General features: G+C 39.0%; 49 protein-coding genes and 1 tRNA gene (2 of these 50 running past the window's edge). 42 read left to right on the top strand and 8 right to left on the bottom strand.

What is annotated here, in order from left to right:
- Positions 1–40 carry the beginning of an inositol-1-monophosphatase gene (gene suhB, locus KQP93_RS15640; protein ID WP_135923326.1) on the bottom strand. Its footprint begins 764 nt before the window's first position, so 40 of the gene's 804 nt are visible here — the first part of the coding sequence; the start codon lies at positions 38–40; its stop codon lies beyond the left edge, outside the window.
- Positions 41–301: 261 nt separating this feature from the next.
- Between suhB and KQP93_RS15635 the strand changes: the two genes are divergently transcribed.
- The 12 genes from KQP93_RS15635 (at position 302) to nagP (ending at position 14,013) form a co-directional block, all read left to right on the top strand.
- On the top strand, positions 302–649 hold the full coding sequence (locus tag KQP93_RS15635) for a four helix bundle protein (RefSeq protein ID WP_217875147.1): 348 nt from the start codon (positions 302–304) through the stop codon (positions 647–649).
- Positions 650–763: 114 nt separating this feature from the next.
- Positions 764–1,486 carry a tRNA (cytosine(32)/uridine(32)-2'-O)-methyltransferase TrmJ gene (gene trmJ / locus KQP93_RS15630; RefSeq protein WP_217875146.1) on the top strand — a complete coding sequence of 241 codons (723 nt, stop codon included), beginning with the start codon at positions 764–766 and terminating at the stop codon, positions 1,484–1,486.
- A gap of 192 nt (positions 1,487–1,678) precedes the next feature.
- Positions 1,679–2,170 (top strand): Fe-S cluster assembly transcriptional regulator IscR, encoded by a 492-nt coding sequence (gene iscR / locus KQP93_RS15625; RefSeq protein ID WP_054552499.1) that lies wholly within the window; start codon positions 1,679–1,681, stop codon positions 2,168–2,170.
- A 22-nt stretch (positions 2,171–2,192) separates the two neighbouring features.
- Complete coding sequence (locus tag KQP93_RS15620; protein WP_036973293.1) at positions 2,193–3,410, top strand: IscS subfamily cysteine desulfurase; 1,218 nt, start codon at positions 2,193–2,195, stop codon at positions 3,408–3,410.
- Between the two features lie 40 nt (positions 3,411–3,450).
- On the top strand, positions 3,451–3,834 hold the full coding sequence (gene iscU, locus KQP93_RS15615; RefSeq protein ID WP_054552501.1) for a Fe-S cluster assembly scaffold IscU: 384 nt from the start codon (positions 3,451–3,453) through the stop codon (positions 3,832–3,834).
- 11 nt (positions 3,835–3,845) lie between these two features.
- Positions 3,846–4,169 (top strand): iron-sulfur cluster assembly protein IscA, encoded by a 324-nt coding sequence (gene iscA, locus KQP93_RS15610; RefSeq protein ID WP_054552502.1) that lies wholly within the window; start codon positions 3,846–3,848, stop codon positions 4,167–4,169.
- Positions 4,170–4,247: 78 nt separating this feature from the next.
- A complete protein-coding gene (gene hscB, locus KQP93_RS15605; protein ID WP_054552503.1) occupies positions 4,248–4,775 on the top strand; it encodes a co-chaperone HscB in 528 nt (175 codons plus the stop codon).
- 47 nt (positions 4,776–4,822) lie between these two features.
- A complete protein-coding gene (hscA, locus tag KQP93_RS15600; protein ID WP_217875145.1) occupies positions 4,823–6,685 on the top strand; it encodes a Fe-S protein assembly chaperone HscA in 1,863 nt (620 codons plus the stop codon).
- An 11-nt stretch (positions 6,686–6,696) separates the two neighbouring features.
- Positions 6,697–7,035, top strand: coding sequence for an ISC system 2Fe-2S type ferredoxin (gene fdx / locus KQP93_RS15595; protein WP_217875144.1), 339 nt, complete (start codon positions 6,697–6,699; stop codon positions 7,033–7,035).
- A gap of 602 nt (positions 7,036–7,637) precedes the next feature.
- Complete coding sequence (locus KQP93_RS15590; RefSeq protein WP_217875143.1) at positions 7,638–9,065, top strand: NAD-dependent succinate-semialdehyde dehydrogenase; 1,428 nt, start codon at positions 7,638–7,640, stop codon at positions 9,063–9,065.
- A 251-nt stretch (positions 9,066–9,316) separates the two neighbouring features.
- On the top strand, positions 9,317–11,965 hold the full coding sequence (locus KQP93_RS15585; protein ID WP_217875142.1) for a family 20 glycosylhydrolase: 2,649 nt from the start codon (positions 9,317–9,319) through the stop codon (positions 11,963–11,965).
- A 764-nt stretch (positions 11,966–12,729) separates the two neighbouring features.
- Positions 12,730–14,013 (top strand): N-acetylglucosamine MFS transporter NagP, encoded by a 1,284-nt coding sequence (gene nagP, locus KQP93_RS15580; RefSeq protein WP_254907685.1) that lies wholly within the window; start codon positions 12,730–12,732, stop codon positions 14,011–14,013.
- Between the two features lie 1,697 nt (positions 14,014–15,710).
- Here the strand turns inward: nagP and KQP93_RS15575 are convergent.
- Positions 15,711–15,786 (bottom strand) — tRNA-His (locus KQP93_RS15575).
- A gap of 279 nt (positions 15,787–16,065) precedes the next feature.
- Here KQP93_RS15575 and KQP93_RS15570 point away from each other — a divergent pair.
- The 19 genes from KQP93_RS15570 (at position 16,066) to KQP93_RS15480 (ending at position 37,049) form a co-directional block, all read left to right on the top strand.
- Positions 16,066–16,884 (top strand): mechanosensitive ion channel family protein, encoded by an 819-nt coding sequence (locus KQP93_RS15570; RefSeq protein WP_217875141.1) that lies wholly within the window; start codon positions 16,066–16,068, stop codon positions 16,882–16,884.
- 36 nt (positions 16,885–16,920) lie between these two features.
- Positions 16,921–17,700, top strand: a complete 780-nt coding sequence (locus tag KQP93_RS15565; protein ID WP_217875140.1) for a DUF481 domain-containing protein — start codon at positions 16,921–16,923, stop codon at positions 17,698–17,700.
- Between the two features lie 106 nt (positions 17,701–17,806).
- Positions 17,807–20,500 (top strand): SLBB domain-containing protein, encoded by a 2,694-nt coding sequence (locus tag KQP93_RS15560; protein WP_254907684.1) that lies wholly within the window; start codon positions 17,807–17,809, stop codon positions 20,498–20,500.
- Positions 20,501–21,028: 528 nt separating this feature from the next.
- Complete coding sequence (locus KQP93_RS15555) at positions 21,029–22,819, top strand: hypothetical protein (RefSeq protein ID WP_217875139.1); 1,791 nt, start codon at positions 21,029–21,031, stop codon at positions 22,817–22,819.
- A gap of 78 nt (positions 22,820–22,897) precedes the next feature.
- Positions 22,898–23,620: a DsbA family protein gene (locus KQP93_RS15550; RefSeq protein WP_217875138.1), complete on the top strand. Its 723-nt coding sequence runs from the start codon at positions 22,898–22,900 to the stop codon at positions 23,618–23,620.
- A gap of 86 nt (positions 23,621–23,706) precedes the next feature.
- Positions 23,707–24,114, top strand: coding sequence for a type II secretion system major pseudopilin GspG (gspG, locus tag KQP93_RS15545; protein ID WP_217875137.1), 408 nt, complete (start codon positions 23,707–23,709; stop codon positions 24,112–24,114).
- The gene (locus KQP93_RS15540; protein ID WP_217875136.1) at positions 24,101–25,762 is read left to right on the top strand and encodes a GspE/PulE family protein; all 1,662 of its coding nucleotides are present in this window, start codon (positions 24,101–24,103) and stop codon (positions 25,760–25,762) included. The genes gspG and KQP93_RS15540 overlap by 14 nt, the downstream gene beginning before the upstream one ends.
- The gene (locus KQP93_RS15535; RefSeq protein WP_217875135.1) at positions 25,759–26,949 is read left to right on the top strand and encodes a type II secretion system F family protein; all 1,191 of its coding nucleotides are present in this window, start codon (positions 25,759–25,761) and stop codon (positions 26,947–26,949) included. Before KQP93_RS15540 ends, KQP93_RS15535 begins: the two co-directional genes overlap by 4 nt.
- Positions 26,933–27,400 (top strand): prepilin-type N-terminal cleavage/methylation domain-containing protein, encoded by a 468-nt coding sequence (locus KQP93_RS15530; RefSeq protein WP_217875134.1) that lies wholly within the window; start codon positions 26,933–26,935, stop codon positions 27,398–27,400. Before KQP93_RS15535 ends, KQP93_RS15530 begins: the two co-directional genes overlap by 17 nt.
- Positions 27,381–27,797, top strand: coding sequence for a prepilin-type N-terminal cleavage/methylation domain-containing protein (locus KQP93_RS15525; protein ID WP_217875133.1), 417 nt, complete (start codon positions 27,381–27,383; stop codon positions 27,795–27,797). The genes KQP93_RS15530 and KQP93_RS15525 overlap by 20 nt, the downstream gene beginning before the upstream one ends.
- Complete coding sequence (locus KQP93_RS15520) at positions 27,778–28,458, top strand: PulJ/GspJ family protein (protein WP_217875132.1); 681 nt, start codon at positions 27,778–27,780, stop codon at positions 28,456–28,458. Before KQP93_RS15525 ends, KQP93_RS15520 begins: the two co-directional genes overlap by 20 nt.
- On the top strand, positions 28,442–29,278 hold the full coding sequence (locus KQP93_RS15515) for a general secretion pathway protein GspK (protein WP_217875131.1): 837 nt from the start codon (positions 28,442–28,444) through the stop codon (positions 29,276–29,278). The genes KQP93_RS15520 and KQP93_RS15515 overlap by 17 nt, the downstream gene beginning before the upstream one ends.
- Positions 29,278–30,234 carry a hypothetical protein gene (locus tag KQP93_RS15510; RefSeq protein WP_217875130.1) on the top strand — a complete coding sequence of 319 codons (957 nt, stop codon included), beginning with the start codon at positions 29,278–29,280 and terminating at the stop codon, positions 30,232–30,234. Before KQP93_RS15515 ends, KQP93_RS15510 begins: the two co-directional genes overlap by 1 nt.
- Positions 30,231–30,773, top strand: coding sequence for a hypothetical protein (locus KQP93_RS15505; protein WP_217875129.1), 543 nt, complete (start codon positions 30,231–30,233; stop codon positions 30,771–30,773). The genes KQP93_RS15510 and KQP93_RS15505 overlap by 4 nt, the downstream gene beginning before the upstream one ends.
- Positions 30,770–31,264 carry a hypothetical protein gene (locus tag KQP93_RS15500; protein WP_217875128.1) on the top strand — a complete coding sequence of 165 codons (495 nt, stop codon included), beginning with the start codon at positions 30,770–30,772 and terminating at the stop codon, positions 31,262–31,264. The genes KQP93_RS15505 and KQP93_RS15500 overlap by 4 nt, the downstream gene beginning before the upstream one ends.
- Positions 31,254–33,275, top strand: coding sequence for a secretin N-terminal domain-containing protein (locus KQP93_RS15495; RefSeq protein ID WP_217875127.1), 2,022 nt, complete (start codon positions 31,254–31,256; stop codon positions 33,273–33,275). The genes KQP93_RS15500 and KQP93_RS15495 overlap by 11 nt, the downstream gene beginning before the upstream one ends.
- A 6-nt stretch (positions 33,276–33,281) precedes the next feature.
- Positions 33,282–34,529, top strand: coding sequence for a colanic acid biosynthesis pyruvyl transferase WcaK (gene wcaK / locus KQP93_RS15490; protein WP_217875126.1), 1,248 nt, complete (start codon positions 33,282–33,284; stop codon positions 34,527–34,529).
- Between the two features lie 122 nt (positions 34,530–34,651).
- Entirely contained in the window at positions 34,652–35,764 is a 1,113-nt protein-coding gene (locus KQP93_RS15485; protein ID WP_217875125.1) for a glycosyltransferase, read from the top strand.
- Positions 35,754–37,049 (top strand): oligosaccharide flippase family protein, encoded by a 1,296-nt coding sequence (locus tag KQP93_RS15480; RefSeq protein ID WP_217875124.1) that lies wholly within the window; start codon positions 35,754–35,756, stop codon positions 37,047–37,049. The genes KQP93_RS15485 and KQP93_RS15480 overlap by 11 nt, the downstream gene beginning before the upstream one ends.
- Positions 37,050–37,087: 38 nt before the next feature.
- Here the strand turns inward: KQP93_RS15480 and KQP93_RS15475 are convergent, their stop codons facing one another.
- From KQP93_RS15475 to KQP93_RS15450, 6 genes are all read right to left on the bottom strand, one after another.
- Entirely contained in the window at positions 37,088–38,482 is a 1,395-nt protein-coding gene (locus KQP93_RS15475) for a BNR-4 repeat-containing protein (protein WP_217875123.1), read from the bottom strand.
- A gap of 166 nt (positions 38,483–38,648) precedes the next feature.
- Positions 38,649–39,962, bottom strand: coding sequence for an O-antigen ligase family protein (locus KQP93_RS15470; protein WP_217875122.1), 1,314 nt, complete (start codon positions 39,960–39,962; stop codon positions 38,649–38,651).
- Positions 39,946–40,659 (bottom strand): WecB/TagA/CpsF family glycosyltransferase, encoded by a 714-nt coding sequence (locus KQP93_RS15465; RefSeq protein WP_217875121.1) that lies wholly within the window; start codon positions 40,657–40,659, stop codon positions 39,946–39,948. Before KQP93_RS15465 ends, KQP93_RS15470 begins: the two co-directional genes overlap by 17 nt.
- An 8-nt stretch (positions 40,660–40,667) precedes the next feature.
- Positions 40,668–41,720 carry a glycosyltransferase gene (locus KQP93_RS15460; RefSeq protein ID WP_217875120.1) on the bottom strand — a complete coding sequence of 351 codons (1,053 nt, stop codon included), beginning with the start codon at positions 41,718–41,720 and terminating at the stop codon, positions 40,668–40,670.
- 6 nt (positions 41,721–41,726) lie between these two features.
- Positions 41,727–42,488, bottom strand: coding sequence for a glycosyltransferase (locus tag KQP93_RS15455; RefSeq protein ID WP_217875119.1), 762 nt, complete (start codon positions 42,486–42,488; stop codon positions 41,727–41,729).
- A gap of 67 nt (positions 42,489–42,555) precedes the next feature.
- Positions 42,556–43,461 (bottom strand): Wzz/FepE/Etk N-terminal domain-containing protein, encoded by a 906-nt coding sequence (locus KQP93_RS15450; protein ID WP_217875118.1) that lies wholly within the window; start codon positions 43,459–43,461, stop codon positions 42,556–42,558.
- Between the two features lie 352 nt (positions 43,462–43,813).
- Between KQP93_RS15450 and wecA (KQP93_RS15445) the strand changes: the two genes are divergently transcribed.
- The 11 genes from wecA (KQP93_RS15445) to KQP93_RS15395 form a co-directional block, all read left to right on the top strand.
- Positions 43,814–44,911 carry a UDP-N-acetylglucosamine--undecaprenyl-phosphate N-acetylglucosaminephosphotransferase gene (wecA, locus tag KQP93_RS15445; protein ID WP_217875117.1) on the top strand — a complete coding sequence of 366 codons (1,098 nt, stop codon included), beginning with the start codon at positions 43,814–43,816 and terminating at the stop codon, positions 44,909–44,911.
- Positions 44,912–45,027: 116 nt separating this feature from the next.
- The gene (gene wecA, locus KQP93_RS15440; RefSeq protein WP_217875116.1) at positions 45,028–46,089 is read left to right on the top strand and encodes a UDP-N-acetylglucosamine--undecaprenyl-phosphate N-acetylglucosaminephosphotransferase; all 1,062 of its coding nucleotides are present in this window, start codon (positions 45,028–45,030) and stop codon (positions 46,087–46,089) included.
- Positions 46,086–47,081 carry an ATP-grasp domain-containing protein gene (locus tag KQP93_RS15435; protein ID WP_217875115.1) on the top strand — a complete coding sequence of 332 codons (996 nt, stop codon included), beginning with the start codon at positions 46,086–46,088 and terminating at the stop codon, positions 47,079–47,081. Before wecA (KQP93_RS15440) ends, KQP93_RS15435 begins: the two co-directional genes overlap by 4 nt.
- Positions 47,081–48,178: a hypothetical protein gene (locus tag KQP93_RS15430; protein ID WP_217875114.1), complete on the top strand. Its 1,098-nt coding sequence runs from the start codon at positions 47,081–47,083 to the stop codon at positions 48,176–48,178. The genes KQP93_RS15435 and KQP93_RS15430 overlap by 1 nt, the downstream gene beginning before the upstream one ends.
- Entirely contained in the window at positions 48,175–49,413 is a 1,239-nt protein-coding gene (locus KQP93_RS15425; RefSeq protein ID WP_217875113.1) for a lipopolysaccharide biosynthesis protein, read from the top strand. The genes KQP93_RS15430 and KQP93_RS15425 overlap by 4 nt, the downstream gene beginning before the upstream one ends.
- Before the next feature lie 130 nt (positions 49,414–49,543).
- The gene (locus tag KQP93_RS15420; RefSeq protein ID WP_217875112.1) at positions 49,544–50,725 is read left to right on the top strand and encodes a glycosyltransferase; all 1,182 of its coding nucleotides are present in this window, start codon (positions 49,544–49,546) and stop codon (positions 50,723–50,725) included.
- A gap of 1,554 nt (positions 50,726–52,279) precedes the next feature.
- Complete coding sequence (locus KQP93_RS15415) at positions 52,280–53,395, top strand: polysaccharide export protein (protein WP_217875111.1); 1,116 nt, start codon at positions 52,280–52,282, stop codon at positions 53,393–53,395.
- An 8-nt stretch (positions 53,396–53,403) separates the two neighbouring features.
- Positions 53,404–53,838: a low molecular weight protein-tyrosine-phosphatase gene (locus KQP93_RS15410; protein WP_166339957.1), complete on the top strand. Its 435-nt coding sequence runs from the start codon at positions 53,404–53,406 to the stop codon at positions 53,836–53,838.
- A 14-nt stretch (positions 53,839–53,852) separates the two neighbouring features.
- On the top strand, positions 53,853–56,102 hold the full coding sequence (locus KQP93_RS15405) for a polysaccharide biosynthesis tyrosine autokinase (RefSeq protein ID WP_217875110.1): 2,250 nt from the start codon (positions 53,853–53,855) through the stop codon (positions 56,100–56,102).
- Positions 56,103–56,114: 12 nt separating this feature from the next.
- Complete coding sequence (locus KQP93_RS15400) at positions 56,115–56,495, top strand: HAD-IIIC family phosphatase (RefSeq protein WP_217875109.1); 381 nt, start codon at positions 56,115–56,117, stop codon at positions 56,493–56,495.
- On the top strand, positions 56,486–57,671 hold the 5' portion of the coding sequence (locus tag KQP93_RS15395) for an aminoglycoside phosphotransferase family protein (protein ID WP_217875108.1). Its footprint extends 380 nt past the window's final position; the window shows 1,186 of its 1,566 coding nt (coding positions 1–1,186); its start codon is at positions 56,486–56,488; its stop codon lies beyond the right edge, outside the window. The genes KQP93_RS15400 and KQP93_RS15395 overlap by 10 nt, the downstream gene beginning before the upstream one ends.

Raw genomic sequence — 57,671 nt, 5'->3', positions numbered from 1 at the left:
TACGCGCAGCGCGAACCGCAATGTTTAACATTGGATGCATAGCATTACCTTTGGGTTGTAAAAGAACGAATATATTTAAGCCGGCGTATTCTAGCGATTTCTAGCGTAAAGTAAACAATAAACTCGAATAAATTAGGTTGTTTTTTGTACAGTTCTGATTTTGTTATTGATTTAATCTCAGAAGAAGGGGTTAGTGGTCAGCCGTCAGCCGTCAGCCGTCAGCCGTCAGCCGTCAGTTTGAAATTTGCATTCTGAAAAATTCGTGCCTATATAAAGTTTTTATACTTAAAAGGATGCAAGTATGAATTTTGAAAAATTAGAGGTATGGAAGCGAGCAGCAAGATTAAGTGCCGAAATTTACAAAGAAACGACAGATCTAAATGATTTTGGCTTTCGCAATCAACTCACACGTTCTGGTTTATCAATACCGAGTAACATCGCAGAAGGTATGGCGAGAATCAGCAAAAAAGAACGGGTGCGTTTTTTAGATATATCAAGATCGTCAATAGCAGAAACACGAACGCAAATTTATATCGGAATTGAGATTAAATACATTGATGCTGCCATAGGTAGAACTTGGGTGAGTGAAACGGAAGAGCTATCAAAAATGTTGACATCTCTTATGCATAGGATCGAAGCTGATAGCTGATAGCTGATAGCTGATAGCTGATAGCTGATAGCTGATAGCTGATAGCTGATAGCTGATAGCTGATAGCTATGTTATAATCCCCGCAATTTTTGACTTTCAGTAAGTAACAACGCAATGACACTTGATGATATTCGTATCGTATTAGTTAACACATCACATTCTGGTAATATTGGCTCAGCGGCACGTGCTATGAAAACGATGGGCTTATCAAATTTATATCTTGTTGATCCTGCTTGTGAAATTGATAGTCATGCAAGTGCGCTTGCAGCCGGTGCAACTGATGTTTTAGGTAAAGCAGTGGTGGTTGATACATTGGCAGATGCAATTGCTGATTGTGGTTTAACAATTGGTACCAGTGCACGCTCACGTACTTTATCTTGGCCTATGGTTGAGCCGCGTGAATGTGGTGAAAAATTAGTGGCTGAGGCTGAACATGGCCCTGTTGCACTCGTATTTGGTCGTGAAAATAGTGGTTTAACCAACGAAGAGCTACAACAATGTAACTACCACGTATGTATTCCTGCAAACCCTGAATACAGCTCGTTAAATCTAGCAATGGCCGTGCAAACATTAAGTTATGAAACACGTATGGCTTATTTAAATAAACAGCCAAAAGTACAAGAAGAAGACGAAGCAACCTACCCAAATGCGAAGCAAACAGAGCTTTTCTATGAGCACTTAGAGCAAACGCTAAACGACACGGGTTTTATCATCAAACAGCACCCTGGCATGGTGATGACTAAACTACGTCGCTTATTTAACCGCGCGCGCCCAGAAGAAGCTGAGATGAACATCTTACGCGGTATTCTTACCTCTATTAATAAGTCTATTAAATAATCACAGGTTATAAGTATAATACTTGACTAAATTACTCAGGTAATTACAATGTACCCAGTACTTGACTGTTTTTGTCAAGTATTCGGTTTTATCAATGGCAAGTATCAATTTTTATCAAGTGATAATACTTGACTATTTTGGTCTGGTAATTAAAATTTGCACACCTTAGCGTGCAGTAACATCGGGGGCTCCATGAAGTTAACATCAAAAGGCAGATACGCAGTAACCGCCATGTTGGATGTTGCACTACATACAAATGTGGGTGCAGTGCCTCTTGCCGATATTTCTGAACGCCAAGAGATTTCGTTATCTTACCTTGAACAACTATTCGCCCGTTTACGTAAAAACGGCCTTGTGACCTCTGTGCGTGGCCCAGGTGGCGGATATTTACTAGGTCGAGAAGCGAACGAAATTTCTGTCGGCGATGTGATTAACGCCGTTGATGAGTCTGTTGATGCAACACGTTGCCACAACGCAACGGGTGGCTGCCAAAGCGGCATGCGCTGTTTGACTCATACCTTATGGTCGGACTTAAGCGCACGTATCGAAGAGTTTTTAAATAGTATTACCCTTGCTGAATTGGTGGAAAAGTCAGATGTGAAAGAAGTCGCATCACGCCAAGATAACAGCATCAACAATGCAATTAAGCAACTGGAAAACATTCAAGTAAGCTGTCAACTGTAGCTTGACGAAAGCGGAGAGAGAAATGAAGTTACCGATTTATTTAGATTACGCAGCAACCACGCCTGTTGATGAACGTGTGGCAAAAGAAATGATGCAATGCCTGACTATGGACGGTAATTTTGGTAACCCTGCATCACGCTCACACCGTTTTGGTTGGCAAGCAGAAGAAGCGGTTGATCAAGCGCGTACAGATATTGCTGATCTGATCAACGCTGACCCGCGTGAAATTGTTTTCACTTCAGGTGCTACAGAATCAAATAACCTAGCAATTAAAGGTGCTGCGCAGTTCTATAAGAAGAAAGGCAAGCACGTTATCACTGTTAAAACAGAGCACAAAGCAGTGCTTGATACGTGTCGTGAACTAGAGCGTCAAGGTTTCGAAGTAACCTATATGGACGTTGAAGAAAACGGTTTACTTGACCTTAAAAAGCTTGAAGCTGCAATGCGTGACGACACAGTACTTGTGAGCGTAATGCACGTAAATAACGAGCTAGGTGTTATCCAAGATATCGCGACAATCGGCGAAATGTGCCGTGAACGCAAAATTATGTTCCACGTAGATGCTGCACAAAGCGCAGGTAAAGTACTTATCGACGTGCAACAGTTAAAAGTAGATTTCATGTCGTTCTCTGGCCACAAAGTATATGGCCCGAAAGGTGTAGGCGCACTTTATGTTCGTCGTAAGCCACGTGCACGTTTAGAAGCGCAAATGCACGGTGGTGGTCATGAGCGTGGTATGCGTTCAGGCACACTAGCTACGCACCAATTAGTTGGTATGGGCGCGGCATTTAGAATCGCTAAAGAAGATTTCGAAAAAGACCATGCACACATCAGCGCTCTTCGTAAGCGTTTGGTTGATGGCATCATGGCTGATATGGACGAAGTTTACTTCAATGGTGAACCAAGCCAGTCAGTTCCAGGTATTGTAAACATCAGCTTCAACTTTGTTGAAGGTGAGTCGTTATTAATGGCTGTTAAAGACATTGCTGTTTCATCAGGTTCAGCCTGTACCTCAGCAAGCTTAGAGCCTTCTTATGTACTACGTGCATTAGGCCGTAATGACGAGTTAGCACACAGCTCAATTCGTTTCAGCATTGGCCGCTTTACGACTGAAGAAGAGATTGATTACACCGTTGAACTAATCAAAAACTCGATCGGCCGTTTACGTGAGATGTCTCCTTTATGGGAAATGCATCAAGAAGGTATTGATTTAGATTCAGTTGAGTGGGCGCATCACTAATCAGTGATCGCCGCCGCTAGCAGGTAGTGAGGATAGTATTATGGCTTATAGTGATAAAGTAATCGATCATGTTGAAAATCCACGTAACGTGGGTGCTTTAGACAAAAATGATCCGTCAGTTGCAACAGGTATGGTCGGTGCACCAGCATGTGGTGACGTAATGAAATTGCAAATCAAAGTATCACCAGAAGGTGTAATTGAAGATGCAAAATTCAAAACATATGGTTGTGGTAGCGCAATCGCTTCTTCTTCACTTGTAACTGAGTGGGTAAAAGGCAAGACATTAGATGAAGCTGCAACAATCAAAAACACTGATATCAGTGCTGAGCTTGAATTACCGCCAGTGAAAATTCACTGTTCAATTTTAGCAGAAGACGCGATTCAAGCAGCAATTGCTGACTACAAAAGCAAACAAGCGAAGTAAGAGATAAATTCATGGCAGTGACATTGACAGATGCGGCAGCAAACCGCGTAGAATCATTTTTAGCAAATCGCGGCAAAGGCATTGGCCTACGCGTTGGCATTAAAACGACGGGCTGTTCAGGTCTTGCTTATGTTCTTGAATTTGTTGATGAGTTAGCAGACGGCGACGAAATTTTTGAAAGCCGTGGTGTGAAAGTGATCGTTGACGCCAAAAGCTTAGTCTACATTGATGGTACTGAGCTTGATTACACCAAAGAAGGTTTGAACGAAGGGTTTAAGTTTAACAACCCGAACCAAGCCGATGAGTGTGGTTGCGGCGAAAGCTTCACCGTTTAAGCTTAAAAAACTTTCTTTGCTTGAAGCCCTGCCTATGTAGGGCTTTGTTCTTTCCTGTTTACCGAGTTGGATTATGTAATGCGTTACTTTGAGTTATTTGCAATTCCAGTAGATTACAACATTGATTTAGCGACTATTAATAAACACTACCTTGAGCTGCAACGTGCAGTTCACCCAGATCGCCACGCAAGCTCTAGCAGCCGTGATAAATTACTTGCTGTGCAAAATGCAGCAGAAATCAATGATGCATTACAAACCTTAAAACACCCGGTAAAACGTGCTGAATACATGCTAAGCGAGCTTGGTGTTGATATTCGCGCCGAGCAACAAACATTACAAGACCCGCTATTCTTAATGCAGCAAATGGAGCTGCGTGAAGAGTTAGAAGAACTTGAAAATGCCGCAGATCCTGATGCAGCAATTGCCCAGTTTGAAGCGCAAATTAAACAACTCGACAAGCAATACAGCAGCGAATTAGCCGCTCAGCTGGCAAGTAATGATGAGCAACAATGGCAAGCTGCCGCTGACAATATTCGTAAATTGAAGTTTGTTTATAAGTTACGCGATGAACTAGAGCGTATTGAAGACAGTTTATTTGATGATTAATCGTTAGTTGTTACACAACAGCTATTTAAGAGTTTAAAAAGAGCATTATGGCATTATTGCAAATTGCTGAGCCGGGGCAGAGCGCGGCACCACATGAGCACAAATTAGCAGTCGGTATTGACCTTGGTACAACTAACTCGTTAGTTGCAACAGTGCAAAGCGGCGAAGCGCGCACACTGACTGATTTAGCAGGCAATGCGATGCTACCATCGGTTGTACAATACCAAGCAGATAGCATTGTGGTAGGTGAACGAGCGGCAGCAGCTGCCACTCAAGACCCTGCAAACACATTAATCTCGGTTAAGCGTTTTTTAGGTAAAACTCAGGCTGAAATCGAAAAAAGCTATGGTCAACTGCCGTACGAATTTTGTGAGCATGATGGCTCATTAGCAATCAGCACGGTTGCGGGTGCAATTAGCCCTGTAACTGCATCGAGTGAAATTTTAAAAGCATTAAAACTGCGTGCAGAAGACAGCTTTGCAGGCCAAGACATCTTAGGTGCGGTTATTACTGTGCCAGCTTATTTTGATGATGCACAGCGTCAAAGCACTAAAGATGCAGCAGAGCTTGCAGGTATCAAGGTTTTACGTTTATTAAACGAGCCAACAGCTGCGGCTGTTGCTTATGGCCTTGATTCAGGCCAAGAAGGCATTATCGCCGTATATGATTTAGGTGGCGGTACCTTCGATATTTCTATTTTACGTTTACACCAAGGCGTATTCGAAGTAATGGCAACTGGTGGTGACTCAAGCCTTGGTGGTGACGATTTTGACTCGCTATTAGTCGATTACTTCAAAAAACAAACGGGTGTCAGCGACCTTTCTGCATCGGTATTGCGTTTATTCATCAATAAAGCAAAAGCGTGTAAAGAAGCGCTAAGCCAATACCAAACTGTGAATGTAGGTTTAGAGTTTGATGGTCAAAGTCACAAGGTTGAAGTTACCCGCGAAACGTTTGATGAGCTAGCTCTTAGCCTTGTGAAGAAAACACTACGCTCTTGTCGTCGTGCGGTTAAAGATGCCGGTATTGAGAACGAAGAAGTATTGCAAGTTGTAATGGTTGGCGGCTCGACTCGTATGCCAATTGTACGCTCTCAAGTTGCAGCATTTTTTAATAAAGAGCCACTGACTTCTATCGACCCTGATCGTGTAGTTGCACTCGGTGCGGCACTACAAGCAGATGTACTGATTGGCAATAAGCCAGATTCAGATATGCTACTGCTAGACGTATTACCACTATCGTTAGGTCTTGAAACCATGGGTGGCTTGGTTGAGAAAATCATTCCACGTAACACGACGATCCCTGTTGCACGTGCACAAGAGTTCACCACTTTTAAAGATGGTCAAACGGCTATGTCACTGCATGTACTACAAGGTGAGCGTGAGCTAGTTGATGATTGTCGTTCGCTGGCTAAATTCAGCCTAAAAGGTATTCCGGCCATGGCTGCAGGTGCTGCGCACATTCGCGTAACCTTTAAAGTAGATGCTGATGGCCTATTAAGTGTATCGGCAATGGAAAAATCAACCGGTGTGCAAGCTGAAATCCAGGTTAAACCATCGTTTGGTTTATCGGACGACCAAGTTGCAAATATGCTCAAAGAATCAATGACTAATGCTAAAGACGATATGCAAGCGCGAATGCTTAAAGAGCAACAAGTTGAAGCGTTACGTGTTGTTGAAGCACTTGAAGCATCACTTGCAACCGACAGTGCATTACTTGATGAACAAGAATTAGGTGCGTTAAAAGCAGAAATTGCTAAACTTGTTGCCGTACGCGAAAGTGCAACAACACCTGCAGAAATTAAAGCAGCGATTGAAGCTGTAGACAATGCAAGTAGCGAATTTGCTGCTCGCAGAATGGATGCATCAATCAAAAAAGCGCTGCAAGGGCAGTCAGTAGACGAAGTTTAACGAGGTAAGGTATGCCACAAATTATTTTTCTTCCCCATGCAGAATTATGCCCAGAAGGCGCAGCAATTGAAGCACCTGCAGGTGAAACTGTATTAGATGTTGCACTAAAAAACGGTATTAGCATTCCACATGCTTGTGAAAAATCATGTGCATGTACAACATGCCACTTAGTCATCCGTGAAGGCTTCGACTCTTTAGATGAGAGCGATGAGCTAGAAGACGACATGCTAGATAAAGCATGGGGTCTTGAGCCAGAGTCACGCTTAGGTTGCCAAGCAATCATCAAAGATGAAGATTTAGTGGTTGAAATTCCAAAGTATAATCTCAATATCGTTAATGAAGAGCATTAATTTTTAACGGCTTTGATTTTGTAAAAACCGCTGTAGTTGCTTGGTCTCTACAGCGGTTTTTTGTTTTTAGAGCTGTCAGCTTTCAGCCGTCAGTTTTTAGCAGATCGAGAGGGTGGTTCAGTTATTAGTGTTTTTGAACAGTAGTAACGTTGTATGCTTTTTAGATCTATTAAAGCTGTCAGCTTTCAGCCGTCAGTTTTTAGCAGAACGAGAGGGTGGTTCAGTTATTAGTGTTTTTGAACAGTAGTAACGTTGTATGCTTTTTAGGTCTATTAAAAGCTGTCAGCTTTCAGCCGTCAGTTTTTAGCAAATCGAGAGGGTGGTTCAGTTATTAGTGTTTTTGAGCAGCAATAGCTTTACATTCATTTCTCAGGTTTTATGTTTTTGATAGCTGATAGCTGATAGCTGATAGCTGATAGCTGATAGCTGATAGCTGATAGCTGATAGCTGATAGCTGATAGCTGATAGCTGATAGCTGATAGCTGATAGCTGATAGCTGATAGCTGATAGCTGATAGCTGATAGCTGATAGCTGATAGCTGATAGCTGATAGCTGATAGCTGATAGCTGATAGCTGATAGCTGATAGCTGATTGGAGGTTCTATGTCTGATTTGGTTTTTTCTGATTCGTTTATCGACGGTGACTTTTACTCTACGAGCCAGCGTTTTAGTGTAGATAACCCTGCAACCGCAGAGGCGATTACTCAGGTCTCTAATATTGATGAAGCCGGGGTTGAGCTGGCTTTAAAAAGTGCTGACGAGGCATTTAGCAAATTAAAGCAAACAACTGCAACCGAACGTAGTGAAACGCTGCGCCGTTGGTATGAACTGGTTATTGAGCATAAGCAACAGCTTGCTGAATTGATGACTAAAGAGCAGGGTAAGCCTTTAAAAGAAGCCTTGGGCGAAGTTGAATACGGTGCGGGCTTTATTAAATGGTTTAGTGAAGAGGCAAAGCGTAGTTATGGCGATACTATTCCTGCTACCGACAGCAAGCATCGTTTAACAACGATAAAGCAGCCAATCGGTGTAGTGGCTGGTATTACACCTTGGAATTTCCCGATTGCCATGATCACCCGTAAAGTGGCACCCGCTTATGCCGCGGGTTGTAGTTTTGTGATTAAACCTTCGGAGCATACACCTTTGTGTGCCATAGCCTTAGCCTACCTTGCTGATAAAGCGGGATTTGTTAAAGGGGCGCTGAACGTAGTGGTCTCTGAAAACGCAAAAATGGTGGGTGAGATCATGACCGAGTCGGAGCGTGTACGTAAGTTCACATTCACAGGCTCAACTGGTGTAGGTAAGCAGTTACTATCGCAGTGTGCCTCAACTATTAAACAAACATCGATGGAGCTTGGCGGTAATGCCCCGTTCATTATTTTTGATAATGCTGATTTAGATGAAGCTGTTGCTGGCCTCATGGGGGCTAAGTTTAGAAACGCAGGGCAAACTTGTGTTGCCGCTAACCGAATTTTTGTTCAGCGCTCAGTGCTTGAAACGGTGCTCGAAAAACTCACTGACAAAGTGGCTGAGTTAAAGGTGGGTAATGGTCTTGATGACGGGGTAGATATCGGCCCATTAATTTACCCTAAAGCAAAAGAGAAAGTGCAAACGCTTGTGCAAGATGCGGTTGATAAAGGGGCGTCGTTAATCGGTGATAACAGCGAGCTTGAAGGCAGTTTTCAAGCGCCATTAATTTTAACTGATGTGACTCCAGAGATGGATATCTACCATGACGAAGTGTTTGGCCCTGTAGTTAGCATCATCGCTTTTGATGATGAAGAAGAGGTAATTCAACTTGCGAACGACGTACCTTACGGATTAGCTGCGTACTTTTATAGTGAAAACATCAAGCAGGTGTATCGCGTAAGCGAAGCGTTAGAATACGGCATGATTGGTATTAACGAAGGCCTTATCTCAAACCCCGTAGCGCCATTTGGCGGCGTTAAACAGTCTGGCTTAGGCCGAGAAGGCGGCCACCAAGGGTTAGATGAGTATCTAGAAGAGAAGTATCTTTGTGTTAAGGTTTGAGCCGTCAGCCGTCAGCCGTCAGCCGTCAGCCGTCAGCCGTCAGCCGTCAGCCGTCAGCCGTCAGCCGTCAGCCGTCAGCCGTCAGCCGTCAGACTGATAGCTGATAGCTGATAGCTAACTCCCGCCTTTATTTTTCATAAAATGATAGCGCTGTCATTTTAGTTTTTATATGATAGGAACGAATTATTAACAAAAATGAAAAATAGTACGCAGAAATACCGTACACTCAGGGCTTAAACGAGGAGAAAGTAATGGATTTTAAGAAGTCACTATTCGCGGTAATGCTAGCGACTGCGCCATTAATGGCAAGTGCAGCATTAACTCAATCACAAGTTGATCAGTTTGCGAAAGGTACCGAACTGCTGTTTTCGGTAGAAGATAACTTTCGTAATAAAGATGCGGGCTTTTTAGGAAAAATTACCCTCAATAATGCTTCTGATGTAGCGTTACCTGCAGGCGAGAGCGACTGGCAGCTTTATATTCACTCAGTTCGTAAAATCTCAACCGAGCACGTCGCGGGCCTAAACATTGAGCACGTTAATGGTGACCTTCATCGCATCGTACCAACGAGCTCGTTTAAAGGTTTAGCAGCAGGTGAAAGTTTAGAGTTGCCGTTTGATGCGCAAGTATGGATTGTTGCTTACAGTGACTTTATGCCACGCGCATTTTTTGTTTCAGGTAAGAATAAACCAGCCGTATTTGCCAACACCGACACTGAAGACTTTAAGCAGTTTGTGACGCCATTTACCCGTGAAAATCAGTTACGCCGTTACAACGAGCCAAAAGATTTATCGGTTTTAGCAACTGCAAAAGTACGTTTCGAGCGTAATAGCACTGATAAGGTGTCGGTTAGTAAAGACGATGCTTTAAAGCGTATTATTCCGAAGCCAAGAAAAGTCGATTTTAACCGTGGCAGCGCGACGCTAAACAATAATTGGCAAATCAGTTATCAAGGTCAGCTTAAGCACGAAGTTATGGTGTTTATGCAAGACTTACAAAATGACTACGGTATTAGCCTTAAAGCACAGCCAGACCACATTAATGTCGGCAAAGAGAAAGTTATACGCTTAAAAGTCGACCCTAAACTCAATAATGCAAAAGCAGAAAGCTACACGCTAGAGATTGATGATGACGTGATCACCATCGTAGGTAGTGATAACGCAGGTGTGTTTTATGCGATGCAAAGTTTATTGAACCTCATTCCTGCAAACAGCCAAGGTAGTGCCAGCTTACCGCAGCTAGAACTTGAAGACTCACCTCGCTATGGTTGGCGTGGCATGCATTACGATAATGGTCGTAACTATCATGGTAAAGAAGCAATGTTCAAATTGGTTGAGCAAATGGCTCGCTATAAAATGAATAAGCTTCACTGGCACTTTTCAGAAGATGAAGGCTGGCGACTTGAGATCCCAGGCTTACCAGAGCTCACCGATGTTGGCGGCTATCGCTGCTTTGATTTAGAAGAGCGCGAGTGCTTATTAACTCAGCTTGGCACTGGGCCATTTAAGTCGGGTTCAGGTAATGGTTATTTGAAACGTGATGAGTTTGTTGAGCTATTAAAGTTTGCGAAAGACCGCCACATTCAAATCATCCCCGAAGTTGAAGGCCCTGGCCATGCGCGTGCCTCAATCAAAGCGATGGAAGCACGTTATCACAACATGTTAGAGCAAGCTGAAAAAGCCGCTAAAAACAACATTAAAACGCGCTCAGCAAATAAAGAAATTCAACACATAGATATGGGACCGGCAACGCAATACTTGCTTACCGATCCTAAAGATACCTCTGTGTACATGACGGTACAAAACTACAAAGATAACTCGATGAATGTGTGTATGGACTCAACCTACGCATTTTTAGATAAAGTGACTTATGAACTTCAGCAGATGTACCGCGAAGCAGGTGTTCAGCTAAAGAACCTGCATATTGGTGGTGATGAAGTTGGAGCAGGCTCGTGGATAGGTTCGCCAATCTGTCAGGCGTTATTTGCCGATCCAAATAACGGTGTATCCGGCCCAGCAGATTTAAAACCTTACTTCACACAACGTGTTGCGACCTTACTTGAAAAACGTGGTATTTCTCCGGGGATTTGGGAAGACGGTATCATGTACGACCGTGAAAACTCGTTTAAACGTGATGAGTTCCCTAATAAAACCTTTACCGTAAATACTTGGGATAACATTTGGGAGTGGGGTGTTGCAGATAGAGCATACCGCCTAGCAAATGCTGGTTACCAAGTGGTGTTATCACACGGTACGCATTTGTACTTTGACCACCCATACGAAGCAAGCCCACAAGAGCGCGGTTATTACTGGGCAACTCGTTACACAGATACTAAAAAAGCCTTTAATTACATGCCAGATGACGTGTATGCCAATGCCGATTACACCCGCACCCGTGAGCCAATCGTTAATTTAGAAGCGTTGGTGGGTCGCCCGTTACCTAAACTTGAAAAGCCTGAGAATATTCTAGGTATGCAAGGTCAGGTATGGTCAGAAACAATCCGTACTGAAGAGCAAGTATTAGCAATGATCTTCCCGCGTATTTTGTCTGTTGCAGAGCGCGCATGGCACAAAGCCGATTGGGAAGGTGAAAGTGTCGATAGTAAAAAACAAGTAAAAGATTGGGCTGAGTTCTCAAGTGCTGTAGGATTAAAAGAACTTGATAAGTTAGCCAAAGATGGCATCAATCTGCATTTACCAGTACCGGGCGGTGTGATTGAAAATGGTAAGTTATATGCCAACAGCGCATTTGCTTATTTGAGTATTGAATACAGTCTAGATAACGGCCAAAGCTGGCAAACTTACGTTGAGCCAGTCAAAGTTGATAACAATGCAAAAGTTACGCTACGCACCCGCTTAAACGCAAAACAAACCAGTCGCGTGACCGTTGTTGGTGAGTAATGTTTTTGCGATAAATAAATGTGACGCCTACAGCAAAGCGTAGGCGTCATTTTTTGTTTTAAGCCACTTATATTCACAAAGATAATAAAGAGCGCTTTGCTTTAGTGGAATACAAAAAAGCACTATTATTACTTCCTCATTTTTTTCTCATTCACTTCTCTTTGTACAAAAACTATTTGAACCACAGAGTACACAGAGGCGCTGCGCGCTACACAGAGAAACCAAGTGATCATAAAAGGAATTATTATTATTTCTTCATCCACTTCTCTTTGTGCAAAAAATATTGAACCACAGAGAACACAGAGGCGCTGCGCGCTACATAGAGAAACCAAATGATCACAAAGAGGATAAGAGAGCGCTGCGCTTAGAGGAAAACAAAAAAGCATTATTATCACTTTCTCATTCTCTTCTCATTCACTTCTCTTTGTGCAAATATTTTCGCGCGAAATAAATTTCACGCCTACATCAACCGTAGGCGTCACGCTTGCTTGGCGCGTCTTACATACAACGCCATTCCATCAACCTATGCCTGACCTACAAGCAACACAATTCGGCTTCAAACTGACAGCTGAAAGCTGATGGCTAGTCTTTCTCTTTGTGAATAAATCTTCGTGCGAAATAAATTTCATGCCTATGGTATCTAAAAGAGATGTCAGCGCTGTCATTTTTGTTGCGGTAGTGTTATAAATATTTAATATCTCTTTTATATAATCATCTGAATGAGCAGCACTGAAGAGTCGAACTGTGCTGTTATGGGAAATGTTATGTCTGAAATGAATAAACAAAGCAGTGTTGTGCCCATGGCGATTGTCGCCACGCTGTTTTTTATACTGGGTTTTGCTACATGGTTAAATGGCTCATTGATGCCATTTTTACAGCAAATTTTGCAGCTTTCTCCTTTTCAGGCATCGCTGATTATTTTCTCGTTCTATATTGCGGTGACTTTTACGGCTCTACCTTCAGCGATGATCATCAGAAAGGTAGGTTATAAAAATGGTATGGCGCTGGGTATGGCGACCATGATGGTGGCAGGTTTACTATTTATTCCTGCTGCAAAAACGCAAGTTTTTGCACTGTTTTTATTCGCGCAGCTTGTTATGGGGGCCGGGCAAACATTGCTACAAACAGCGGTTAATCCATACGTAGTAAGAATCGGCCCAGAAGAATCAGCCGCGGCTCGCGTTAGTATTATGGGTATATTGAATAAAGGTGCGGGTGTTGTTGCTCCGATTGTATTTACTGCTCTGATACTCAGTGATTTTAAAGGCTTTGTAGGTAAAGAGCTTAGCCAAACTGATATTGATGCCATGGCCAATGGCTTAATATTACCGTATTTAGGGATGGCAATTTTTATTGGTATACTCGGTTTTGCGGTTACTAAAATGCCATTGCCAGAGTTGATCGATGATTCGGATGAACAAAAACCGGGGCAAGTAAAAGAAGCGCTGAGCCATCCGAGCCTTGCCTTAGGGATTGTGGCACTTTTTGTTTATGTGGCAGTTGAAGTTATCGCAGGTGATACCATTGGTAGCTTTGCGCTGTCGTTAGGTGTTGAAAAATACAGTGTTATGACGTCATACACTATGGGTTGTATGGTGCTGGGTTACTTTTTAGGGATTTTACTTATCCCTCGTGTGCTTTCACAGCAAACAGCGCTAACTATTTCAGCGCTATTGGGTTGTGTATTAACTCTAGCGATAGTTACAGGTAGTAATGAAACTGTATTTATATCAACATTGTTTGGCTTAAAATCGCTACTGCCTGATACCTTATTGCTCATCGCTGTGCTAGGCTTTGCTAATGCCATTGTTTGGCCAGCAGTTTGGCCGTTAGCATTATCTGGTTTAGGCAAGCTAACTAGCGTAGGCTCTGGTTTGCTCGTTATGGGTATAGCCGGTGGCGCATTCGGCCCACTATTTTGGGGCCTGGCAAGTGGTGGCGTAAAAAGCGCAGAAGCACAACAAATGGCTTATATTGTGATGTTGCCTTGTTATTTATTCATACTTTTCTATGCTGTTAAAGGCCACAAGATGAAAAGTTGGAAGTAATTATGAGATTGAGGTTGGGTGTAAAGCGCACCACCTTGAACTTTGAAAAGCATTTCTAGTAAATAGAAATAATCCCGTGTGTAATGCCACCGAAAGGTGGCATTTTTTTGTTTGAAGTTTAAGGTTCGCGTTACATAGAGAAAACCAAATTATCACAAAGAGGATAAGAGGGCGCTTCGCTTAGAGGAAAACAAAAAAGCATTATTACTTCCTCATTTTCTTCTCATTCACTTCTCTTCGTGAAAAAGGTCTTGTGCGCGAAATAAATTTCACGCCTACAATATTTCACACCTCGCACCTATCGTCTCTTAGGAAGGGCTTCAGCCGTGAATTCGAACAGAATGTTCGGTGTTAAAACGTTTCTTACACCGTAGGCGTCACGCTTGCTTGGCGCGTCTTATATTCAACACCTATCTGAAGGGGGAATGTATTGCGATCAAACTACATCGTTCGGCTCAAACTGACTGCTGAAAGCTGACGGCTAGCCTTTCTCTTTGTGCAAAAGAAATATTGAACCACAGAGAACACAGAGGCGCTGCGCGCTACACAGAGAAAACCAAATTATCACAAAGAGGATAAGAGGGCGTTTCGCTTAAGAGAAAGTAATATTGCGGTTTCCTCATTCTTTTCTCATTCACTTCTCTTTGTGAATATATCTTCGCGCGAAATAAATTTCACGCCTACAATATTTCACACCTCGCACCTATCGTCTCGTAGGAAGGGCTTCAGCCGTGAATTCGTGCAGAATGTTCGGTGTTAAAACGTTTCTTACACCGTAGGCGTCACGCTTGCTTGGCGCGTCTTATATTCAACACCTATCTGAAGGGGGAATGTATTGCGATCAAACTACACCGTTCGGCTCAAACTGACTGCTGAAAGCTGACGGCTAGCCTTTTTCTTTGTGCAAAAGAAATATTGAACCACAGAGAACACAGAGGCGCTGCGCGCTACACAGAGAAAACCAAATTATCACAAAGAGGATAAGAGGGCGTTTCGCTTAAGAGAAAGTAATATTGCGGTTTCCTCATTCTTTTCTCATTCACTTCTCTTTGTGAAAAAGGTCTTGTGCGCGAAATAAATTTCACGCCTACAATATTTCACACCTCGCACCTATCGTCTCGTAGGAAGGGCTTCAGCCCTGAATTCGTACAGAATGTTCGGTGTTAAAACGTTTCTTACACCGTAGGCGTCACGCTTGCTTGGCGCGTCTTATATTCAACACCTATCTGAAGGGAGAATGTATTTCGATCAAACTACACCGTTCGGCTCAAACTGACTGCTGAAAGCTGACGGCTAGCCTTTCTCTTTGTGCAAAAGAAATATTGAACCACAGAGAACACAGAGGCGCTGCGCGCTACATAGAGAAACCAAATTATCACAAAGAGATTATGAGGCGCTTCGCTTAAGAGATAGATATTCCTTTGGTTTCCTCATTCTTTTCTCATTCACTTCTCTTTGTGCAAAAGGCCTTGTGCGCGAAATAAATTTCACGCCTACGGTATCACTCTTCATTTCAGTAACGAACATGCACATTCCACTTAAAACTTATGGCTTTAAGCTATTACCAAAAACAATACAGTTCGGCTCAAAACTGACAGCTGACAGCTTTTAGAATTGAAAACAGGTGTTAAAGATAAATCTTGGAATTTAAAATAGAGAAATTTTTAGGAAAATAAAGAATTTACAAAGGAGAGAAGTGGGGCGACTGATGGGGCTTGAACCCACGACAACCGGAATCACAATCCGGGGCTCTACCAACTGAGCTACAGCCGCCACTGAGATACACCTCGTTTGGTGTGGCGCGCATATTACATAATTAAGGTTGGCTTGTGAAGCCCTAAATTGAAAAAAGTAGAAAAAACTTATTCACCTCAGAAAATTCAGAAAACCTTTCGTGGTCAGCTCGCGTTCAGTTTCGCAGATTAGACTTGCGACTTTTGTAATTAGGCACATACTCATTTCGTAGTTTTGCTCGTAATTTAATGATTTTTTAACCAAAGATCATATATAATTTGTACAGCGTTATGCTACAAATGAACTTCAGGAGAGAACATGGATACAATAATGAACTGGATCAACGAGAATTCAGGTTTAATCATACATTACGCCGTTCAGGCGGTTCTAGCGCTAATCATTTTCTTTATCGGTGGTCGCATCGCTAAATTCTGCGAAGGGATGACTGAGAAAGCATTTGATAAAAAGAAAGTCGATAAAGCTGTAGGTTCATTTGTTGCTAGCATTGTCTATGCAATTGTGTTTGCTGCAACAATCTTAATGGCACTATCTCAACTAGGTATTGAGACAACATCATTCATTGCTATTTTAGGTGCGGCTGGTTTAGCAGTAGGTTTAGCACTTCAAGGTTCACTATCTAACTTTGCATCAGGTGTTTTAATCATCTTGCTTCGTCCTTTTAAATCAGGTGATTACGTAGAAGCAGGTGGTAAAGCGGGTACAGTTAAGAAAATCGAAATTTTCTCTACTGAATTACGTACGCCAGATAACAAAGTAATTATCATGCCTAATTCATCAATCATGAGCAGCCCAATTACAAACTTCTCTCGTGAATCAACTCGTCGTATCGATTTAGTTATTGGTGTTGGGTACGATGCAGATCTTAAAGAAGCAAAAGCAGTTCTTAAATCAGTTTTAGATAAAGAAGAGCGCTTATTAAAAGACCCAGCATACACAGTCGCTGTATCTGAGCTTGCCGATTCAAGCGTAAACTTTGTAGTTCGCCCTTGGGTTAACTCTGCTGATTATTGGCCAACGTATTTCGACTTAATGGAAAACATTAAGATCGCATTAGACGATGCCAATATCACAATCCCATTCCCGCAAATGGATGTTCATTTGCACAAAGAAGACTAATAAGTCTAACGTACAAGTAGTAAAGGTTATTTTTTAATGAAATTAAAAGCTTTATCAATTCTAGTTGCAGCAAGTGCTGCAACTAGCGCATTCGCAGCAGATGAAACAAAAACTTGGGATGTAACCAGTGAACTAGGTGCCATTATCACAAGTGGTAATACCGAAACAACCACATTAAAAGGTGGTATTAAAGTTTTACAAAACTTAGAAAGCTGGAATAACGAGTACAAGTTAGACGGCATCTATAAAGAAGATGAGATCGAAAACGATGCAGGTGTTAAAGAAACACAACGTACTAACGAAAAGTACTCAATCTCTGCACAAGGTAACTATAAGTTAAACGAAAAGCACTCACATTTATTCATCTACGGCTCGCACGTATCTGATTACTTTGGTGCATACCGTCATGAATCAGTTATTTCAGCGGGTTACGGTTTACGTTTAATTGACCGTTCTGATATGTGGTTAAACGCAGAAATTGGTCCTGGTTATAAGTACTTCCAGTATCCGAATGATAGCACTGAAGTTGATGACAACGGTGAATCACTTGCTGGTGAGCGCGAAGGCGAAGTCATCGCGCTAGGTAAAGTTGATTACAACTGGCAAATTTCAGACAGCGCACGTTTTACTCAGTTAGTATCAGTTGAATATGGTGATACCAACACTAAAACGCGTTCAGAATCTGCAATTCTAGCTAAGATCAATGGCTCACTACAAATGAAAGTAGCTTACAACATCACTCACAACTCAGATGTTGCCGATGATAAAGAAAACACAGATACAGAAACGTCACTAACGCTTGTGTATAGTTTTTAATTTTTGAGTTAATTATAAATGGGTAAACTTGTTTACCCATTTTTTTTGCTCATAAAATGATGTAGTATGCCGCGGTTATTTTTATTTTCTTATTAAGGGAAACTCTGTGAAGTTTTTTAAGTTATTTATAGCTCTTTTTATTTCGCTGCTATTTATCACGGATGCGCAATCTGTAACGGCACCATCAAAACAACAAATTGAGCAACTAAAAAAACTACCGAAGTCACAGCAAGAAGCGCTTGCAAAGAAATATGGCTTTGATCTTTCAGCTTTAAACTCAGAGGCTAATTCAACAAAGAATACAGATAGCGAAAATGTAGACTCTGTTTTGCCAAGAGAAACCCTAAATGATGAAGTAAAAGAAGAAGTAAATAAGGAAGATAAATTCAAGCCAAAATCAACTGATCTTGAACCATTCGGCTATGAATTATTTTCTGGTCAACCTACAACATTTGCTCCTACAGAAAGCGCACTTGTTCCTGATGATTACATTGTAGGCCCTGGTGATAGTTTCAGTATCAATTTATACGGCAAAGAATATAGTAGCGAGGAAGTTACGGTTAATCGCGAAGGTCGTTTAGTTTTACAAAATCTTTCACCGGTAAATGTAGCTGGCTTAAAGTATAAAGAAGTTGTTGAATTAATTAAGCTTAAAATTCAGCAAGAGGTTATCGGAGTAAAAGCGTTTGTCTCTATGGGTAAAACGCGTAGTATTCGTGTGATGGTATTGGGTGAATCATTTATGCCTGGTGCCTATACAGTACCGTCGTTATCTTCAATCACACATGCAATTTTTGTTAGTGGTGGTATTTCGAAAATTGGTTCACTTCGCCATATTCAATTAAAAAGGGGCGGGAAGGTAGTCTCTGAATTAGACTTATATGATTTACTAATAAAAGGTGACAGCTCTGGTGATGTAATTTTAAAACCAGGTGATGTTGTGTTTATTCCTTCAGTTGGAAAACAAGTAAGTATTAAAGGTGCTGTAAAGCGCCCGGCAATTTTTGAGCTTGAAAAAACTGAAACAATCAATGACCTCATCACAATGGCTGGGGGTTATACTGCTAATGCTAACTCAGCTAAGACGGTTGTTGAACGTTACACTGAAGACAGCTTTAAAACAGTAATTCCTCTTGATTTTTCCCTAAAGGCTAACACTCACTTACGAACTGGCGATGTAGTTACAGTTCCTTCTTCAAGTGAAGCGTTTGATAATAGTGTGACGCTTTTAGGTGCAGTTACTTACCCAGGAAACTATTCTTGGTCAGAGGGAAAAAAGGTTAAAGATTTATTCTCTTCTTTAAAGAGTGACTTATTACCTATCGCAGATTTTGACTACGCATTGATCCTTCGCGAAATAAATGAAAAATCTGATATCGAGGTATATCAATTTTCTTTAATTGATGCATTTAACAACGATCCTAAAAACAATTTAACTTTGAAAGCTGATGATGTAATTGTTGTATTTAGCCGTTTTCAAACTAAAGTTGATGAAAATAACGCATTAAAGTCGTTAGCGTTGACAGAGGAGCAGTTAGCTCATCAAAAGCGCGTAGAACTATGGAACGAGTTTGAGAAGCAAGAATTCTATAAATTTGTAAACTTTATTGATGATGAATCATTAGATCAGGAGTTGTCTGGAGCTAATTCAAGTTTTGCTGTAAATACAGAGAATATTAGCAAGCTTTTAAATACTCAAGAATCAGACTTAAAAGAAGCTGATTACGCTGTCTTTAGCCGCAAGAAATTACTAAAACCAATTATTGCAAAGTTAAATGAACAGTCTTCGCATCAAAACAAAATTAAAGTATTTGGTATTCGAGGCGAAGTAAAATATGCTGGCTTATATCCGTTACCGGTTAATGCAACGGTAAATAAAGCGGTTGTAGCTGCGGGGGGGCTAAACGAATCCTCTTACCTTGGCCGAGCAGAAATCACTCGTTTTACTAATAATGAAAATATTGAACACGTGAATATCGACTTGTCTGACGCACTTGATTCAAATCAAGCGGCGTCTTTCGCTGTTCACAGTAAAGATTCTATTAGTGTATACCCTATTCCTAACTGGCAAAGTGACTTACGAGTAAGAATCGCCGGAGAAGTTAAGTTTCCTGGTGTTTATAGTATCCGTAAAGGTGAAGACCTAACCAGTGTTATTAAACGAGCTGGCGGTTTTACTAAATTTGCTTACCCTGAAGGGGCGGTATTTACACGTCAAGCAATCAGAGAAAAAGAACAGCGTCAAATTGATAAGTTGGCTCAGGATCTTCGTCGAAGCGTAGCATCACAAAGCTTCACAAAATCAATTACACAGTCTAATTCGAACTATGCAGATATGGATAAGCTAATTTCAGACTTAGGTAACATCAAGTCGGTTGGCCGCTTAGTAATTGATCTACCTGCTGTAGAAAAGGGCGTTGTAGATTTAACTCTTCAAAATAATGATGCGTTATATATTCCACGTGAAAATAATAATATTAGTGTTGTAGGTGAAGTTAACTTCTCAACTTCACATTTATTCGACTCGCGTTTAACACTACAAGATTACATTAGCCGTAGTGGTGGTTTTAAATCAGGTGCAGATGAAGAGCGACTATACATTATTAAAGCAAGTGGTTTAGTAGTGGTTCCAGAACAAGGATCATGGTTTGCAGTTGCTGATAATGCTACTTTATCTCCAGGCGATACAATTGTTGTGCCATTGGATACTGATCAAATCGATAGCTTAACGCTTTGGAGTACGGCAACACAAATTATTTATCAAATGGGTGTTGCTGTTGCAGCGATCAGCTCGCTTTAATAATTTTAGTGCTAGCGGCAGTCACCTTAATCTGCCGCTAGTTTTAACTAGTATGTGATTAAAGACAGAAAGGTTTTTGAGTTTTTACTCTAGTTTTTAAGTTGCTTGGCCAGCTACTTCCTGAGTCAAACTTGATTTTTGAGCATTTTTTATCTAAGTGACAAGAAGTTTTTTATTGAACTAAGTTAAAAATTCGAATCTTGTTAATCTTGTTTTATTGACCTAAACTCTCCTCTAGCCTAGGCCTTTCGGCTGGTGCGACTTGATTATGTAAAGTATTTATTCTATTTGTACATAATTGTTAAATTTTCCGACAATCACTTGTTCAGCAAATATTAAGTCTTTTTTTAATTTGCTCTTGAATAAACGAGATTTACTTATCATAATTAGCGGGCCTGAGTTGATACTGCTTATTTTTAGGAGTGTCGGACGGGCTCTTTACATTATTAAATTGTTTGTTAGAATCAAGAGGTTTTAACAAACTTTATATTAGAAACTAAAGTGTCCACCGGATACAAGGAGATAAAAATGAAGCGTTTTAATAAAATCGCTCTAATCCCAGCTGCTATCGCTGCTGGTCTAGCTAGCAACGCGTACGCAGGTACTGAAGCATGTTTTGAAATCTACAAAAGCGCTACAGTTGCGAATCATGAAAACCTTTTCACTGGTGCTTCATGTGGTACACGTGTTGCTTCACCAGCAGCAACAGCTGGTACAACTACACAAGTTCAAACTATTGACGAAATGTCAGCTGCATACGAGTTAACCAAGTCATTACCAATCGATTTCGAATTCATCGATGGTACAACTACTGCAAATATGCAGCAAATTGTTTACATCCCAACAACTGATATCCCTGGCGGTACTAACATCGTTGTTAAAGTTGACGGTGCTGTATTCGACGGTAACTCAAACCAAATTCACCTAGTTAAAAGCGACGGTACTACTATCTCTGCAGTTGCTTCTTCAGATGGTACAGTAGACGGTTCAGGTACTATCACGTTCCTAACTAAAGCTGGTATTACTATCGGTGCAGGTAGCCGTTTAGCATTCTCTCGTGTTGCTACTTCAGTTGACCCAGTTGGTATCAAGATTGCTAACGATCAGTGTACTACTGCTTCTGCGTCTAAAACTGTTACAATCGCAGCAACTAATGCTAAAACAGATGGTGGCACAGGTTACGACATCATCGGTGGTATCTCTAAAGCAACTGACTTAGTTGATATCTCTGCGCAGTTCTACGCTCTTAACGGTGGCACTACTGCTGATGTAGACGTAAATGCTGAAAGCTCAAATGCTGACAACACTGCAATCGTTGCTCGTACAGAATTCGTTTTCGATTCTGACCGTACTAAGCAATTAACTGCTACTAAGACTCAAGCTATCTACAAGACTGCTTTCTACAACCGTGGCGTATCTGGTAACTTAGACCGTTTCATCACTTTAGGTGCAAACGATCACCTAGAGACTCAATTTGTTGCAACAGCTGAGCCAGGTTCAACTGTTAAAATGGGTCTTTACAACAGCCGTACAGTAGGTACAGGTTCTACTGACACAGCTCTAACTGATCAAGTTGCTGTTGAAACAGGTACTACTTGGGGTTCATTTGGTTTAACTAAAGCTGCTGCTCCAGTATACAACACTGAAGCTACAGACGTATTCACACCAGCTACTTCTGGTGATGCAGAAACTAACCCTGCTACAGGTACAAGCAACTTAGTTGGTGCTGACTACAACGAAATGTTCTACGCTGTAACTAACACTTCAGCTTCTGGCATCATGAACTTCAACTACGATGTGAACACACACTTCACACTAGATTTTGGTAACACTAGCTACAACGATCACTGTGCTGCTGACAAGTTCACTCACAACATCGACGTAAACGGTGCAGTACTTAAAGTTCCTTACGTTGTAAACGGTGAAGGTAACTTCGTACGTGTAACTAACGAGCACGATGAAGCTGCAGAAGTAACTGTTGACGTATTCGGTGAGTCAGACAACGGTAACACTGGTAACCGTAAAGTAACTGCAGTTAAGCTAGGTACTGTTCCAGCTAAATCTTCAGTTGTTTACTTCGTTCCTGAACTAATCGAAGAAGCTGTTAGCCAGAAGAGCTACACTGGTGCTGATGGCGGTTACGCTGCTGGTTCACTAGGTACTGATGGTGTTAACGCTAAATCTAACGCAAACCGTCACACTTTAACATTCACTGTAACTGCACCTCGTGACACTGTTCACGGTGTATCTGTACAGCGTGTTCTTGGTGGTTCAGACCGTGTAATGCCAGTTCTTGACCAAAACGAATGGAGCCAGTAATTAATAATTACTAGCTACTAAGTTATGCTATAAACCCTCGCCTAGGCGGGGGTTTTTTTTACCTAAAATGGAGTAATAATGAAAAAGCTTTTTGTATTAGCAGGTATCTTGGGAGCATTGTCAGGCTGTGCTTCAACACAAGACTCAAGTGAAGTAACTGCGCTAAAAAATGAAATTGCAGAACTGAAAAAAGTGCAAAGACAAGTAGCAATAAAGGTAGGCTTAGCAGAGCTTGTTAGACCAGACAAAATTGAGCTATCTAGCGAAGGGATTTGGATCGGCTCAGAGTCTGCTGATGTTGTCATGTTAGAATTTACAGATCTACATTGCCCATATTGTAAAAAGTTTCAAAAAGAGACTTGGCCAAAATTAAAAGAGCAGTTCGTCGATACTAACCAACTTGCTGTTTTAGCAAGAGAGTTACCTTTAGCGAATATCCACCCTAAAGCCCCTTATGCAGCTGTTATGCTACGTTGTGCAAATCAACAAGGTCAATATGAATCTGTAAAAGAGCAATTATTTGACCTAGGTGGCGCAATTACTGACCCTGATATTGCTGATGTAATCAAAGAAAACCAACTTGATGAAGAGCAATTTAATGCATGCTTAGCTGATACTAAAACTCATAATTTAGTAACTAACTCATTAAACGATGCAATCGCACTAGGTTTAGGTTCAACGCCAGTATTTATCATTGGTAAAAAAGAGGGTAATTACATCACCAACTATGAAATTGTGATGGGCGCGAAATCAGTTGAAGATTTTTCTACTGTTATTGAGAGAGTAAAATCGTCTAAATAAATCTTCTTGTTGCATCGTCAACTAGCTATGGTAAATTTATGGGGCCTTATAGGTCCCTAATTTTAATTGCCTCTCAGGGAAAATTCATGAAAACTAAAAAAAATTATGCAGGCTTCACGCTTGTTGAGCTTTTAATCGTTATGGTTATTTTAGGCTTATTAGCCTCTATTGTAGCGCCAAGGATGTTTAGTAAAGTTGACTCAGCTCGAGAAGGAACTGCAAAAGCACAAATGCAAGTTTTGGCTACTGCGCTCGATTCATATCGATTAGATATAGGTTACTACCCTGAAGACCTCAATGAGTTACTAAGTAGCGATAAAAATATGTGGGATGGCCCATATTTTCCACAAAAGATACCACTTGATCCTTGGGGAAATGCTTATTTTTATTCACCAAAATCAGAAAAAAATAACTCAGAAATGTTTGTACTGAAAAGTTACGGACGTGATGGTAAACCTGGTGGTGAAGGTGAAGACGCTGATGTGGAATACTAAAGTTCAGGAATATGTTGTAGAGCATGAACTGTTAGATTCAAAAAGGCTAAAACAAGCGCTTGAATACCAATCTACAAGTAATGATTTTTTAGATGTTCTTTTGTTAAATTCAGGCTGGATTGATGAAGAGCAACTTTGTGATATGTATGCAGCTTTGCTTAAATGTTCTAAATGGCAGGGGCCTTTAGCACTTGACCATACCAATGTGAAGCAGCTAAATAACATCAATACTGAATTTTTAATCGAAAACCATCTTCTTCCTTTAGAAATTGACGATAAAACTATAAAGTTAGGTTTTGCCTCTCCTCATAATAATGATGGGTTAGATTATCTAAGATTTATTGGTTTAAATATTGAGTTTTATGCGTTAACTAAAAAAGACTTTGAACTGCTTAGTGAGCAGTTTAATGCGATTTCAGTTGAACAGCCTGAGCTAGTTGTTTCTTCTGATAACTTAGCAATGCTGAAAGAGCTAGCTCTAGGTGCGCCAACGGTAAACTTAGTGAATAGCCTCATCAACAAGGGTGTAAAACTAGGTGCATCAGACTTACATATTGAGCCAGTCGATGGAAGGTACAGAGCACGCTACCGTATCGATGGAATTTTAAAAGAAGCCGACCCAATACCACTTAGCCTGCAGTTAGCAGTAATTTCGCGTATCAAAATTTTATCTGGTATGGATATAGCTGAAAAAAGGCGTCCTCAAGATGGTAAAATCGAGATGAAAGCCGGCTCGACGGATTTAGACATTCGCTGTTCAACACTACCACTTGGGTTTGGTGAAAGTGTGGTTATGCGTTTCTTAATTAAGAATGCTGTAAAATTTGATTTAGAAAGGCTAGGTTATTCAGAAGATTTAATTAGCTTTATTAATGAAGATTTAAAGCGTACGTCCGGCGTAATTCTCATGACTGGCCCAACAGGTTCAGGTAAAACTACATCACTTTATTCATTTTTAAATAAAATGAATAAACCTGATGTGAAAATCGTGACTCTAGAAGACCCTGTTGAGTATCAATTACCAGGCATAAACCAAGTACAAGTAAATTCAGATATCGGCTTTGACTTCTCGGCAGGTTTAAGAAGTATTGTTCGTCAAGACCCCGACGTAATTATGGTTGGTGAGATCCGTGATAATGAAACTGCTAAAATTGCATTGCAATCAGCATTAACGGGTCACCTAGTATTTAGTACAGTTCATACCAATGACGCACCATCAGCCTATACCCGATTAATGGATTTAGGTATTGAAGAGTATTTGTTAAATGCAGGTTTAGTGTCAATTATGGCACAACGTCTTGCCAGAACACTTTGTACTCACTGCAAAAAACCTTTAGATCAGGAAGAGAGCCAGCTGCAATTAGAAAAGTATGGCTTACATTCGTTGAATCAAGCTGAATACGCCGGGCTGCATCAAGCGGTAGGTTGTGAACACTGTGAACATACCGGTTATGCCGGTCGAGTGGCATTTTTAGAATACTTACCATGCGATAATGATGTTAAGCGCTTAGCTAAAGATGAAAAGTTACTCGATAACTTATACCAGCTTATGGCTGATAAAAAACTCCGCAGTTTGAAACAAGATGGGATGTTAAAAGCACTTCAAGGAAAAACTACTATTGAAGAAGTGATGAGGGTAGCTGGGTGAACCAACTATTTAAGTTTAAAGCTTATACCAAAACAGGTGAGTTAACTGAAGGCGAGCTGCATGCCGAAAATGAGGCTGCAGCCATACAGGCGTTAAAAAAAGACTATAAACTTGTTGTAAAGGTATCACCTGAAAAGCAAGGCTTTAAGCGTAAGAGGGTAACCCTAGCTGATATGGAGCAGTCGACAAATCAGTTGTCTACGCTTCTTAAAAATGGTTTAAAAATTGATAAGGCGCTAATTGTTTTAGCTAAGTCGAATAGTCAATCTGCAATGGGGGCTATTTGGAATAGTGTACTTAGTGATATAAAACAAGGTGATCTGTTAAGCGACGCGTTAGGCAAAAGACCTGAAGTCTTTTCGACCTTATTTGTTGAGATGGTAAAGATTGGTGAAAGCACAGGTAACCTTCCACAAGTGTTCTCTCGGTTAAGTCAAAACCTACAATTTCAAAACGCATTACGAAGTAAAATGATTCAGGCTATTACTTACCCATTTTTCATTTTAATTGTTTGCGTGCTAGCAATTTGGGCCATTTTTAATTTTGTTATACCCAGCATGTCTTCAATGTTTGATTCTGTTGAGGATATACCAAGTTACACCCAATTTTTAATTGATGCCTCTAACTGGGTGCAAAGCTATCAAGTGCATATGCTATTAATAATTATGGCAATTGTTGTCGGTATTGTTTCAGCGCTGCGTAAGCCTACCTTAAAAGCTAAGCTACTTGAAGCAACCGTGGCATTGCCTCTTATAAAAACAATTATTAAACAATCAGACAAAATACGTTTTTCAACGGCATTGCAACTGACACTCGAAAGTGGTGTGAGTTTGTCATCTGGTTTAGAGCTTGCCGCAGAGACAGTTATTAGCCCTATTTTGAGGGATAAGCTCAGAAACAGTGTTGTTTCTGTATCTTCAGGGAGTGAGCTAAGTACAGAATTGGCAAAATTAGGGTTGTTTGATGATATTGGTATTTCACTCATTTCAGTAGGTGAAGAAAGTGGTACTTTAACTAGTTCGTTTACCGAAATATCACAACGCTCTCGTTTAAGCTTTGAGCAATGGTTAACACGCTTTACAGCAATGCTTGAGCCTCTGTTAATACTTTTCATGGGTGGTATTGTTGGTTCTGTTGTAATCACCATGTTACTGAGCATAGTGTCTATAAATGATGTATCGTTCTAAAAGCGTAGGCTTCACACTAGTAGAATTATTAATAGTGATGGTACTGATTGGCCTAGCTAGCTCTTTTGTGCTCCCAAATATGTGGCAACAACTTGAGCAAACAAAGCGCTACGGAGAGCGTAAGCAGCTAATCGAGGCTGTGAAATTTGCGAAGCAGTATAGTGTTTATAAAGGAGTAACGTTAAAAATAAACTTAAGCAACAACTCATTAGAGATCACAGATTTATCAATAAATAAAAGCCAGAACGTAAACCAAGCTGCTGAACTAGAGCAAAACGAACTGAATAATCCAAAAAATACAGCTGAAGATACTGTCTTAAAGAAAGTTACTTTCGAAACACTGACCTTTGAAAACTCGAGTTTTATTGTTAGTGCTAAAACCTACTTTAAAAAGTTAGCAATTAAAGCGACTTTCAATAACAAGAATGAAAATGAAATTTTTGAAATATAATCGCGGTATGACTCTCATCGAAGTGCTTATTGCATCGATTATTTTATTTATAGCAATCAGTGCTATGAGTTATGTTGCTCGCTCAACCTCGCTCCATGAAATGCGTTTGTCACGCCACATCGATAGAGCTCAGTTAGGTGAATTCATAAAAGACTATGTTGCCTATCAATATCAATATAATGGCTCTGATAGTGGCTCATATACTATCAATAACAGTGAGTTTACATGGCAAGTAACGGTATTAGATGAAAAACCACCATTACGAAGTATATCTAACGAAATGTCTGATTCTGATAATCAAAATACAGGTACTTTGATACTTTACGAAATTCAGGTAAAGGTCAAAAATGATGAAAAAGTCATATTGAGAGTAAAAGATGTTTATTGGAAGAATTAAGCAGCAAGGAGCTTTTACCCTCGTTGAGGTATTAATCGCGATGGTTATTTTCTCGTTAGTAATGACTCTTGCTGTAAGCAGTTATCGATATTCGATTTTAAATCTAACAAAGCAAGATAAGTCGCGCAGTGTCGATGTTTTAACAACTACCAAGCTTATAAATAACCAAATTCGAGCTTTAAAGCCGTTTTTTCACACCAATCAAGAAGGAGCTAAAACCCCTTTTTTTATAGGTGAAGAAAAGTCTATGTTGTTTATTACTGAGTCTCCCATTATCGTTTCATCGCCAATCGCAGTTGCAGCGCTAGTAATTGAAGAAAATAGGCTTGAATATTGTGAAGTACCTTTTGGCAGTTTCCCTTTGCATCAGCCTCCAGGCTCGTTCCCTTGTGACGAAAAGCTCACATATTTAGATGCTAACGAAGTAGAAATTAGTTACTTTGGTTGGAAGAATCGTTTTGAACTAGACGACTTTTACTCAGAGTATCTAAACGTAAATGTTAAGCCATCACCAAAGTGGTATAGCACCTTTGAAGGGAGTAAAAGAGGGCTTGTTCCTATGTTCGTAAAAATCGCTGGCGATAGAAACTCAGATATTATTCTACAAATTCCAGAGGTTAACCCTTACCAGCAAGGAGCAAGTAATGCGTTTGAAGGCTAAGCAGCAAGGGGTTGCTTTATTTATGGTTCTGATGATTACAGCAATTATGGCTGTAATCATGATTTATATGTCTTCGAAAGGGCAAAACAATGCACGTTTAACGGGCTTAATAAAACAAAACACAGATGCCGTTTTAGAGCTAGAATCAGTACAAGCCGAAATGGTGTTTGATTATATGACTAGCTCATTTGGTATTTTGGGACCTCGTCGAGATTTTCAAGGGCAACCCGTTTCTAATGCGATGACGCAAGACTTCAAAGGCGGCATCAAAGAACATGACAATTTCACTGTTAAAGTACAAGATATTGGAGGCTTGGTCTCTATTTTGCCCTATAACGAGAAGGACTTTTTAAACTTATTAGTCAACAATGGTTTAAGCCCAGATCTGGTTCCACGTATAAAGGATAGACTCAAAGATTGGCAAGACGTAGATGACTTAACTCGTATCGAAGGAGCAGAAAAAGGAGATTACGCCGAACCTAATCTACCAACTAACGATACTATACAGAGTGTAAAAGAGCTCGAATATATTATTGAAGATAATGAAATTTACTCGAAAATTGAGCCCTATTTAGTTCTGTATTCAGGGGATTACATTGTTCGACAATACATGCCGAATTCTTTATACTCTGCCCTTGGTCTTACGGTCCCTGATGAGCAAAATGCTTCTATGGAAGGGAGTAGTTACCCAAGTGGTCGATACAAAATAGAAATAACGTTTACTAAAAACTTGTCGATTACTAAATCGTTTACGCTACTGAGAGGGGTTGACTCCTTTCGTCCATATTTTATAACTGATGATGAGCTAATTTTTCAATAATGAAACGCCTGTTACAAAAGTTACGCTTAACTTCTTCGTTATGTCACTATAAATATCACCTAACAGCAGACCTTGAAGTTAAAAATACAGCCTATAAAAAGTCTGCAAGTATGCTGCTAACAGCATGTTTTCTTGATAGGGATTTATTTTGGGCAACAACAAGAACCTACAATAACACGAATTTGTTGCAACTGAACGCCATCATTAAAGCTGAAAAATTTCAGCTACCGCCGATGGAAGGGCATTTCAGTTGGAGCATTCAGCGCGTAACTAATAACTCAATAGAGGTAAGTTACTTTGTTGTTCCTGAGCATGTCATGAATAAAGTCCCTCGTGACTGTAAGTTGATTTTACCTTTGTTTGATAGAGTAGAAGAGCAAAGTCTATACCCTTTATCAATTCAGCATAATAATAAGCCGAGTAAGCTAAAAGCTATTGAAGATATTCAATGGATTAATTTGCCAGGGCTTTTTATCGATAAAAAGAATGCATCAGGAAAAGTAGAAAAGCTTAAAACCCGCCAATTGATTATTTCTCTTGTTAGTATTCTTAGCTTAACAGGAGTCGCATTAAGCGCTTATCTAGTATTAGCTACCAGTTACTATGAGTCTGTTAAAGAAGATCACCGAGAAAGTGTTAATCAAGTGCTTGCGTTAAAACAAGAGTTTAATAATAAGCAGCAGCAAACAACTGAGCTGGTTAAGTTTTTAAATGAAAATCCTAACGTGTTAGATGTATTTAGTCGCTTAGGTATTTCTTCAAATGATATTTTTATTGAACGGTTGAACATTATCAACACGGGTTTTCGTATGAGTGGCTCTTCTAGTAGCTCAGCAACAAAACTACTAGAACAGCTAATCCAGTCTCCTTCGGTTGATGAGGCTAAATTCACTAGACCAGTAACTAAAAATAGCTTAGATGAAGAGGTATTTTCGATTGAGGTGGTATTGAAATGAACAAGGATGCTATTTCAATAAAAACGGTTGGGTTAAGCTTAATTGCTTTATTACTATCTTTAGAGTTTATTTTTTTTCCATGGTTAGACTGGTTAGATAACAAAAAACAGGAATTAAATAGCGTTAAAGCGTTCGTTAACAAACAACAGCGAGCACTCGACTCAAAAGACAACATAGAAAATTACCTTGAAGAATTTAATAAGCATCTTGGCGAATTTGATAAAATCCCTACGCTTGAGAAAAACCAAGATCCATCTTTATTTTGGTTAAATGCTGTTGATTCGGTAATAGCCAAGTATGAGGTCAGTATTGACAATAAAGCTCCTCAACGCGAAGTGAAGATAAATGATACGTACGCTGTTTACACGGGCAGGTTAAATCTGTCGGGTGATGGAAACTTAATTCTCAACTTACTTTTTGAGCTTGAAAATATTGAGTATGGCAATCGCGTAAGACAAATTTCAATGTTCCGAGATAAAGCTAAGCCAGATCTAATTAGAGCCAACATTGAATTTTTACGAGTGTATAAAAAACAATGAAAAATATTTTAATTTTAATCTTGGTGGTACTTGGTATTTTATTTTGGGCCGGAGACTTTCTTCTTGATAACCCATCAAGCTCAGATAAATCAAAAGATGAGCCATTGCCTGTCATTACAAAGAATATAAGCGCAAAGCAATTCGATGTGAAGGGGTTTGCTGACATCTTGGGGATTAATTTTTCGCGTATTCAAGATGAACAAGAAGAAGCCTTGCCAGATGTTTTTGATGTTACAGTTTCTTTAATCTCTATTCATACCTCAGGCGGCTTCGCAAAAGCGAGATTGAGAATTAAAGGTGAAAATAATAAAGAAACTGTGGTTGACGCTGTTAAAGGTGATACATTTCATTCTTTAGAACTAAAGTCGATAATGTCGACAGGCGTTGAGTTAATAAATAACGAAAAAGAGTACTTGTTAAAAATGTATAAGCCACAGGTCATTAATATCACAAGGACTGAGAACGTAGAGGAAGTTTCAAATGAAAAGTAGTCCATATAAAAGCACGCTTTTACTTGCACTAGCGTTAGCCGTGTCTGGATGTGTTCAAACTGGTGGACTGCAAGGAAAGGATCTAAAGGTTGAAAGATCTATCCTAAAACAAGACCTAACCAAAAATGAATCTCAGCCAGAAGTTGCCGAAAGTGATGAGACTCCAAATAGCTTTAATGCTGTTAAAGTACAAGATTTAGGCGGCATCTCAAAATTAAAAGAAGATGCGAAAAAGCCACCTGAACTAACTGGTGAGCCGATTACGTTTGCTGCTGATGAAATCTCAGTAAAAGAGTTCACAAGTCGTGTATTTGACGAACTTTTAAATTTAAATTATGTGGTGGCTCCGCAGCTAGCTGCCTCTAATGACAAAATTACCTTAAATATTTCTTCACCAATAGAGCGCTCTGAATTTTACAAAGTAGTTGTGAAAACGCTTGAAGAAAGCGCTATTCAGACACTTCGTAAAGACGACATCATTTATTTATCTAAAGTGACTGGTAGCTCGCAGAAAAACTCAATTGGCATTGGTATAGGCGGTGAAGCGACAGATGTGCCAGATATGGCTGGTGCTATCACTCAAATTGTTCCTTATGTATATAGCGGCAGTCGAAATATTTCCAGCATAATGGGTAAACTTTCAACGGCGGCAATTACCGTACAATCGCAACAAAAGCTCATTATTGTTGAAGGTGATCGTGCTGAGATTCTAAGAGCTTTAAGAATCATTAAAATGCTTGATGTACCAAGAGCGTATGGCCGCGAAATTCGTCTTGTTGAGTTTGCACATATTTCACCAATTGAAGGTATCGAGCAAATACGTGAATTGCTTGCAGAAGATGGCATGCTTGTTTCAACTGATGGTGATGTATCGTTTGTGCCAATTCCTAGAATCAATGCATTTGTTGCATATGCTGCAAATGAAGATATCGTAAATCGTATTATCTTTTGGGCGAATAAAATTGATGTGCCGATTGCCGGTGATGAAAGGCAATATTTTGTATATAAACCAAAATATGCAAAGGCAGAAACTATGCTCGAATCGATCAGTAGTTTATTACTCGGTGGTTCAAATAGAAGTGCAACAACGAATCAAGATCAAGGGAGTGCTGAGCAAGGAAATAGGGGGCGTAAGACCTCTGTTGATGCAGGTCCAATGCGTTTTAGTTTAGATCGCCAACAAAATGCACTAATTTTTTATACCACCAATGATGAGTATCGTTTGGTTGAGTCTTTACTCAAAAAAATGGATGTTTTACCTGGCCAGGTTATTTTAGATGTAACCATTCTTGAAGTTAATTTAAGTGATGATATGTCTTCTGGAATTGACTGGGTTTATAACTCGTTAAGTGATGACAGCGACAGCACCCTATTAAACCTTGCAAGCAGTGGCTCAATTTCGTCAACCATTATTAAAGGCGACTGGCAAGCTAAATTAAATTGGAGTAACAGTAAAGGTAACACGCGCGTTTTATCAAGACCCTACATGATCGTAAGAGACGGTGAGTCTGCAACAATTACGTCGGGTGATCAGGTACCAATTGTAACTCAAACGGTAGAAGATATTGGCGACAACAACTCTGTTGCAAACTCTATTCAATATCGCTCTACGGGCGTAAATGTAGCAATAACACCGATTATTAACTCTCAGGGGGTTATTTCATTGAGTGTGGCTATGTCAGTAAGTAATGCGCAGCCAAATGATACAAGTGGTGCAGATACACCGGTTATTACAAACAGAGCTATTTCAACTGAAATTTTATCGGCTGATGGCCAAACTGTAGCCTTAGGCGGTCTTATTCAAGAAACAAAATCTGATAACAACAATGGTGTACCATTATTAAGTAGCTTACCTGTATTAGGTGGTTTATTTTCAAGCAAGAGCGATTCAAATAGCCGTACAGAGCTAGTGATGTTAATTACAACTAAGGTTGTTAATGACTCGAGTGAAGTTGATGAGTTTAGCGAAGCAATGTCAAAGCTTTACAGCACTCCAATTACAATTAAGTAAAGGTATATGAAATTACTACTGGTTGGAAATCATACCTGCGGTAACCGGGGTGATGGCGCAATACTTAGGGGTTTAATAGCTGAACTTGTTAAGCAACACCCTGATATTAAAATTGACATTTATAGCCGCTTCCCAATTAGCTCAAGTTTTTTACTTGGGCAAACTTTAGTCATGGATCCTTTGGATCATTATCATGATACTCAAGCGAATGGTTTAGTGGCTCGAGTTTGGAAAAAATATAGCCGTCGATTCTTAGGTTACTTTTTAGCTAGAAAATTAAATAAGCCAAGCTCAAAAAGTTTGCCTGAGCATATTTCTCAGCAGCTAGACGTAATTTCACACTATGATGCAGTTATTCAGGTCGGCGGTTCATTTTTTGTTGACCTTTATGGCCCTGCTCAGTTCGAGCATGCGTTGTGTACTTTATTGGCCAAAAAGAAGCTATTTTTACTAGGCCATTCAGTGGGTCCATTCCATAGTAAGAAATACACAGAACTGGCTGACAGAGTATTTTCTCGTGTCGATGAACTAGCATTAAGAGAAAACCTTAGCTTGAACTACATGAAGCAGGCTGGTATTTCCGATCTAAAAGTGTCTGAAGGAGCTGATACTGCATGGGTTGTTCCTAATCAGCCTGTTATGCTCCCTAACCACTTAACAGCACTTACTCAAGCAGCTCCAACCATTGCTATTACATTGCGTGAATTAGCCCCTTTTGATAAGCGTTTAGGTGTTACACAGAAGCAATATGAAGAGCACTTTGCACAATTAATTGATAATTTAATCAATGATGGCTACAAAATAGTGCTGTGCTCAACTTGTACTGGGATAGGCGGTTATCATCGTGATGATCGTATGACAGCGCTAAAAGTTCAAAGTTTGGTGCGTAACAAGTCAAGTTGTCACGTTATTATGGATGAGCTGAATGACGTAGAGTTAGGTTCTTTTCTAGGTTTATGTACCTTAACGATCGGAACTCGTTTACACAGCGCGATTATTTCAATGAACTTCGGTACGCCTGCGATTGCCTTGAACTATGAGCACAAGTCAAAAGGCATAATGGCTCAATTGGACTTACCAGAGCTCTCAAAAGATGTGACTTCATTATTCAGTGATGAATTGCTAACTTCAGTCAGACATCTACTTGCTAATTTAGATGATGCTGAAAGTAAAATGGCGCAACAAGTAGAAGTTGAGCGCCAAAAAGTAAGAGATATGGTCACACGAGTACTTCAAAAAATTGAGCGCGACTAATGAAAGTCACATTTTTCTTAAACCAATTCCCCGTAGCATCAGAAACATTTGTCATAAATCAGATTATTGGCTTAATAAATAGAGGGGTAAATGTCCACATATTGGCAATTGGTCGAGGAGATTTGACTAATAGTCATAAGGCAGTTAATGACTATAAACTTATTGAAAAAACGACATATTTAACAACAGAATCTGTTACCGATAGTAGACTTAAAACTCGCTTAAAAAGAATTGTAACTTTACTTTGGCCACAGCAAGTAAGTAAAAAGTTAGCGTCTTTAAATATCGCTCGTTTTGGTATACATAGCAAGTCATTACTATTGCCAAGCATTATAACTAGAGCTACACAGCGCTTTGACTCTGACATATTTATAGCTCACTTTGGGACTGCAGCTGTTGTCGCAAACAAAATGCGAGAGCTTGGGCTAGTAAAAGGTAAATTGGTTACAGTGTTTCATGGTGCCGATATCTCAGTAAAAGCCACTTTAGATGTTTTCAAACATGATTATGAAAACCTCTTCAAAACTGGTGAGTTAATGTTACCTATTAGTGAGCTGTGGAAAAATAAGCTTATTTCGTTAGGTTGTCAGCATCATAAAATCACCGTAAACCGCATGGGGATTAACAGTGAGCAATTTAAGTGCAGAGAATTAGGTAAACCTATTTGTAAGCCATTAAAAATTATCAGCGTAGCCCGTTTCATCGAGAAGAAAGGTTTGGCTGATGCGCTAGATGCAATGGCGGAGTTAAAAAAACGCAGCGTTGCTTTTGAATATCAAATTGTGGGTGATGGTGATTTAAAACCACAGATTGTTCAGCAAATTGATCAGCTTCAGCTTTCTAATAGCGTAAAACTGCTGGGTTTTCAGCCGCAAGAGAAAATAGCACAACTGCTAAACGACGCCGACGTATTTTTATTGCCATCGGTTGTCGCTGAAAACGGCGATATGGAAGGTATTCCTGTTGCATTAATGGAAGCGATGGCAATGGGCTTAATCACCATATCGACTTATCATAGCGGTATACCTGAGCTTATTTCGAACAATGAAAGTGGTTTACTTGCTCAAGAGCATGCTCCATTAGAGCTTGCTGACTCAATAGAAAGACTCGCCAATGGTCAAATAGACATTGTAAGAATGAGAGCAACAGCCAAAGAAAAAGTTGAGCAGAGCTTTGAGCAGTCCAAGCTATATACTCAACTACTGGATATTCTGGTCAAATTAAATGAGCACTAAACAGCAAGGCATTTGGTTACTTGCTTCATCAGCAATTGCCGGCGCAGTACAGTTTTCTGTTTTTGCTATGCTAGCTTACTACACCAACCCAGAAGTGATAGGTGTACTGGCAATAATCAATGTGTTTTTAGCGATTGCCTATCTTGTACAAGATATGGGATTGTCTAACTATTTCATCTACAAACAAGCTTTAACTCGTTCAGAAAGCTCGGCATTGTACTATACAAACGTATTTTTAGGGGCTGGTGCTGGCGGGCTAATTGCGTTAATTGCTTTACCAGTTGCAAATTTTTATGAGTCAAAAGATATAGCCGAAAGCTTATACATAATGGCGTTTAACTTTGTTCTGTTAGGCCTAAGCGCACAATATCAAGCCAACTTTATAAAGTCAGAAATGAACGTTGCTTTGGCAAAAATAGATATAGCGACGAAGCTATGTTTATTACTTTTTACCTTTGGATTTATAAAAATAGGCATACCGAGCATTTTCCCTTACCTGTATGCATTTTTAGCTACTAACAGCCTAAGATATTTGCTGTTCTTAACTTTTGCCGAGAAATCATGGCACCCAAGTTATAAAGTTGACTTTGCAATCGTAAAGCCTGCACTTGCATTTGGAGGCTATCAAATGGGCTCGCAAATTTTGAACCAAGTCCGTGCGCAGCTTGATCAGCTTATTATTGGTAAATTAATGGGGGTTGAGGTTCTAGGTCTGTACTCATTTGCAAAAGAATTACTTATGCAGCCTATTAAATTTATCCGTATTCTTATTGCTAGGCTGGTTTATCCAAAACTTGCCAAACAACAAACACAGTTTAAAGAGTTTTATTCGACGTTTAATCGCTCCATGCGGACTCTTAGTGCTATGAACAGTGTAATGTATTTATTGTTCTTAGGTTCTCTTACCGTTGTTATTCAGTTTTATTTTGAGCAATACCAGCAGTCAATTCCAATCTTGTATGGTTTATTTATCGTTGGCTGCCTTGCCCCATTTGGCTCCTTGTTAGGCATAGCTGCGCAAGCCAAAGGTAATACAAAAATAGAGTTTAAGTGGAATCTTCTCTCATCATCAATCAGTATTTGTGTATTGTTAATATTGACCCAGTTGCAAAGCATTAGCCTGTTTGCATTTGGTGTGGCAGCACTGCAAATGAGCATGACCGCAAGTGCACTATTCTTCTTTAGTATAAGCGATCCTGATATACCTAAAAGAACATATCTACTTATGTTTACTACCAACGTGCTTATTTATCTAATAATTAACTTTTTCTATCATTTTATATAATTGAGCCTAGTAATAGACTCAATTAGGTAAAAATATAATTATTCGATAGGCTGTATAGTTAGTTCAGAGCGCTTATCTTCATTGACCAAGTTACTTAGGTATAAAACTATCTTATCTGCATAATTTGTGACTGACAGGCGAATATCTTGTGCTGAACTTGGCTGCAAAAGTTCACTAGTCCAATTAAGGCCATTAAGTTCTCGTCTTGCTACAAAAGCACCCTCATCTTTTACTGCGTAATAAATCGCTACAGCTAATTGATCAACTGAAATATCCAATGTAGCAGAAGTGATGCTATCACTTGTTGAGAAAGCAATCTCAGGCTCACTCCATTGACCTTCCACCCAGCGGGTAAAGCGAACCTGATGCTGAGTTTCAGTAATTGTCCTATAGGCTATACATGGTGAACAATAATTATCATCAACGATTAATTTTGCAGTTTGAATGAATGTACCACTATAAGGGATGGAATCTTCATAAACTAAGTTTGGAATAGTATGCCTTGACGCCAAAGATATTGGTGTTGAAAGTAGTGAACCGTCTGCTGCATAGAAAGAGCGATCACTTTCATGATAAGTTATGTAGCTGCCATAGTACCTCTTAGCATCGGTTGTTTTTAAAGACCATTGCCATAAAATATGCACAATTCCTTGTGAGTCTACATAAACATCATCAGGGTAAACGGGAGCATTAAAGCCTTGTAAGCGTTGAGTGTTTTCAGCAAAAGTGCCCGCCTTACTCCATTTTTTTAGATTGTGCTCCCATAAATATAACTCTCCAGCGCCTTCATAATTCACTGAATCATCACCTGGGTTTATATTGGGTAGGTTTCTTAAAACTAAGTAAATATCACCGCTAGGTGAGGTATCAGCGATTGGGTAAGTAAATCTACCTCTGCCTTTAAAATCATTTTGTAGTGCAAGTTTATCGTGAGAGTCTGAATTATTAAAATAGCAGCAACCATCTTTGTCATTATGCATATCAGCCCAAAGATGAATAACATCATTACCATCCACAGCAATGGTAGGTTGCTTGTGTCCATTGTTATCGCATTTGTTCCATAAATACTTGCTTGTTTGAGCGCTTAAATATTGCCAGCTTTGCTGTTCGCTTTTATATGCAACAGTAATATGGTGTGTACTATTATCTTCACAGTGAGAGCTCTCTGGCCCTAAGCTATTGAACGCCACGAACAACGTTTTATCATTACTAGTAATGGGCTTCCACCATCCTGCTCTATTCGACTCGTCTATGGTAAATATGGTCTCATTATCATTTATCCTTGTTTCAGGAATAAGTGTTAAAGGCGAAGGTGGGGTTGTGACTTCTTGGTTCTCAACTTTTTGAGTGTCTTGCTCTTGAGTTTTACTGTTGCATCCGAACAGAAACATAAAGAGTGTTATAAGGAAAAAAGCGCTTTTAAAATTAAGCATTGGGGTATCCTTCGGAGAAATACTTTTATTGAACAAGCTAGTAAAGTATCTGATGTAATAAACGTTATATTGTAAACGTAATGGGGACTGTAGGGAATGGGACGTTTTTTGGCAAGCATACTGACAGTTAAAAGCTAGCTTGCCAACGAGTTTAAATATGAATTGCTTATTTTTGTGGTGTCGTTATTTCAGGCCTTGAAGAATCACTTAAAAGTCTAGATTGCCTCTTAATTAAAGTATTAATATAAGAAGATAAAGAAATAACAAAGCAAGACCACAAAGCGGAGCGGTAAGCATCGATTGGCGTGCCTGTAAAAGAATATAACGATGCAGCAAAAAAGGTCATATGACAGCCAACACTAAGCTGGAACATTTGAAAGTTCAATAAACCTTTACGGTATAACTTGTTTGCATTAATACAAACAGAAAGAGAATAACTATAGAAAATAACAATAATAGATATAAATGCTATTAGCCCAAATAAACCGTATCTAAACAGATAATCTAAATAGGTATTTTCAATTATGAGCCCCTCTAATGCTAAAGGAGAGCCTTTATACCAATAGGTAAAACCTTCATTTAAGGCAATGATTGTTTGCTTTGTACGTGTTGAGGTCGAGCCATCCATTTTACCTTGTAGCAGGTAACTCAGAAAGCGTGTGACATAATCTAGGTTGATTTCAAAATAAATAACAAAGACGATAAATAGTACCAGCAAGGTAAACATACTAATTAAAATCTTAGTTGCTATTCCTAATCGTAAGATGACAGATAAAAAAGTGAAGTAAAATGCGATAATAATAGTCGCTAAATAACCTGTTTTTGATTGTGATAAAAATATTGCTAAAAAAGCACACGCAATGAAGGTAAGAGCTATTAGCTTATTTTTACCAAAGAATGCTTCGATAATATATACCGACAAGAAAAAGGTTAAGAAATAACAGGTTATATAAACCCAATCAAATGTACCTGGAGCACGAAAACCAAAACCTTCGTAAACTTTTTTTGAGTTAAAAAGCATTAATACATCAATGTCGCCCAACACAATCTGTAGCAGAATAAAAATAAGCTGCATTACAAAGATGATAGTCAGTGCCTTTTTTATTTTATCGCTATTTATGGCATCAAAATGACTGGTAAATAATGAGTAGAAAAAAACCACAAACAAAAAGAGTAAAAAGGGCTTTACCAGTACTGAAATATGGAAAAATGAAAAGTTGGGCACACTAAAACAAAATGTTATTAGCATGGCAACAATAGGGAATAAGTACACATAAGCCGTACTCGGTACTTTGATCGTTGTTCTTGTAGCAAGTGTCACAATCAGGAAATAGCCTAGCATGATAAAAAAGTATACTTTTTGGACGGTATGATCATCTAAAGCAGGAATAATATAGGTAGGCCAATAACACAGCATAAAAACAGTGGATAAAGTTAGCCACTGAGCTGAGTTGATCAACGTTTTACTTTTTTGTTGCATGTTGCCTGATCATCGTTTTGAGGTAAGAAAAAATAAATTTAGGGTACACCTTAAGAACTCTGTCGCGAACATGCTTATGCATAACGATACGCTGAAGCCACCTTAAGCCAAACTTCTTTACTAAAGGGTGGTAATAATCGGGTTTGATTGATGTTTGTGTTAAAAAACCGCCACAAGTAATGATAACTACAGGAGATGTTAAGTGTTCTTTCAAGAAAATAGAGAAGCGTTCCTGATAAGGGGTACCCATACCAACTAATACAACTTCAACTTGCAGCTCATTTAACTCGTTAGCAATCTTTTGATTATCATCAATATACCCGTTACGATTGAAAACAACGTTTAAATTTGGATACTGCTTTTTTAGCACTTCAACCGCTAATGTATTCTCTTCTTCAGTCGCGCCTATGATAGCAATACGCTTGCCACTTGCCGCTACAGACTCTAAAAAAGTACCTGCTATTGAGCTATAGTCGAAACTTGCACGGGTAATTTTTGGAAGAAACAAATTGTGCAAACGACACAGTAGCGAGCCATCAGAGAAGTAGTAATCAACCCCATTTATTAGATCGTCATCTTGTGCCACTTCATAATATGAAAACGGGTTTAGAAAAGATATGACAATCTTATTTTCGGCTGCAAAAGCTTCAGCACTCGTTTGGTCAAAAATCTCACCTGAGTTTAGCTTTTTATTCAATTTGTTATTCATAATAATGATTTAAATAGATTATGGTAATGAGAAGCTGCTGCTTCTAATGAAAAACAATCCACATTTGGCGAGGGTAACTTAGGGGCTTTATTCAACTCGAGGGCAACTATCTTTTCTGCGAATGTATCAACATCTAAGAACTCGACTAAGTAGCCAAGTTGACCTTGTCCTGTAAGCTCTTTAGGCCCATAACGACAATCAAAGGCAACAATCGGTGTATCTAAATAAGCAGCTTCAACTAAAACAGTTGGCATTCCTTCCCAGCGTGAAGGTAAAAGTATACCTTTTGCATGTGCGATATATTTATACGGGTTATCGGTTGTTCCATGTAATAAAATGGTATCGGCTAAATCAGATTGAGCAATTTGATGTTTTAACTTTCTCTCATCGGGGCCATTACCAATAATGATGACTTTAAGAGAAGGAGTTGCCTGCTTAGCTTGTGTTACTGCTTTAATTAAAAGGTCGTAACCCTTTTGGAAGTGCAACCGGCCAACACACACAAAATAATCTTCATATTCTACATCTTCAGCAGCTAGCTTTTTGATATGTTGATCGAGAACTGGGTTATAAATACAGAGACCCTTATCTGCACCAATTACTTTAAGTTGTTGCAAGTTGTTTAAAATTCCCTCAGAAACACAGATGACTTTATCTAAAGTTCTGAACAGTATTGATGCACCAACTCGGCGGAATAGATTCTTAAATGCACTTTGATCTGGAAGATTTATAGGTACATGTTGTACAGCTACTTTCGGGGTAGAAGAAGAGAGCATCAAACCGTAACGAGAAAGCCCGCCTTTGGTGAAAACAACAAGATCTGGCTGCAATTGCGCACAAATATTTTTAAATCGGAGGAGCCTACTGCGCCCCCCTAAGGTAAAAACAGGGCCAAGCTGGTGAAAAGTATCTTTGAGATCACCCTGATCGTATTCACAAATGATAGTGATAGTATACCCGTAGTGGTTGTTTAAAGCAGAGATCAGCTTTTCGGAGACACGTTCGACGCCACCAAGAGTAAAGTCTTCTAAAACAAAAGCGATATGCATCAGTCGCTATTTCCCTAAAAGAACTTTGATGTTGTGTAAGACAGAGTATTTGTAAATATCACAATGCGACTTTATTAATAATCTTAATGGGACCCATTTGCCTAAAATAATAGCCTTCCAGCAGAGCATTGCGTTTTTTTGCTTTGTTGACATTACATGCGCATGTTTAGCAAAAAACTGTTGAAAGCCGATTAAGCGGTTCGATGAACGTGTAATACTAACGCTACTTTGCTCTTCGTACTGAAGGTATGTTGCTTTTTCTAGCTTTAAACCTGTTCCGAATTTCTGAAAAAATCGTAGCCAAGTGTCATAATCCTGCCACGCTTTAAAAGAAACGTCAAAACCATTTATAGCTCTTATGTCTGAAGTCTTACAGAACAATTGATTACCAACTTTATTAACGACTAATAAGTCTTCAAAAGAGAGTTTACCTATAAAATAGTTATGTGCTGTCTGTTTTTCATTTTTGCAAACAATGACTGGTGTACAAAGAGAACTGTATTCATCGCTCCAATTCGCAATGAAGTAGGATAGGCGTTCAGGCGTAAATTCATCATCATCGTCTAAACCTGTAATAAATTCTCCTTTAGCAGCTTCGATAGCAAGATTACGTGCAGCACATGCACCTAAAGAGGTTTCATTATGAAAAACAACAATGCGAGAGTCAGTCTGAGCCAAATCATCTAAATACACTTTAGTATCATCAGATGAACCGTCATTTACAATAATTAGCTGCCAATTCACATAGTCTTGGTTCAAGACACTCATCACAGCTCTTTTTAAACACTTAATTCGGTTTTGTGTTGGCATATAAATAGTGATGAGTGGTAACAACTTAACGGCCTCTGTAAAAGCGAATTAAGCCAATAAAACAACCAAAAATACCAGCTAATAAAACACTAACAATAATGATTAAAACGCGACGAGGACCCGACTTTTCCTCAGCTACAATGGCAGGGTCTAATGTTGTGAAAATGTACTCGCTTTTAATCTCAGTAAGCATTTTATTTTTAATTTGTTCTTCAATCAAACGATAAAACATAGCCTGCATGTCAGCAATGTTGGTTTGCAGCAGTTTTTCTTCTAAGTATTTAATGCTTTTATTAGACTGTTCAATATCAAAGTTTTGCATCTGGTTGTTGATATCTTTAACAACATTCTCAACAACATACTGGGCAACTATAGGAGATGGATGCTCATAAGAAATACTAATAAAGCCACCACGAACCTTATCTATGATTAGGTTCTCACTCATAACTTTATATGTTAACCATTCTAGGCTTAAGTCATCAGGAAGGATAAACTTCTTAGTTTCGGCATCATAAACTTCATCATCATAAGTTACTTCCTTGCTATCTCGATTCCAGCTTTTAACAGCTAAAATATCTAAGATAAGCTCATGCTCAGTGATAAACCGATATAAAAACTCTTTTGTGAGGATTTTAGCTTGTGCAACTTCTGTTTTAAAACCTTTACTATCTAAGCTACCTAAGCCAGCTAAAGTGGCTAAGCCATCCAACTGGCTACTCATTTCATTGCTCTTGCCTTGAAGGTCTTCAGTAGGTGCGAGTAATGCTTCAGAACGATAAACATTGGGTGTATTAATAGCAACGTAAATAGAAGCCAAACCAGCAACAAAACAAATAATAATTATGTAGATTTTGAAAGACCATAGAGAGGCGAGGATCTCACCTAATTCCGGGGGAGAGACTGTATTATGAGCAGCTTCATTATTGAGCATTTTTTCAAAACCTTATGGAAAAAATAATAGATATTTTAGCCTGCGAATTATACCTAACTTTCTAGCGGTTACTAGTAGCAACTCAAACACTAATTGAATTATGTATTATAGGAAGCGTAAAAATTTAAAGTAGCCGCATGCTTCTAAAATTAATAGTCATCTATCTTTCAGAGCAAGTGGATAAACAAAAAGCATCTGCTAAAATGAATTGCAAAAGTGTTACGCGTTTACAAATTCACCGTCAATAACTACAAAATGTTTACACTTTTTATGTTCACATACCGTTAGTAATTAGATTTTGTATTGTGTTTAACCTTTTTAATGTACCAAGGAATGTTGGTGCGGGGGAAATATGGACTTTTTCTTAGCTGTTTTGAGTTCTTTTGCTTTTTCGCTAGCCGCTATAAAAGTATTAAGACCGTTCGCAATTCGTTTTGAGTTAGTTGATAAACCATGTATCCGTAAGCAACATAACGGGCATGTACCATTAATAGGTGGCATTGCTGTTTTTTGCAGTGTTGTACTATCGAGCAGTATTTGGCTACCAATTGATTCTGAGCTACTAAGCTACTTATGTGCAGCTGGCTTGATGGTCATATTAGGTGTTGCTGATGACAAGCATAACTTAAGTGTTCGATTTCGCATTGCATTTCAACTGTTAATTGCCACGTTCATGATTTTCGCCATAGATAGTTATTTAATGAATTTAGGCGATTTATTCTCATTCGGTGATGTGAACTTAGGCTTTTTCGGCATTGTGGTCACCTATATAGCCGTTGTCGCAATGATCAATGCATTTAATATGGTCGATGGTATAGATGGTTTGCTTGGAGCAATGGCGATCAATACAATGTCATCAATTGCATTGTTACTTACGATAAAAAATCAAGAAAACTTATTTACTATTCTAATAATCTTTTCATTGATACCTTACTTAATTTTCAATTTAGGTGTATTTGGTACTCGCTATAGAAAAATTTTTATGGGCGATGCAGGTAGTATGTTTATAGGGTTTACAGTGGTTTGGCTACTTGTCATTAACACTCAAGGTGAGCAAAGCGGTTTTAGACCCGTGACAGCTTTGTGGATAGTAGCAGTTCCTTTATTAGACATGACGGCGGTAATTTTATCTCGTATTCGTAGCGGTCGTTCTCCTTTTCAAGCTGACCGACAGCATCTGCACCATATTCTTCTTCAAGCAGGCCTTTCTCCTAGAAGTGTACTTTTATTAATATTTTTAATGAGCCTTATTTTTTCTTCATTTGGCATCTATGGGGAGAAGGAAGCCTTAAGTGAGACAGTCATGTTCTTTGGCTTTTTACTAATGTTCTCTATTTACTACGCTGCTATAAGTAATATTTGGAACATACTAAAATATACAAGGAAGCTTTCGTTTAAAATTTATAGATTTAATAGGCAAGCCAAATTAATTAAGAAGAGAAATACCTGATTTTAATCTGCTCGAGTTGTGTTTCTAGGTGGTTCAGTTGCTCGGGGTATCGTTCTTGTATTACAATGCTCTGATTTTTCAGCTCTGTATTTATCACACTCGGATTAACTAAACGAATGCCAATTGAAATTTTTTCTTTTATTTTAAGTGCTTTTTTGATCACTTACTTGCAAGTATGGTTAGCAAAACCAATTGCGTTTAAATTTGGACTAGTTGATCGACCAAATCACAGAAAGCTCCATGAAGGATCAATCCCTCTAGTTGGAGGAATTTGTGTCTTTATTGGAATAAGCCTAAGCGTTTTAATTTTCTTTCCAATGACCCTAGAAGTCATCTCTTATGTTTTGTTATCTGGCCTGATGGTAACTATTGGCGTTATTGATGATTACAAAGATATATCGGTTAAGCCAAGGTTATTTGTGCAAGTTTCTATCGCTCTAGCAATGATATTTCTTCTGGATTATAAATTGCTATCACTTGGTAACTTATTTTCATTCCAGAACATAGAGCTAGGGCACTTCTCTGTAGTGTTCACAGTTCTTGCAGTCGTTGGATGTATTAATGCTTTTAATATGGTTGATGGTATTGATGGCTTAGTTGGTCTTTTATCGTTGATAGCCTTCACAGCGTTAGCCTTTTTGCTCTTCACCGCAAATATTGATTGGTATATTTTATGTGTGTTTTTTGTCGGAGCTATCACTGCGTATTTAATGTTTAACTTAAATTGGCCTATAAAAAAGTATAAAAAAATATTTATGGGTGATGCAGGAAGCATGTTGATTGGCTTCACTATTATCTGGCTGTTATGCATCGGAACACAGTCAAAAACCCCCGCATTCGCACCAGTAACAGCATTGTGGATCATAGCTGTACCGTTAATTGATATGGCTGCAATCATGATCCGAAGAATCCGAAAGGGTGACTCTCCTTTTAAGCCTGATCGCGAACATTTACACCATATATTTATGCGCGCAGGTGCAACTCCTAGACAAACCTTATTATTGATTTCTGGGCTTTCCCTTTTAATGACGTGTTTAGGCATTTGTCTAGAGCAGGTAAGCGAAACAGTTAGCTTACTTGTATTTTTAGTGGTGTTTTTTGTTTATAGCTATTTAATAAACCACATATGGAAAGTACTAACCTTTATGAGAAAGTTTAGAAAAGGGGCAAGTGAATGAAGTTTGCAGTATGTTCATATCTGCCTGATGGAAAGCAATCGATAGCAAAAGCGTGTGAATTGCAGGGGATAGAGTACCAACACATTGATTTATTGGCTGAAGATTGGTTTGAGCGACTAAGTCACGGGGAATTTGACGGGGTTGTTATTCGCCCTCCTTGTACTTTAGAGGCGCACAAACAGATGTATGATGAGCGAGCTTATGTTTTAAATAAAAAGCTTGGTATTCCAATTTATCCAAGCTTTGAAGAGCTCACTGTATATGAAAGTAAGCGCAATATGCATACGTGGGCAAAATTATATAATTTACCGCACCCCTCTACCCATGTTTTTGCGACAAAACAAGATGCTTATCAATTCTTTGATAAATGTGAGTTTCCGTTAGTAAGTAAAAGTAATGTAGGTGCGAGTGGCATTTCTGTAAAAATACTAAAAACACCTGCTCAAGCTAAAAAGTTAGCTAGAAAAATCTTTGGTCGATTTGATCCTGAGCTAGCATTAGGTTACTGCCCAATTGGTAAAAAGCGTGGCATTCCATACCCTCGACTTGGTCGAAGGCAATCTCATTATATGATTTGCCAACAGTATCTTGATATTAAGTGGGAATGGCGCATCGTAAAGTTACATGACAGCTACTTTGGCCATAAGAAGTTAATTGGTGACAATAACATGGCTAGCGGTTCAATGCTTGTTGGTTGGGAAGATCCTCCAAAGCAATTACTTGAAATAACAAGGAAATTTGCAAAAGAAGCAGAGTTTAGTACAGTTGCATTAGATATATTTGAAGATCAATCAGGTCAATTCTATGTCAATGAGATTCAACCTATCATTGGCGCAATTGCACCTTCTCAAATGTATATTAATGATGTGCCAGGGCGGTACCGCTACATCAATAATGAATTTGTTTTTGAGCAAGGTGAATATTGCAAGAATCAGTGTTGGGATCTAAGAATTGAAGCATTTTTAAGTCAGTTAAAAGAAAAGGAAGCATAATGTTAATAGGTGTATTTGGCAGTTCTTTAAAAAGAAATGAAAAGCGAATTCCAATTCATCCAGAACACTTTGATGCAGTAGAAGATAACCTGTTAAGTAAAATGGTTTTTGAAGAAGGTTACGCTCAGGATTTTGGCTTCGATATAAACCAGTATAAAGATAAGGTAGCAGCAATACTGCCAAGACAAGAGTTATTCTCAAAGTGTGACATATTAATCTTGCCAAAATTCTCTGAAAAAGATAACGCGAACTTTAAAGAAGGCCAAACTATTTATGGTTGGCCGCATTGTGTTCAAGGTCCCGAAATCACTCAAACAGCAATTGATAAGAAACTGACTCTTGTTGCTTTTGAAGCAATGTTTAGCGGTAAACATCATATATTTCATAAAAATAATGAAATTGCAGGCTTTGCCTCATTGAATCATTGTTTACAGCTCAATGGTGTTACCGGTTTATACTCTAAACCGATGAAAGCAATTGTAATTGGTTTTGGTTCGACAGGTCGTGGTGCTGTAACGGCCCTTCAGTCTCAGGGGATCAACACAATTGAAGTTTTTACCCAAAGACCAGCGCATTTAATTCAAAACCAAATCCCAGGTGTGATTTATTCGCAATATCGAGTAAAGCAGAACCGTGCTTTTCATAACAGTAAAGAACGTATAATCGAAAAGCTAAAAACAGCAGACATTATTGTTAACTGCATACTACAAAACCCAAATAACCCTGTAGATTTCGTTAGAGATGAAGAAGTTCTCGAGCTGAAAAAAAATGCCATGATTATTGATGTGTCATGTGACTTAGCTATGGGTTTTGATTTTGCCAAACCAACATCTTTTGATGAACCCGGTTTCAAAGTTAAAGACCATATTTATTACTACGCTGTAGATCATACTCCAACCTTGTTTTGGAATAGCTCATCATACGAATTAAGCAAAGCATTGTTACCGTTCTTAGATGATATTTGCGCTAGCAAAACATCTTATAGCAACAATGAAATTCTTGCTCAAGCTGTAGAAATTGAAAATGGTGAAATTGTTAATAAAGCAATTTTAGAATATCAAAATCGAAATGCTAGCTATCCTCATACTATTAAATGAGCATAAAAAAACAACTATTATCTAACTTGTTTGGAATAGGCTTAATAGATGGACTTAATTTATTAATTCCACTATTGAGTATTCCAATACTTTCTCGTGTGCTCGGTCCTGAGCAGTATGGTGTGTACCTGCTAATTATGACAATCGTGATGTTCGGGTACACCTTCGTAGATTATAGCAGTAATTATGTGGGGGTGCGTCAGCTCTCACAAGCAGAGTCTAAAGCCGAAAAGGGCGCTATTTTTGTTAACCATTTTGCTTATAGGCTAATATTTTTAGTGCTTTATATCGTATGCGCATATTTAGCAGCGCTAGTTATGTACCCGCCAGAAACGTCGATACTTGTTTTAACAATTGGCTTGCCATTTTTAATGGGTTATATGCTCACAAATACATGGTTTTATATAGGTACATCTAACACGCTTTGGTTGGCAATATTATCTGCAGCGTCGAAAGTGGTGCATTTATTGGTTATTTTGTTACTAGTGAAAGGGCCTAATGATCTTGCTACTGCATTGCATTCGATGAGTTTACCCACTTTACTTGCAGGGTTGTTGCTTTCGACAATAATTGTTCGTCAATACATTCGCTTTCCAATTAATTGGCAACAAATTAAACAAGGTTGTATTAATGAAATTAAATCGGGTGCAAATGTGTTCACTGGCCTGTTGGCACCTAATTTGTACAATGCCTTGCCTATCATTGTTCTGGCTGCATTTTACAGCAAATTAGACTATGCTCTTTTGGCCTCTGCAATTAAAGTTGTTGGTGTTATTTTTATTGTTCAAAACGTTTTTGCGAAAGCTGTTTTTCCAATTTTGAGCAAAGCCGGAACAGGTGATGGTAACTTAACAAAAGTTTTGCAAGCTAATTTATTGGTAACAACAGTAATGACAGCTATTTTGTTTGTACAAGGCGAGTGGCTAGTCACAACTTTTTTAGGTAATCAATATGCTGGGTCTTATCAATATTTAATTGTTCTAGCATTAAGTAGTGTTTTTGTTGGTGTAGCTAATACCTATGGTCAAGGCTTTTTGTTGGCGAATGGTTTCGACAAGGATTATCGAAAAATTACCGTATATAGCTCCATTATTTCATGTATAATCATGTGCATGTCTGTGTATCTAATGGATTTGTTTGGTTTTGTAATAGCTATGCTTATCGCAAGATTAATTTTAGCTATCGGGTTATTTTCCGCGTACCAAAAGCACAAACATAGTGTCGTTAAACTGTAAATGGCTTTATGGAATATAACGAATTAAGGTGTTAAATGTGTTACACATGAGACCCTTGTCAACTCAAAAATTGAGAGTGTAATTTAGTACTCTCATTATTTTTTAATGATACTCAGCAGGTAGTTTATAAGTGCACAAGCCGAAACTTTTATTTTTAGTCGATAAGATGGAAAATGGAGGCGCCGAGAGGCAGTTAGTAAAAATAGCGAGTCTTTATGTACATAAGTATGATGTCGAAATAACATCACTTCTTCCTGCTGAACAAAATATGCTAGAGCAAGCTAGTGAGCTTACATACACTCCCTTGACTGCCACTCCACCGAAAGGAACTTTTGGTAAATTAAAATTACTTTATCGAAGCTTTAAAGGTTTAAAACAGTTAGCTGAAAGCAATCAATACGAAGCTGTTTTTTCTTTCTTAGAGTGGAGTAATGTGCTGACGATCAAGGCATTTAAGAATAGCTCCCTTAACTCAAGTACCCCAATTTACTTGAATGTTAGAAATTATCTATCTAATCAGTATAGCAATAAGCTTAAGCAAGCTGTGGCTAAGACATTACTGCCTCGGTTTTATAACCAAGCTACTGGCGTTTTGTGTAATTCAAATGCGATAAAGCAAGATCTCGAAACTAATTTCAAAATTAAAAGTAGCTTAATTAAAGTAATTTATAACAGTGTTGCTGTTGAGAAAATAACTCGCAATGCAAAATCTGCTGAGCCTCCATTCAAGATACAAAATAATGCACTTACATTTGTGTCTTGTGGCAGGTTAGCCGATCAAAAACAGTTTAACTCTCTACTGTTATCTTTTCACCAATACAATAAGCAGACTAATCGTAACGACAAGCTTTACATTGTTGGTTCTGGCCCATTAAAAAGTACATTACAAAATACAATCGAAACCTTGAATATCAACGCCGAATTGGTCGGCCATCAAAACAACGCTCCAGCATGGCTGTTTAATGCTGACTGCTTTATTTTGAATTCATTTTTTGAGGGGTTTCCGAATGTATTGGCCGAGTCTGTGGTGTTAGGAACGTATGCAATTACTGCGGATTGTTTGTCTGGCCCACGCGAAATTATGACCAATTTCGCTATTTCAGATTATAACTTAGAGATAAGCGATGTTTACCCAACAGATTTAGGTGTGCTTTATAAAGTTGAGCAAAACGACTCAACGGTCAATAAACACCTGGTTGAAGCGCTAACGATGAGTTTGGAAAGAATAAACACTCACAAAGCAAAACCTAATAATAGTGATTTGCTAAACGATAGTTTTGGTATCACCCCTTGGTACGATATTTTAGGCTAAAGCGCAGCGCCTCTTAGCCTCTTTGTATGATGAAATGTCTTTTATGTAGGCGTGAAATTTATTTCGCGCGAAAGTATTTGCACAATGAGAAGTGAGCGAGAAAAGAAAGAGGAAACCAAAACATTACTTTCTCTTAAGCGTAGCGCTCTCATAATCTCTTTGTGAACATTTTGTCTCTCTATGAAGCGCGTAGCGCCTCTATGACCTCTATGGTTCAATCATTTTTTGCACAATGAGAAGTGAACGAGAAAAGAAAGAGGAAACCAAAACATTACTTTCTCTTAAGCGCAGCGTCTCATAATCTCTTTGTGAACATTTGGTATTCTCTATGTAGCGCGAAGCGCCTCTATGTCCTCTGTGGTTCAATCATTTTTTGCACAGATTGCACAGAAGCAACAGAACAAATACGCTATTCAAACTCAATAACACTTTAAATAAACTACACCTCTAAGCGCAGCGCTCTCATAATCTCTTTGTGAACATTTGGCTTTCTCTGTGTAGCGCGCAGCGCCTCTATGTCCTCTGTGGTTCAATCATTTTTTGCACAATGAGAAGTGAACGAAAAAATAAAGAGGAAACCAAAACATTACTTTCTCTTAAGCGCAGCGCTCCCATAGTTTCTTTGTGATCATTTGGTATTCTCTGTGTAGCGCGAAGCGCCTCTATGTCCTCTGTGGTTCAATCATTTTTTGCACAATGAGAAGTGAACGAGAAAAGAAAGAGGAAACCAAAACATTACTTTCTCTTAAGCGCAGCGTCTCATAATCTCTTTGTGAACATTTGGCTTTCTCTGTGTAGCGCGAAGCGCCTCGGTGACCTCTATGGTTCAATCATTTTTTGCACAATGAGAAGTGAACGAGAAAAGAAAGAGGAAACCAAAACATTATTTTCTCTTAAGCGCAGCGCTCCCATCGTTTCTTTGTGATCATTTGGTATTCTCTGTGTAGCGCGCAGCGCCTCTATGTCCTCTGTGGTTCAATATTCCTTTCACAGATAGCACAGAGGCAACAGAACAAATACGCAATTCAAACTCAATCACACTTTAAGTAAACTATCCCTCTAAAGCGCAGTGTCTCTTATCCTCTTTGTGAATATAGGGTTATGGCTCTTACTCTCAATGTGAATAATTGTTTAAAGTTATCTATTCCCAGCTTCATCAGCCTAAAAATTGTAACCAAATAGGAAATAAGATTGATATTCTGACCGTAGAAGATATAATTTAGCCGCTTTAAAGGATGTACATTACTAAAAGGAAGGCTAACTTTTAATCAAAGTTACAAATTAGGCAGTCACTTCCAATGAATACGTCTTCATAATTTTGCAATGCTTTAGTATTTAAAAGCGCAAAATAGTAAAAAAATTATAGTACCTAATTAATTTAAAATCCGGCTAGATTCAACATGTACAGAGCCTTAAAAGTGTTGAATTACCTATGCGGGAATTATATCGGCCTGTTTGGTTTGTTAACTTGCGTATAACAAGCTCGCATGCTTTAATTAGCCAGCTTAAGCTAGCAAACGTTAATCAAAATACAACAATCTTTTGGGAAGAAGAATGGCGTTCAAATTTAAACTCCTTTTAGCATCTTTGTCTATTATCACAGTGAGTGGTTGTACGATTATTCCGGGTAGTCACTACGAAGGCATTGACTCAGGTGATCAAGTCGAGAATTTAGAAAAAGACCTCGAAAAAGTTAATATCCAAATTATTGACTCTTCATTAATAAATCAACAAAAAGCAAACAGCAAAAAAGTTAGTCAACCTAATAGCTTAGCCGGTGTAAACGTAAGCGACTATGAATACAAATTAGGTGTAGGTGACGTATTAACGATTGGCGTTTGGGATCACCCTGAATTAACCATTCCTGCCGCAGTACAACGTACTGCAGAGTTCGACGGCTTCCGCGTACAAACAGATGGCACTATTACATTTGCTTATGCACCAAATATTAAAGCTGCTGGCCGCACAGTTGCTCAAGTACGCCAAGACCTAGCTAAACGCCTAAGCCGCGTAATCGAAGACCCACAAATCGATGTAAAAGTAGTTGGTTTTAGAAGCCAAAAAGCTTACGTAACAGGCGAAGTAGAAAACCCAGGTGTTTACCCAGTAACCGAAATTCCACTTACACTAATCGATGCCTTAAACCAAGCGGGTGGTTTAACAGACCGCGCTGATTGGCGCACAGTTACGTTTACTCGTGGTGACAAAACAGAAGAAATCAAACTAGACGATTTTTACGCTCACGGTGATATTTCGCAAAATCGTTTATTAAAGCATGGCGATATTGTGCATGTTAACCGCGACGATAAACAAAAAGTATACGTACTAGGCGATATTCAAAAAGCAGGCACAGTAAATGTTGACCGCTACGGTTTAAACCTAGCACAAGCGCTTAGCGATACTGGCGGTATTAGAGAAGCAACAGCTGATGCAAATGGTATTTTTGTACTACGTAAGCGCGACCTAGAAAAAGACGGCATTATTGCTGATGTTTACCAACTTCACGCAAAAAATGTTGCAGCACTGGTACTTGCTGAGCAGTTTGAATTACAACCTCGCGATATTGTGTATGTTACATCAGCACCGCTTGCGCGTTGGAATCGTGTAATTAGCCTATTATTACCTTCAGTATCAACAGTTGACTCTGTTAACGATATTTCGAATAACTAAGGTTAAGTATGTTTGACTCAGTATTAGTAGTATGTGCAGGTAACATTTGCCGTAGCCCAACTGCCGAGTATGTACTTAAAAGTAAGTTACAAGGTAAAAATATTGCAGTATCGTCGGCAGGTTTAACCGCATTAGAAGGTAAACCGGCCGATGCAATGGCACAAAAGCTGACTCAAGAGCAAGGTATTGATATGTCGGCCCATGCTGGCCGACAAATTAGCTCGTCGTTAGTTATGCAAAATAGCGTAATTTTGGTGATGGAAAAACGCCACCTAGACGACCTATGCTCACGTTACCCGCAAGCTCGTGGCAAAACCTTTTTGCTAGGTAAGTGGATTGGCGATAAAGAGATCCCCGATCCTTACCGCCAAAGCGAAGAAGCATTTAAACATGTGTACGACCTAATCGATAGCGCCTGCAGCGCTTGGCAAAAGTATTTATAAGGAAACTTGCATTAATGAATGCTCAGCCTTCTAGTCTGTCTGGTAATAAATCGGGCAGTGCAAACACACAAAACTCTCAAGAAATCGATTTAATGGCGCTAGTAGGCGCCTTACTCGATCGTAAATATTTTATCGCTGCAGTTACTGCTGTATTCATGCTGGTGGGTGTTATTTACGCTATGTATGCTGCACCTGTTTACCAAGCAAGTGCCATGATACAAGTTGAAGACAGCAGTGCCTCGGTACCTGGCTTTGATGACATGAGCGGTATGTTCGAAAGTACTTCTGCGGCTGTAACCGAAATAGAGCTACTTAAATCACGCTCAGTAATTGGTGAAGCGGTAGATACCCTAAACCTAGACGTAATAGTAGAGCCAAAATTATTCCCAATGATTGGTAACCGTGCTTTCAGAAGTTTTAAGCCGCAGTCGCCAGGTGAAGTAGCTGAGTCAAGCTGGGGCGCGAGCTCATATGCTTGGGGCGGCGAAAGTATCGACGTATTTAGATTCGATGTACCAAGTTTTCATATTGATAAAGAGTTCATAATTGTTGCTTTAGAGAATAACCAGGTTGAGCTGCAAAACGAAGATGGCGACACCATTTTAACAGGCAATGTTGGCCAAGAGCTTTCTAACGGTATTATTGATTTAACTATTCGTAGTATTAACGCACGCCCAGGTACTGAGTTTACAATTACCAAACGCGACCGCTTAAATACCATTTTAGATTTACAGGCAGCTATTGGTGCCAGCGAAAAAGGTAAAGACTCGGGCATTATTACCCTTACGCTACAAAGCGAGAGCGCCCAATACGCCGAAAAAGTACTTGATAAAGTAGCCTCTATTTATGTGCGCCGTAATATTGACCGAAACAGTGCAGAGGCACAAAAGTCACTTGAGTTTTTAGAAGTACAATTGCCAGAAGTTAAAAAGCAGCTAGAGTATGCCGAAAAACGTTTTAACGATTACCAAATAAAGCAAAAGTCAGTAAACATTACCCTTGAGACTCAAGGCGTACTTGAGCAAATTGTAGAGCTAGAAACTAAACTACAAGAGCTAGAACTAAAACGCCTTGAATTAAGCCGCAAATTTAAAGAAAGCCACCCAACGTACCAAGGAGTGCTTGAGCAAATTGAAGCGGTAGAAAAACAAAAGAAAAACTTAACAGGCGAAGTAACTAACTTACCTTCGACTCAGCAAGAGCTATTACGCTTAAAGCGTGATGTTGAAGTAAGTAACCAAATTTATACGATGTTACTAGGTAAAACACAAGAGCTAGATATTGTACGTGCAGGTACGGTAGGTAACGTGCGTATTATTGACCGCGCAGAGGTTAACCTATCTAAACCAGTTAAACCTAAAAAAGCACTGATTGTGGTTATTGCAACCATGCTGGGTGGCATGTTAGCAGTTGCTATAGTGTTAATTCAAAAAGCAATTCATAAAGGGATTGAAGACCCAAGCGAAATTGAAGGCCTTGGCTTACCTGTGTATGCAAGCGTACCGTTTTCTGATCATCAAGATAAGCTAGTGTCGTTTGGAAGAATGAAAAACCGCAAAACAACGCAAGCTAACACTATATTAGCAGTTGAAAACCCAGCTGACTTATCAATAGAAGCTCTGCGTAGCTTACGTACCAGCTTACACTTTGCGATGATGGAAGCCAAAAACAACGTAATTGCAATATCGGGACCAAGCCCAGGTGTAGGTAAATCGTTTGTATCGGTTAACTTAGCAACGGTACTAGCACAAAGTGATAAAAAGGTACTTATTATTGATGCCGACATGCGCAAGGGTTACCTGCAAAAATCTTTTAACGATAAGTGGGAAAACGGCTTAAGTGACTTTTTATCGGGCCGTTTAGAGCTTAAAAATGTAATTAAGCAAACTAAGGTACCAAACCTACACTTAATTACTCGCGGGCAAATACCACCAAACCCATCTGAGTTATTAATGCACGAGCGCTTCTCTAAGCTAATCGACACCATTAAACAGCATTACGACATTATAATTATAGATACACCACCAATCTTAGCCGTTACAGACCCTGCAATTGTAAGTGCCCATGCGGGCAGTACCTTACTAGTTACACGCTTTGGCCAAAACCATGTGCGCGAACTTGAGCTAACACGTAACCGTTTTGAACAAAATGGCATTGATGTTAAGGGCGTGGTGTTTAATGGCGTACTTAAAAAAGCGAGCAATGCTTATGGGTATTATGGGTATTATGGGTACTATAATTATGAATATAAATCAAATAAGTAACGTGGATTTTAAATGAAAAGGCTTGTAATAGATCTGGATGGCACTCTAACTCAATTGAATACAAAAGATTATGAGAAAGTACTCCCGCGCTTAGATGTGATTAAAAAATTAACAGAATATAAAGAACTAGGTTTTGAAATAGTCATATTTACAGCAAGAAATATGAGGACATTTGAGGGGAATATAGGAAAAATAAATATTTTTACATTACCTATTATTGTTAAATGGTTAGATAAACACAATGTCCCATATGACGAAATATTAGTAGGAAAACCTTGGTGTGGTACTGATGGTTTTTATGTGGATGATAGAGCTATAAGGCCATCAGAATTTTCTGAGCTCACCCCATTGCAGATTGAATCTCTCTTTAAAAAGGAGAATGAATGTTTTTAATAATGTCTGCTGCTTACATAGAGCAAGAGCTACAAGCCGAGTTCGGTAAAATTCCCCCTGCTTTTTTACCTTTAGGTAATAAAAGGCTGTACGAGCGACAGATAGAGCTAGCCAAAGAAAAGTATTCTGTGGCTATATCTATTCCTTTGTCATATAAAATTTCAGCTATAGATGAGAAGTATTTTTGCGAGAATGAAGTTAGTGTAATTCGAATTCCAGACAACTTAAGTCTTGGGCAATCATTAATTACAGCAATAAATATGTCTAATATAGATTTTGAGTCCTCCTTGGATATTTTATTTGGCGATACATTACTAAGCAGTTTACCTGATGGAGAAAATATAATTACGACAGCAACTGCTTTAGGTGAGTATAACTGGAAAAATATCGATGAGATAAAGCCTTTAGAGAAAAATGGTTTATACAATAAAAGAGTAATATCTGGCTTTTTTAGATTTCAATATCCTAGGCAACTTTTAAGATCTTTATCTTTAAAGCATGCGGACTTTTTTGAAGGTATTACGGATTATAAAGATAGTATTTCAGTTAGTTTAGTACATACAAATGATTGGTTGGATTTTGGTCATGTTAATACATATTTTCAGTCTAAGGCTCAGTTTACAACTGAAAGATCTTTTAATGAGTTAAAAATAAATAAAAGATATATTGAAAAGTCGTCAATTAAAAAGTTAAAAATACAAGCCGAGTCAAACTGGTTTGATAATATACCTGCTGAAATGCGAATTTACACACCTGCGTATTTAGGTGCATCTAAATTTGATGGGAATTTTTCATATAAACTAGAGTATCTATATCTATCAGCTCTCAATGAACTTTATGTTTATGGTGAGTTAAGTATTTCAGTTTGGGATGATGTTATCTCTAAGTGTATTGAGTTTATAAAAGATTGTTTAAAGTATAGACCAACGGTTCACCAGTCTAAGAATATAAATCAATTAAATGAATTATTGAAGTTGAAAACTTTAGAACGAATTGAAAAGTATCGACAAGAAAGTAATTTTGACTTAGATAAAAAGAGATACTTTAATGGTGTAGAAGCGATATCAGTAGCTGAAATTATAAATTCAATTGATAAGTATTTACCAGAAGATAATGGTGAGTGGATTGGTCTTTTACATGGTGACTTTTGTTTTAGCAATATACTCTATGACTTTA

It is taken from the genome of Pseudoalteromonas shioyasakiensis, assembly GCF_019134595.1.
GTDB classification, from domain to species: Bacteria; Pseudomonadota; Gammaproteobacteria; order Enterobacterales; family Alteromonadaceae; genus Pseudoalteromonas; species Pseudoalteromonas shioyasakiensis_A.
Note: the sequence above shows the minus strand (reverse complement) of the source record. Positions and strands in the feature narration are given on the sequence as shown.

What these genes read in the sequence shown, in the direction of transcription:
- KQP93_RS15635 (WP_217875147.1), top strand. Translation starts at nt 302, where the DNA reads ATGAATTTTGAAAAATTAGAGGTATGGAAGCGAGCAGCAAGATTAAGT.
- trmJ (WP_217875146.1), top strand. Translation starts at nt 764, where the DNA reads ATGACACTTGATGATATTCGTATCGTATTAGTTAACACATCACATTCT.
- iscR (WP_054552499.1), top strand. Translation starts at nt 1,679, where the DNA reads ATGAAGTTAACATCAAAAGGCAGATACGCAGTAACCGCCATGTTGGAT.
- KQP93_RS15620 (WP_036973293.1), top strand. Translation starts at nt 2,193, where the DNA reads ATGAAGTTACCGATTTATTTAGATTACGCAGCAACCACGCCTGTTGAT.
- iscU (WP_054552501.1), top strand. Translation starts at nt 3,451, where the DNA reads ATGGCTTATAGTGATAAAGTAATCGATCATGTTGAAAATCCACGTAAC.
- iscA (WP_054552502.1), top strand. Translation starts at nt 3,846, where the DNA reads ATGGCAGTGACATTGACAGATGCGGCAGCAAACCGCGTAGAATCATTT.
- hscB (WP_054552503.1), top strand. Translation starts at nt 4,248, where the DNA reads ATGCGTTACTTTGAGTTATTTGCAATTCCAGTAGATTACAACATTGAT.
- hscA (WP_217875145.1), top strand. Translation starts at nt 4,823, where the DNA reads ATGGCATTATTGCAAATTGCTGAGCCGGGGCAGAGCGCGGCACCACAT.
- fdx (WP_217875144.1), top strand. Translation starts at nt 6,697, where the DNA reads ATGCCACAAATTATTTTTCTTCCCCATGCAGAATTATGCCCAGAAGGC.
- KQP93_RS15590 (WP_217875143.1), top strand. Translation starts at nt 7,638, where the DNA reads ATGTCTGATTTGGTTTTTTCTGATTCGTTTATCGACGGTGACTTTTAC.
- KQP93_RS15585 (WP_217875142.1), top strand. Translation starts at nt 9,317, where the DNA reads ATGGATTTTAAGAAGTCACTATTCGCGGTAATGCTAGCGACTGCGCCA.
- nagP (WP_254907685.1), top strand. Translation starts at nt 12,730, where the DNA reads ATGTCTGAAATGAATAAACAAAGCAGTGTTGTGCCCATGGCGATTGTC.
- KQP93_RS15570 (WP_217875141.1), top strand. Translation starts at nt 16,066, where the DNA reads ATGGATACAATAATGAACTGGATCAACGAGAATTCAGGTTTAATCATA.
- KQP93_RS15565 (WP_217875140.1), top strand. Translation starts at nt 16,921, where the DNA reads ATGAAATTAAAAGCTTTATCAATTCTAGTTGCAGCAAGTGCTGCAACT.
- KQP93_RS15555 (WP_217875139.1), top strand. Translation starts at nt 21,029, where the DNA reads ATGAAGCGTTTTAATAAAATCGCTCTAATCCCAGCTGCTATCGCTGCT.
- KQP93_RS15550 (WP_217875138.1), top strand. Translation starts at nt 22,898, where the DNA reads ATGAAAAAGCTTTTTGTATTAGCAGGTATCTTGGGAGCATTGTCAGGC.
- gspG (WP_217875137.1), top strand. Translation starts at nt 23,707, where the DNA reads ATGAAAACTAAAAAAAATTATGCAGGCTTCACGCTTGTTGAGCTTTTA.
- KQP93_RS15540 (WP_217875136.1), top strand. Translation starts at nt 24,101, where the DNA reads ATGTGGAATACTAAAGTTCAGGAATATGTTGTAGAGCATGAACTGTTA.
- KQP93_RS15530 (WP_217875134.1), top strand. Translation starts at nt 26,933, where the DNA reads ATGATGTATCGTTCTAAAAGCGTAGGCTTCACACTAGTAGAATTATTA.
- KQP93_RS15525 (WP_217875133.1), top strand. Translation starts at nt 27,381, where the DNA reads ATGAAATTTTTGAAATATAATCGCGGTATGACTCTCATCGAAGTGCTT.
- KQP93_RS15520 (WP_217875132.1), top strand. Translation starts at nt 27,778, where the DNA reads ATGTTTATTGGAAGAATTAAGCAGCAAGGAGCTTTTACCCTCGTTGAG.
- KQP93_RS15515 (WP_217875131.1), top strand. Translation starts at nt 28,442, where the DNA reads ATGCGTTTGAAGGCTAAGCAGCAAGGGGTTGCTTTATTTATGGTTCTG.
- KQP93_RS15510 (WP_217875130.1), top strand. Translation starts at nt 29,278, where the DNA reads ATGAAACGCCTGTTACAAAAGTTACGCTTAACTTCTTCGTTATGTCAC.
- KQP93_RS15505 (WP_217875129.1), top strand. Translation starts at nt 30,231, where the DNA reads ATGAACAAGGATGCTATTTCAATAAAAACGGTTGGGTTAAGCTTAATT.
- KQP93_RS15500 (WP_217875128.1), top strand. Translation starts at nt 30,770, where the DNA reads ATGAAAAATATTTTAATTTTAATCTTGGTGGTACTTGGTATTTTATTT.
- KQP93_RS15495 (WP_217875127.1), top strand. Translation starts at nt 31,254, where the DNA reads ATGAAAAGTAGTCCATATAAAAGCACGCTTTTACTTGCACTAGCGTTA.
- wcaK (WP_217875126.1), top strand. Translation starts at nt 33,282, where the DNA reads ATGAAATTACTACTGGTTGGAAATCATACCTGCGGTAACCGGGGTGAT.
- KQP93_RS15480 (WP_217875124.1), top strand. Translation starts at nt 35,754, where the DNA reads ATGAGCACTAAACAGCAAGGCATTTGGTTACTTGCTTCATCAGCAATT.
- KQP93_RS15475 (WP_217875123.1), bottom strand. Translation starts at nt 38,482, where the DNA reads ATGCTTAATTTTAAAAGCGCTTTTTTCCTTATAACACTCTTTATGTTT.
- KQP93_RS15470 (WP_217875122.1), bottom strand. Translation starts at nt 39,962, where the DNA reads ATGCAACAAAAAAGTAAAACGTTGATCAACTCAGCTCAGTGGCTAACT.
- KQP93_RS15460 (WP_217875120.1), bottom strand. Translation starts at nt 41,720, where the DNA reads ATGCATATCGCTTTTGTTTTAGAAGACTTTACTCTTGGTGGCGTCGAA.
- KQP93_RS15455 (WP_217875119.1), bottom strand. Translation starts at nt 42,488, where the DNA reads ATGAGTGTCTTGAACCAAGACTATGTGAATTGGCAGCTAATTATTGTA.
- KQP93_RS15450 (WP_217875118.1), bottom strand. Translation starts at nt 43,461, where the DNA reads ATGCTCAATAATGAAGCTGCTCATAATACAGTCTCTCCCCCGGAATTA.
- wecA (WP_217875117.1), top strand. Translation starts at nt 43,814, where the DNA reads ATGGACTTTTTCTTAGCTGTTTTGAGTTCTTTTGCTTTTTCGCTAGCC.
- wecA (WP_217875116.1), top strand. Translation starts at nt 45,028, where the DNA reads ATGCCAATTGAAATTTTTTCTTTTATTTTAAGTGCTTTTTTGATCACT.
- KQP93_RS15435 (WP_217875115.1), top strand. Translation starts at nt 46,086, where the DNA reads ATGAAGTTTGCAGTATGTTCATATCTGCCTGATGGAAAGCAATCGATA.
- KQP93_RS15430 (WP_217875114.1), top strand. Translation starts at nt 47,081, where the DNA reads ATGTTAATAGGTGTATTTGGCAGTTCTTTAAAAAGAAATGAAAAGCGA.
- KQP93_RS15425 (WP_217875113.1), top strand. Translation starts at nt 48,175, where the DNA reads ATGAGCATAAAAAAACAACTATTATCTAACTTGTTTGGAATAGGCTTA.
- KQP93_RS15415 (WP_217875111.1), top strand. Translation starts at nt 52,280, where the DNA reads ATGGCGTTCAAATTTAAACTCCTTTTAGCATCTTTGTCTATTATCACA.
- KQP93_RS15410 (WP_166339957.1), top strand. Translation starts at nt 53,404, where the DNA reads ATGTTTGACTCAGTATTAGTAGTATGTGCAGGTAACATTTGCCGTAGC.
- KQP93_RS15405 (WP_217875110.1), top strand. Translation starts at nt 53,853, where the DNA reads ATGAATGCTCAGCCTTCTAGTCTGTCTGGTAATAAATCGGGCAGTGCA.
- KQP93_RS15400 (WP_217875109.1), top strand. Translation starts at nt 56,115, where the DNA reads ATGAAAAGGCTTGTAATAGATCTGGATGGCACTCTAACTCAATTGAAT.